Source organism: Euryarchaeota archaeon (genome assembly GCA_016207515.1).
Classification (GTDB): domain Archaea; phylum Thermoplasmatota; class SW-10-69-26; order JACQPN01; family JACQPN01; genus JACQPN01.
The window spans coordinates 1-57,671 of record JACQPN010000023.1 but is presented as its reverse complement, the minus strand read 5'-3'; the positions used below and the strand labels follow the sequence as shown (position 1 = coordinate 57,671).

44 protein-coding genes and 3 tRNA genes (1 of these 47 running past the window's edge) are annotated in these 57,671 nt (G+C 63.0%); 25 read left to right on the top strand and 22 right to left on the bottom strand.

Annotation, left to right across the window (positions count from 1 at the left end; genetic code table 11):
* The 7 genes from HY556_10510 to HY556_10480 all read left to right on the top strand — a co-directional run.
* Positions 1-6,019: the 3' portion of a carboxypeptidase regulatory-like domain-containing protein gene (locus tag HY556_10510; GenBank protein MBI4394204.1), read on the top strand. Its footprint begins 206 nt before the window's first position; the window shows 6,019 of its 6,225 coding nt (coding positions 207-6,225); the start codon falls outside the window, past its left edge; its stop codon occupies positions 6,017-6,019.
* Between the two features lie 314 nt (positions 6,020-6,333).
* Positions 6,334-7,017 carry a hypothetical protein gene (locus HY556_10505; protein ID MBI4394203.1) on the top strand — a complete coding sequence of 228 codons (684 nt, stop codon included), beginning with the start codon at positions 6,334-6,336 and terminating at the stop codon, positions 7,015-7,017.
* Positions 7,018-7,055: 38 nt separating this feature from the next.
* Positions 7,056-8,015: a MoxR family ATPase gene (locus HY556_10500; GenBank protein MBI4394202.1), complete on the top strand. Its 960-nt coding sequence runs from the start codon at positions 7,056-7,058 to the stop codon at positions 8,013-8,015.
* Positions 8,012-9,235 carry a DUF58 domain-containing protein gene (locus tag HY556_10495; protein ID MBI4394201.1) on the top strand — a complete coding sequence of 408 codons (1,224 nt, stop codon included), beginning with the start codon at positions 8,012-8,014 and terminating at the stop codon, positions 9,233-9,235. Before HY556_10500 ends, HY556_10495 begins: the two co-directional genes overlap by 4 nt.
* Before the next feature lie 4 nt (positions 9,236-9,239).
* Positions 9,240-9,710 (top strand): hypothetical protein, encoded by a 471-nt coding sequence (locus HY556_10490; GenBank protein MBI4394200.1) that lies wholly within the window; start codon positions 9,240-9,242, stop codon positions 9,708-9,710.
* The gene (locus HY556_10485) at positions 9,707-12,427 is read left to right on the top strand and encodes a hypothetical protein (protein ID MBI4394199.1); all 2,721 of its coding nucleotides are present in this window, start codon (positions 9,707-9,709) and stop codon (positions 12,425-12,427) included. Before HY556_10490 ends, HY556_10485 begins: the two co-directional genes overlap by 4 nt.
* Before the next feature lie 68 nt (positions 12,428-12,495).
* Complete coding sequence (locus HY556_10480) at positions 12,496-21,930, top strand: hypothetical protein (GenBank protein MBI4394198.1); 9,435 nt, start codon at positions 12,496-12,498, stop codon at positions 21,928-21,930.
* Between the two features lie 358 nt (positions 21,931-22,288).
* Here HY556_10480 and HY556_10475 read toward each other — a convergent pair.
* The 5 genes from HY556_10475 to HY556_10455 all read right to left on the bottom strand — a co-directional run bounded on the left by HY556_10475 (position 22,289) and on the right by HY556_10455 (position 24,235).
* Positions 22,289-22,362: transfer RNA gene (locus HY556_10475), tRNA-Pro, on the bottom strand.
* A gap of 435 nt (positions 22,363-22,797) precedes the next feature.
* Entirely contained in the window at positions 22,798-22,986 is a 189-nt protein-coding gene (locus HY556_10470) for a DNA-directed RNA polymerase subunit N (GenBank protein MBI4394197.1), read from the bottom strand.
* A 10-nt stretch (positions 22,987-22,996) separates the two neighbouring features.
* The gene (locus HY556_10465; protein MBI4394196.1) at positions 22,997-23,395 is read right to left on the bottom strand and encodes a 30S ribosomal protein S9; all 399 of its coding nucleotides are present in this window, start codon (positions 23,393-23,395) and stop codon (positions 22,997-22,999) included.
* A 4-nt stretch (positions 23,396-23,399) separates the two neighbouring features.
* The gene (locus tag HY556_10460; GenBank protein ID MBI4394195.1) at positions 23,400-23,819 is read right to left on the bottom strand and encodes a 50S ribosomal protein L13; all 420 of its coding nucleotides are present in this window, start codon (positions 23,817-23,819) and stop codon (positions 23,400-23,402) included.
* Positions 23,819-24,235 carry a 50S ribosomal protein L18e gene (locus HY556_10455; protein MBI4394194.1) on the bottom strand — a complete coding sequence of 139 codons (417 nt, stop codon included), beginning with the start codon at positions 24,233-24,235 and terminating at the stop codon, positions 23,819-23,821. Before HY556_10455 ends, HY556_10460 begins: the two co-directional genes overlap by 1 nt.
* 119 nt (positions 24,236-24,354) lie before the next feature.
* On the opposite strand from HY556_10455, the gene HY556_10450 reads away from it, so the two are divergent.
* Positions 24,355-24,912, top strand: a complete 558-nt coding sequence (locus HY556_10450) for a hypothetical protein (protein ID MBI4394193.1) — start codon at positions 24,355-24,357, stop codon at positions 24,910-24,912.
* Here HY556_10450 and HY556_10445 read toward each other — a convergent pair.
* The 5 genes from HY556_10445 to rpiA form a co-directional block, all read right to left on the bottom strand.
* A complete protein-coding gene (locus HY556_10445) occupies positions 24,898-26,289 on the bottom strand; it encodes an amino acid permease (GenBank protein MBI4394192.1) in 1,392 nt (463 codons plus the stop codon). The genes HY556_10450 and HY556_10445 overlap by 15 nt on opposite strands.
* Positions 26,290-26,408: 119 nt before the next feature.
* Complete coding sequence (locus HY556_10440; protein ID MBI4394191.1) at positions 26,409-27,146, bottom strand: SDR family oxidoreductase; 738 nt, start codon at positions 27,144-27,146, stop codon at positions 26,409-26,411.
* Between the two features lie 87 nt (positions 27,147-27,233).
* Positions 27,234-28,013: a di-trans,poly-cis-decaprenylcistransferase gene (gene uppS / locus HY556_10435; GenBank protein ID MBI4394190.1), complete on the bottom strand. Its 780-nt coding sequence runs from the start codon at positions 28,011-28,013 to the stop codon at positions 27,234-27,236.
* A gap of 8 nt (positions 28,014-28,021) precedes the next feature.
* Positions 28,022-28,092, bottom strand: a tRNA-Gly gene (locus HY556_10430).
* Positions 28,093-28,226: 134 nt separating this feature from the next.
* Complete coding sequence (rpiA, locus tag HY556_10425; protein MBI4394189.1) at positions 28,227-28,949, bottom strand: ribose-5-phosphate isomerase RpiA; 723 nt, start codon at positions 28,947-28,949, stop codon at positions 28,227-28,229.
* 104 nt (positions 28,950-29,053) lie between these two features.
* Here rpiA and HY556_10420 point away from each other — a divergent pair, with 104 nt between their 5' ends.
* The gene (locus HY556_10420; GenBank protein ID MBI4394188.1) at positions 29,054-29,689 is read left to right on the top strand and encodes an RNA 2'-phosphotransferase; all 636 of its coding nucleotides are present in this window, start codon (positions 29,054-29,056) and stop codon (positions 29,687-29,689) included.
* 14 nt (positions 29,690-29,703) lie between these two features.
* Positions 29,704-31,083, top strand: a complete 1,380-nt coding sequence (locus HY556_10415; GenBank protein MBI4394187.1) for a hypothetical protein — start codon at positions 29,704-29,706, stop codon at positions 31,081-31,083.
* Here the strand turns inward: HY556_10415 and mqnC are convergent.
* The 5 genes from mqnC to HY556_10390 form a co-directional block, all read right to left on the bottom strand.
* A complete protein-coding gene (mqnC, locus tag HY556_10410) occupies positions 31,049-32,197 on the bottom strand; it encodes a dehypoxanthine futalosine cyclase (GenBank protein MBI4394186.1) in 1,149 nt (382 codons plus the stop codon). The two genes, HY556_10415 and mqnC, sit on opposite strands and share 35 nt — an antisense overlap.
* Positions 32,188-33,096 carry a menaquinone biosynthesis protein gene (locus tag HY556_10405; protein ID MBI4394185.1) on the bottom strand — a complete coding sequence of 303 codons (909 nt, stop codon included), beginning with the start codon at positions 33,094-33,096 and terminating at the stop codon, positions 32,188-32,190. The genes mqnC and HY556_10405 overlap by 10 nt, the downstream gene beginning before the upstream one ends.
* A complete protein-coding gene (locus HY556_10400; GenBank protein ID MBI4394184.1) occupies positions 33,083-34,201 on the bottom strand; it encodes a CofH family radical SAM protein in 1,119 nt (372 codons plus the stop codon). The genes HY556_10405 and HY556_10400 overlap by 14 nt, the downstream gene beginning before the upstream one ends.
* Before the next feature lie 241 nt (positions 34,202-34,442).
* Positions 34,443-35,279, bottom strand: coding sequence for an ABC transporter substrate-binding protein (locus HY556_10395; protein ID MBI4394183.1), 837 nt, complete (start codon positions 35,277-35,279; stop codon positions 34,443-34,445).
* Positions 35,280-35,429: 150 nt separating this feature from the next.
* A complete protein-coding gene (locus HY556_10390) occupies positions 35,430-36,248 on the bottom strand; it encodes a carbon-nitrogen hydrolase family protein (protein MBI4394182.1) in 819 nt (272 codons plus the stop codon).
* Between the two features lie 47 nt (positions 36,249-36,295).
* Here HY556_10390 and nadE point away from each other — a divergent pair, with 47 nt between their 5' ends.
* Entirely contained in the window at positions 36,296-37,123 is an 828-nt protein-coding gene (gene nadE, locus HY556_10385; protein ID MBI4394181.1) for an NAD(+) synthase, read from the top strand.
* A gap of 118 nt (positions 37,124-37,241) precedes the next feature.
* Here the strand turns inward: nadE and HY556_10380 are convergent, their stop codons facing one another.
* Positions 37,242-38,195, bottom strand: a complete 954-nt coding sequence (locus tag HY556_10380) for a rhomboid family intramembrane serine protease (protein ID MBI4394180.1) — start codon at positions 38,193-38,195, stop codon at positions 37,242-37,244.
* Between the two features lie 299 nt (positions 38,196-38,494).
* On the opposite strand from HY556_10380, the gene HY556_10375 reads away from it, so the two are divergent.
* Positions 38,495-38,788, top strand: a complete 294-nt coding sequence (locus HY556_10375; protein MBI4394179.1) for a hypothetical protein — start codon at positions 38,495-38,497, stop codon at positions 38,786-38,788.
* A gap of 86 nt (positions 38,789-38,874) precedes the next feature.
* On the opposite strand, the gene HY556_10370 is transcribed toward HY556_10375, so the two are convergent.
* Positions 38,875-40,683, bottom strand: coding sequence for a M61 family metallopeptidase (locus HY556_10370; GenBank protein MBI4394178.1), 1,809 nt, complete (start codon positions 40,681-40,683; stop codon positions 38,875-38,877).
* A 176-nt stretch (positions 40,684-40,859) separates the two neighbouring features.
* Between HY556_10370 and HY556_10365 the strand changes: the two genes are divergently transcribed.
* Both HY556_10365 and HY556_10360 read left to right on the top strand, forming a co-directional pair.
* Complete coding sequence (locus HY556_10365; protein ID MBI4394177.1) at positions 40,860-41,882, top strand: hypothetical protein; 1,023 nt, start codon at positions 40,860-40,862, stop codon at positions 41,880-41,882.
* A gap of 77 nt (positions 41,883-41,959) precedes the next feature.
* Positions 41,960-42,379 (top strand): DUF3052 family protein, encoded by a 420-nt coding sequence (locus HY556_10360; GenBank protein MBI4394176.1) that lies wholly within the window; start codon positions 41,960-41,962, stop codon positions 42,377-42,379.
* Between the two features lie 60 nt (positions 42,380-42,439).
* Here HY556_10360 and HY556_10355 read toward each other — a convergent pair whose 3' ends face one another.
* Positions 42,440-43,333 carry a GHMP kinase gene (locus HY556_10355; protein ID MBI4394175.1) on the bottom strand — a complete coding sequence of 298 codons (894 nt, stop codon included), beginning with the start codon at positions 43,331-43,333 and terminating at the stop codon, positions 42,440-42,442.
* Positions 43,334-43,337: 4 nt separating this feature from the next.
* Complete coding sequence (gene coaBC / locus HY556_10350) at positions 43,338-44,525, bottom strand: bifunctional phosphopantothenoylcysteine decarboxylase/phosphopantothenate--cysteine ligase CoaBC (protein ID MBI4394174.1); 1,188 nt, start codon at positions 44,523-44,525, stop codon at positions 43,338-43,340.
* Between the two features lie 115 nt (positions 44,526-44,640).
* On the opposite strand from coaBC, the gene HY556_10345 reads away from it, so the two are divergent.
* Complete coding sequence (locus HY556_10345; protein ID MBI4394173.1) at positions 44,641-45,342, top strand: PrsW family intramembrane metalloprotease; 702 nt, start codon at positions 44,641-44,643, stop codon at positions 45,340-45,342.
* Positions 45,343-45,632: 290 nt separating this feature from the next.
* Here HY556_10345 and HY556_10340 read toward each other — a convergent pair.
* Positions 45,633-45,706, bottom strand: a tRNA-Lys gene (locus HY556_10340).
* Positions 45,707-46,055: 349 nt separating this feature from the next.
* On the opposite strand from HY556_10340, the gene ribA reads away from it, so the two are divergent.
* Positions 46,056-46,580 carry a GTP cyclohydrolase II gene (gene ribA / locus HY556_10335; protein ID MBI4394172.1) on the top strand — a complete coding sequence of 175 codons (525 nt, stop codon included), beginning with the start codon at positions 46,056-46,058 and terminating at the stop codon, positions 46,578-46,580.
* 87 nt (positions 46,581-46,667) lie between these two features.
* Positions 46,668-48,056: a serine hydroxymethyltransferase gene (locus tag HY556_10330; protein MBI4394171.1), complete on the top strand. Its 1,389-nt coding sequence runs from the start codon at positions 46,668-46,670 to the stop codon at positions 48,054-48,056.
* A gap of 131 nt (positions 48,057-48,187) precedes the next feature.
* Here HY556_10330 and HY556_10325 read toward each other — a convergent pair whose 3' ends face one another.
* On the bottom strand, positions 48,188-48,778 hold the full coding sequence (locus HY556_10325; GenBank protein ID MBI4394170.1) for a hypothetical protein: 591 nt from the start codon (positions 48,776-48,778) through the stop codon (positions 48,188-48,190).
* Positions 48,779-48,934: 156 nt separating this feature from the next.
* On the opposite strand from HY556_10325, the gene HY556_10320 reads away from it, so the two are divergent.
* From HY556_10320 to folB, 4 genes are read left to right on the top strand one after another with little or no spacing between them, the layout of a single operon-like run.
* A complete protein-coding gene (locus tag HY556_10320; protein MBI4394169.1) occupies positions 48,935-49,582 on the top strand; it encodes a phosphoribosylglycinamide formyltransferase in 648 nt (215 codons plus the stop codon).
* 1 nt (position 49,583) lies between these two features.
* Positions 49,584-50,852, top strand: coding sequence for a bifunctional folylpolyglutamate synthase/dihydrofolate synthase (locus HY556_10315; protein ID MBI4394168.1), 1,269 nt, complete (start codon positions 49,584-49,586; stop codon positions 50,850-50,852).
* 53 nt (positions 50,853-50,905) lie between these two features.
* The gene (folP, locus tag HY556_10310) at positions 50,906-51,751 is read left to right on the top strand and encodes a dihydropteroate synthase (GenBank protein ID MBI4394167.1); all 846 of its coding nucleotides are present in this window, start codon (positions 50,906-50,908) and stop codon (positions 51,749-51,751) included.
* The gene (gene folB / locus HY556_10305; protein ID MBI4394166.1) at positions 51,738-52,091 is read left to right on the top strand and encodes a dihydroneopterin aldolase; all 354 of its coding nucleotides are present in this window, start codon (positions 51,738-51,740) and stop codon (positions 52,089-52,091) included. The genes folP and folB overlap by 14 nt, the downstream gene beginning before the upstream one ends.
* 74 nt (positions 52,092-52,165) lie before the next feature.
* Here folB and HY556_10300 read toward each other — a convergent pair whose 3' ends face one another.
* Positions 52,166-53,182: a hypothetical protein gene (locus HY556_10300; GenBank protein ID MBI4394165.1), complete on the bottom strand. Its 1,017-nt coding sequence runs from the start codon at positions 53,180-53,182 to the stop codon at positions 52,166-52,168.
* Positions 53,183-53,238: 56 nt separating this feature from the next.
* Between HY556_10300 and HY556_10295 the strand changes: the two genes are divergently transcribed.
* From HY556_10295 to HY556_10280, 4 genes are all read left to right on the top strand, one after another.
* Positions 53,239-55,089: a long-chain fatty acid--CoA ligase gene (locus HY556_10295; GenBank protein ID MBI4394164.1), complete on the top strand. Its 1,851-nt coding sequence runs from the start codon at positions 53,239-53,241 to the stop codon at positions 55,087-55,089.
* Between the two features lie 204 nt (positions 55,090-55,293).
* Positions 55,294-55,731 carry a peptidylprolyl isomerase gene (locus HY556_10290; GenBank protein MBI4394163.1) on the top strand — a complete coding sequence of 146 codons (438 nt, stop codon included), beginning with the start codon at positions 55,294-55,296 and terminating at the stop codon, positions 55,729-55,731.
* A 78-nt stretch (positions 55,732-55,809) separates the two neighbouring features.
* Positions 55,810-57,081 (top strand): homoaconitate hydratase, encoded by a 1,272-nt coding sequence (gene aksA / locus HY556_10285; GenBank protein MBI4394162.1) that lies wholly within the window; start codon positions 55,810-55,812, stop codon positions 57,079-57,081.
* A gap of 132 nt (positions 57,082-57,213) precedes the next feature.
* The gene (locus HY556_10280) at positions 57,214-57,474 is read left to right on the top strand and encodes a hypothetical protein (GenBank protein MBI4394161.1); all 261 of its coding nucleotides are present in this window, start codon (positions 57,214-57,216) and stop codon (positions 57,472-57,474) included.
* The last annotated feature ends 197 nt before the right edge of the window (positions 57,475-57,671 follow it).

The following is a 57,671-nucleotide window of genomic DNA, read 5'->3' as shown; positions in this document are numbered from 1 at the left end:
TGGTGTCCCAGACGCGTACGAGAACGCGATACTCGGGACAGACCCCCTGGCGCGAGCGCCCCTTCACGAGCTTCCAGAGGAGTGGATCAAGGCGCACGGCCTGGAAGTTTCCGATCCCGATCTGGGAAATCGGACTGCGCCGTACCCTCGCCCTCCGGAAAGCCCGGAGATCTATGGACCGGCAGGACTTCCGGCCGAGTACCGGATGACGCTTTTCGAAGCCTACGAGTACGGGAAACCATCGACATGGAACGAGACGGATGACGGCGTGTGGCCCGGTCGGCTCGACCCGACTCGTGCGTACATGAATGACAGTAACGTTCCATATTCGTGGCTAATCCGCGAGGGAGTGGACCCCTTCGACGCTTCCCGGCACGACCGCGTTCCAGACGTTGCGGGCGTCACGTGGACTCCTCGCGAAGCGTACCAGCGGGGACTACACGCCCTCTCGCCCGATGGCGACCGCGATGGGCTGCCGGACGTCGACGAGTTGCGCCTCGGCACGAGCCCTCGCCTCTTTTCAACCGCGGGATCGGGAATAGCCGATGGTTGGTTGGTTGGACACGGTTTCGACGCGCTCGACGCCGCCATCCCCTTCCAGGACACTGACAACGATGGTCTCACGAACATCGACGAGTTCCTCGCTTCGGTGCGCCTCTACCCTAACGAGACGCTTCTTGGTGGTGGCCTCGATCCTAAGCATCAGAGCACGATCGGTGGCCCGATCCCGGATGGCTGGCTGGTGCGTTACGATTTGGACCCCCTAGACCCACGTGCGCACGAGAACACGACGGAAGAGCGGGACTTGACGATAGCGAACGGGACCGTCCACGCCGTTCTCACCGTCCACGACGAATACAAGGTCAATCGCCTGCCCCTCTGGAACGAGAGTCGCAACGGCCCATGGTGGGGTGGTACGGATCCCCGGTTGAACGACACGGACTCCGACGGGCTCGCAGACATCGAAGAGATCGTCGGTTGGAACGTGAGCCTTGACGGTAAGTCTAAGCGCGTCAGATCGGACCCTACGCGTCTCGATTCCGACGTTGATGGCCTCATCGATATGGAGGAACGTCGAGGCGTGCAAGGAAACGTGACGTTTCCGCCAACGGATCCATCCGCTCCGGATACCGATTTCGACGGCCTCACGGACGGGCAGGAACTCGGCGTCCAGCATTGGCGAGGCATACTTTTACCACGGCTCGATCCGACCAATCCGGATACGGATGATGATGGTGTCCCGGATGGGGACGAGGCTGCCTATTGGATGGACCGATTCGACGAGGCGGTCGCCGGCTCCGCGTACGCGTGGGGTCCGGACCCGCATCCGCTCGCCTCGGCCGTCTTCGCCCTCGAAGGCAAGGCGCCCTCGGACGCCTTGGGACGGCTCCTCCCTGGTGGCGACATGGATGGCGACAAACTCCCGAATGTTGCGGACCCCGACTCCGACAACGACGGACTCCTCGACGGGTGGGAGGTCAAGCCGGAGCTCTACCGCGAGAGTCCCTACGTCTCCGAACGCAGCCGCTCGGCCACCGACCCCGCGAACAATGACACGGACCGCGACGTGCTGCCGGACGCGTGGGAGGTCCGTTACGGTCTCTTCGACTACGTCTTCGGAGGATGGAATCTGGACCCGTCGCTCTGGAGCTCCTTTAGAGACGACGTGAGTGATGCCGACCGCGATCTCGACGGCGACAGTGCCCTTTGGTACAGTTTCCACGAGGCGGACGGGGCCGCGCGAGTCGAGGCCCACGAGTACAAGGCGTCGAACCTCGTCGAATTCAGAGGCGGCTCGGACCCGAACCGGAAGTCTTCGAGTCCCGATGGCATCCCAGACGGTTGGAAGCTTTTCTGGGGCACGGAGTACTTAGGACTTCTCCCGGACCAGATTGGGGATGTCTACCCGGGCGCGCCCGGTCTTCTAACGATTCCCCAGGAGAGAACGATTCCGCGCATTGGCCACGACGACTCCGACGTCATCCTCGCAAACTACGAATACTTGCGATGGGTCAAAAGCGACGAAAAGAATCTCCTCCCATGGGAGGCGTACGCGGGCACAGGCTCCACGGGGACCGGGGGAACGGACACCCTCCGAATACGCGGCCAATTCAATACGGACTACCGGGCCGTCTCCGAGAACCAGACAAACCCGTACTTGGACGACACGGATGGCGACGGAATGCCCGACAGTTGGGAGACGACATGGGCCCGGCTGGGGACAGGCCAAGAAAAGGTGAGCGCGGTAAAACCCGACGCCGAGAAAGACCCCGATTCCGATGGACTCGCCAATGCGGGCGAGTGGGCGGCGGGAACGAACCCGTACCTCGCGGATTCCGATTTCGGCCAAGCGACCGACGACATCGAGGTGCGCCTCGGTCTCGATCCGCTCGACCCCTCCGATGACATCTATGCCCTCAATTCCAAGATAGATTCCGACGGCGACGGGGTCTACGATAACCAAGAGAAGCTCGGTCGGGTAATGGCGTCCGGCCTCCGGGTCTCGACCAACCCCAATGACCCGGACACCGACCACGATGGTCTACTCGATGGACAATCGCTCTCGCAAGTACTGGACCGATCCGTAAGCACGAGGAACCCGGAAGACGCAACACTCTTAGCCAATCTGAAAGCCCGCGGCCTTTTGGTCCGCGTGTTCGAGGATGGGACGGCCGACGTGTATGGGGAGGCTGCGGTCGGGTCGGACCCGACGCAGGTCTCGACGCCAGTCGATGGCGTTCCCGACGGCTGGGCCGTAGCCAATGGACTGTCCCCCGCCCGGTCAAGTGGGAAGTTCACGAGCTATGCGTATGGCCGACCAACCTGGTGGAACGAGACGCGTAACGGCGTCTGGTGGTGGGGACTCGCGCCTGACGCCAAGGCCCCTGACGATTCCGATAACGACGGGTTGAAGGATCTCAATGGGGAGGACCCGATCCCCTTCGCCAACCAGCGAAACGTATTGCCGCGCGGTGATCCCCGGGATGTCGGTCTCGGCGCAATGGAGGCTCTCTTTCGCGGACAAGCGTATGGCGACGACCCGCTGGGGCGGGTCGTTACTTTGGCGGGCCGGGTGGCGACGAACGTCCTCCTTGATCCGATTGAGGAGCGGGTCGTGGCCAATGGGACGTCGGAGTTCTCGGGGCGACTCTTGTCCGCTATGGATGAGCCCGTTCCCAACGCCACCGTGTTGCTTTCTCTCGAGAAACGCCAGCTCGTCATCGGTTCCGCGATCACAAACCAGACCGGCCACTATCGTGGCAGCATCGTAGTCCAATCCCAGCTTCCGGCACCTCCGGCGAGCGCGGGCGTGACCGTCTTCGGGTCGCTCGACGGAGACGGCGTCCACTCGAACGATGGCACCATTCTTGGCGCCTTGAACACCTCTCGACCCCTTCGCGTGTTTGCATGGAACTACAACGCCTCCGTATTCGCCCAGCCTAGGCAGGATGCGCCGCTGCGGCTCCCAAATGGCAGCCTCAGCCGCGGATGGACTAGCTCCGAAAGCGACGCCCAGAACGTCACATTCACTCTTGCGTCGGTCTTGGTCACGGAATCGCCCGCGTCCGCGCGCATCCACGAGACGACCGATGTGAAGGTGACGTTGACCGATGCGCTGGGCCGCGCCGTGCCGAACGCCACGGTACTGGTAATGCCGACCGAAATGGCAATTGCAATGCCGAACACCATGCCGATGAAGGTCTCGTTCAAGACCGACCCGGCGGGAAAGGTCAACGTGCCGCTTACGTTGCCGGGGATTCCAGGCACCTATGAAGTGGAGTTCTCGTTCGCGGGTCGTGAGCCAGATCTCCTCGCGACCCGGAAAACCGTGTCGATCCTCGTCGTGGAGGAATCGGTGCTCCGGTTCGACCGTCAGGCCGTTCCAATAAGGATCGGAGACACGGCCACCGTTGCCGGTTCACTGGTGACGAGCCGATCGTTGCCCGTCGCCGGAGCGGACATCACCGTGACCGGCCCGGGTATCGCCACGAAGACCAACACCAGTTTGGAAGGACGGTTCACAGCGGAACTCGCGTTCCCAATTACCATGCCTCCCGGCGTAGTCACGTTGGAGGGCGTGTACCAAGGCACGGAAGGACTCAACTCCACTCGCACGGTCACGACCTTGACGGTGACCGGCCTCCCAAAGTGGATCATCGAAAACATCGATGCGAGCGTGGGAGCCGTCACGATGCTACGCGCCCGCCTCGTGGACCTGCACGGAGCCCCCCTTCCCGGTCGCAACGTCGTGACAGAAGACGCGAAAGGTTTCCAACTTGCGTCGAACGCGACGGATTCACGGGGCTTCGCCACGTTCCCGCTCGATTACCGGACGGCGCAGCCGGGTGAACGCCTGCTCGTTTTGCGGTTCTCGGACGCAGTCGATGGAACGGCGGAGAAGTCGGTCGCCGTGAGCGTCTTCACGCCGACCAAACTGTCAATCGCAACGGACGCGATCATCCGCGGGGAGGCAGCTAAAATCTGGGGGAATCTCACTGACGTGGTGGGTAGACCCCTTGCCGGCCAGAGGGTGAGCATCACCCTTGGGTCGTTGGAACGTTCCGCGGTCACCAACGCCACCGGCCAGTACTTGTTCGGTGAAACTTGGGCCGATGAGCTGCCATTAGGCCGGATCGCGATTGCCGCTCGCTACGACGGTTCCGCGGACAACATCATGAAACCAAGCTCCAACGAATCACTCGTCGCCGTAAGGGATCGATCCATTCTGACGCTTACGGGAAATACCATTCTCCGATCAGACCCGTTCATCGAGGGTTGGCTAAGGACCGGGACTGGAAACGCTCTTCCTCAAAGGGAGGTCCTCCTAATAGGGCCGGGCGGCGCCGTCTCCGTGGCCACCGACTCGAAGGGATACTTCCGGGGACCTCTCTCACTATCACCATCTCAACCGCTTGGCAAGATGGACCTCCGCATGATAGTGCGGGGTAACGAACTTCTCATGGGTTCGGACACAAGCCACGCCATGTTCCTCAAAGACAGGGGCCAACTGAAGTGCGACGGACTTCCAACGGCAGGCCTCGCCGGGAAAACGGCTAGCGGCACGTGCCAACTGTTGGACTCCACGGGGCGCAGCGTTCGCGACGTCTTGTTCGCCGTCGCGATGGAGGACATCCGACTACAAGCCACGGGAAGCGGCGACGAGTTCTCCTTCACCGTCCCCGCTTCTGTGCCGGGGGGCCCGCATTCGCTTCGCATAGAGGCCATTTCGGAGACGCTGTTGGCCGAACCGCTATTCAGAAGCTTTGAAGTCCAGGAGCCGACCACCTTGCGCTTGACTTCCAGGCCGACGGCAGATGCCGGCCAACCCGTGGAACTCCGGGTGGCGCTCGACCTCGGCGGCCGGCTTCTTGCCAACGAAACGTTGATGATCCTCGGCGTCGGACCACAACCGCTGAAGGTAACGACGAACGCGAAAGGCGAAGCGGTGATCGCTCTCCCGCCTCCGGCACCGGGTTCGGCCTCTTACCAGATCGCCTTCGCCGGAAACGGCACTCGCGGCCCCAGCTTCATGACCGTCATCGTTCCGGTCTTGCCGGCGCCGGCTGCGAGCGGAACTTCAATCGTATGGATGGCCGCCGGCGCAGTCATTATCTTGGCAGCGTCCATCACCGCCTGGTTCTTCTTGCGACGAAGAAAACACGACGCGGCTGAGATTCTCAAGGCGGCCGCCAGGCGTCTCTCCAGCCGAAATCCCGACGTGCGAGCGCTCTACGACGCCTACCTCCAATTGCTTCTGCTGTCAGGTCTCACGGAGGACAAAGCCGAGACACTCACGTTCGGAGACCTGGTGTCAAGGTTCGTCAAGGAGACGCCGGAGACGCGCGAGGACCTGGCCAAGGTGACGGAACTCTTCAACAGGGCCGTTTACGCGCCTCAATGGCTGGAGACGGGGTCGAACGATGCCACGGCGCTCTCCCTCCAACGACTCTCTAGAGCAATACAAAAGGATCGTAGCCAGCAAGGAAAGCCTGAAGCGTCGGAGGCGCGAGCCGCATGAACAAGTTACTACACATCGGACTGCCCTTGGCAGCGGTCGTCATCAGTGCGTATTTGATAACGGTCCAAGTTTCACCTGCGCTTCAACCGGAAACGCCGCTGGAAACGGTACTGGCAAAAAACGGGTACGAAATCACGAGAGCGTCCTCGACGGCCGCTTACTCAGTTTCACACACCTCCACGGCGCCCAGCCTCGTTGTATTGGTCTTGCCGGGTTGGCTATCATCCTCGGAACAGTCCGCTCTACGGCACTATGTCCAAGGAGGAGGCAATCTCTGGTTCATCTCTCCTCACCCGGAGTCTGACATTTGGCAAATGCCGAAGACGGGCCTCGGAACGTTTCCGGGAGCCATTTACGCCGCCGATGGGTCGGCCGCGCTCGTACACGGGCCCGAGGCGCTCACGCCCCTCCCGGTCTCGGGGCTTCGGGCCCTCAATCTCAATGGTAGCACGCAGTTCGTCCCACTATTGGCAACGACCAAGGATTCTTTCAGAGATACCAACGGGAACGCTCGACTCGACTCGGGGGAACCAAGCGGGCCGTTCGTGTTCGTCGCCGCCGCGAAGGAAGGCGACGGCAATGTCATCGTCGTCGCGACGGAGTCGCCCGAGGCACTCCCGGATGAGATCGTCTCAGACTTGGCAAGTGGAAGCAGGGCAGCCGGCGTCGTGGTCATCGTGGATGGAAGAATGCTCTCCGCTTGGTCACTCCCCGCAAGATCGCTCGTCACGGTCGCTTCACTTCCCCCCTTTGACATGCTAGTGGCAATCGCGGTCACGGTCGGCGTGGTCGGACTCGCGACCTCCCTCATCTGGACGCCACCGCCTCACTCGGCGAGAGCAGCCGCCACCGAAGCCGCGGCCACCATCCAAGCGGCCCGCGAGCGACTTAAGACCGACGCGTCCTCGGCGGCGGCGCGTATTCTCACCATCATTGAAGGGCAAAAAAACGGGAGACAAATAGAAATGTCCCAACAGCGCGAAGCGGGAGAAAAATAGAAATGTCGCAGCAAAGCGAAAGCATGGACATCCGGACGATGGCGCCCCTAGTGCAGAAACGCGTAGAATCGATCCTCACCCAAGTGAGACAAGTAATGGTCGGCAAGGAGACGGTTTTGCGATTCGTGGCGGCGGGCATGATAACGGAGGGTTGCCACATCCTGTTCGAGGACATGCCGGGGCTCGCGAAGTCAGTACTGGCAAGTACCGTGAGCCGTGCCTCGGGCTGCGAGTTCCGGCGCATCCAATTCACGCCGGACCTGCTTCCAGGAGACATCACGGGGACCTTTATCTACAATCAGACCGAGGGGACTTTCGTCCTCAGAAAGGGGCCGATATTCTGCAATTTCCTCCTCGCCGACGAGATAAACCGCGCCTCACCGAAGACCCAATCAGCCTTACTTGAGGCCATGGGCGAGAAACAAGTCAGCATCGAAGGCGCAACGCATAGTCTTGCCGTGCCGTTCATGGTGATGGCCACCCAGAATCCCGTCGAGCAGGAAGGCACCTACCCTCTCCCCGAAGCGCAGCTCGACCGGTTCATGCTCAAACTGAGCATGGGGTATCCGAACAAGGAGGAGGAGATGGAGATCCTCCTTCGCAGAGCGCAGCGTGGAAAGGACGCCTTCGACGTGAAACCCGTGGCCTCGCCGGAACTGCTGCAGTCCATGGCGAAGATCGTGGAGCACGTTAGAGTGGAAAAACCGATCTATGCGTACATCGCAGAGATAGTGGACAGGACACGAAAACACGCGGACCTTCAAGCCGGCTCCTCGCCGCGCGGTAGCCTCGCCCTGTTCAAGCTCGCCCGCTCATGGGCCGCGGTCCAGGGTCGGCCATATGTGACCGCCGACGACGTGCGCGAACTCGTCACCCCGGTCTTGGCCCATCGCCTCATACTGACACCCCAGGCCCGCCTAGCGCGTCGCAAGGGGGAAGACGTCTTGAAGGAGATTCTCGCGGCCACACCGGTCCCGAAGTTCACGGTGCCGGCATGAGGCTTACCGACCGTGGACGCGCCGCAGCAGGCCTAGCTTCGCTATTTTGGGCGGCCGCTCTCGTCACGGCAAACGAGGCGGCGGCCATGGGGGCGCTTGCCATCACGACGGTCTTCGCCTACGGTTTCGTACAGCTGCAAAAACCCCGTCTCAAAGCGAATCGACGGATAGAGAGCACCTACCTCATCGAAGGCGAATCGTTTGAAGAAGTGATCAGGTTAAGGGTCCGGTCCAGCGCCGCCAAGAGGGCAACCCTCATCGAGACCACCTCGGACGGTCTTGCCTCGCCAACGGGGGGCGCTCTCGACGTCTACCTAGGGGCAAAAGAGATCGTCCAATCGCTTACGTGGACGGCGACCACGTGGGGCAAGAAGCGAGTCGGCCCACTTCACATGATCCTTCGCGACCAATTCGACTTGATCCAGACGGAGATCGGAGTCCCCGGCCATGAGACGATATTCGTGCGACCCGCCGCACAATCGCTTGGAAAATACAAACCGAGGGCGAACAATCCCGAGATCTCGTTGGGGGCTCACAGCGTCTCCAAACCCGGGGACGGTTTCGAATTCTTCTCGTTACGCGGATACCAGCCCGGCGACAGCATCCGAAGAATCAATTGGAAGGCGAGCGCACGATCGAGTACCACGGTCGTGAATCAACCCTCGCGGGACAGCTTCTCGAAGGTCTTGATGATCCTTGACCTACGCGCAAAGGAGACGATAGGCATCGGCGACGACGCCCCGATCGTCCGAAACGGTCGGGCGGCCGCCTCTCTCGTTGCCCATCACGATCGCATGAAAGACCATTTGACGCTAGTGGCCGTCACCTCTGAAGCGCGTAACCTCTCCGGACGCACAAACCCGCGAATGGACGAACTGCTGGACGCGTTAGCGCGAGTCGAACCGGGCGGCGACATGCCCCTTGACGAGGCGATCCGCGCGCACGTAGCGTCCGTCAAACCCCGCTCCCCGGTGTACTTCATGACGAGTGGGACGCTCGACCCGTCGCTACTTCCCGCACTGGACCTGGTCCACGCGATAGGCGCCCGGCCACTCGTCATCAGTCCGGCCGCACCTGAAGGGAAGAATGTGGAAGATGAGATGAAGCGCATCCTTGGAGGCTCACGGACTCTAGTCCTTTCCGAAGTCAGGGCCCTCGGATGCCCGGTGGCGGAATGGTCGTCCAAAAGTGGATTGGAGGAATCCCTCGTTGCAACCTAATCGCGTGGCGGCCAGCATCGTCGCACTGGTGGCGGTCATCCTCTCAGCCGCGTCGCCCCCGGAGCCCTTCTCACTCCATGCCCTACTCGGCTCTCTCGTCCTTGGTGCAGGCCTCGCATACGGGATTCTCAATGACTCCGCGCGAGCAAAGCATGTGGCCCTCGCCGCCGTGGCCGTCGCCATCGTGTTCGCCCCGACTTCGTCTTCGCTACTCGGCACATTCACGTGGGTCTTGGCGACCCTCGTCGCGCTCGAATGGAGCACACGAAGCCTCCGGGAATCGCCGCTGGCGCGGATGGTCCCCATGCTCGGTCTCGTCGCGTTGGTCGTGATCGGGGCGGCAACCGCCTGGCCGCGCCTAGTCGACGCTCGATCGCCAGTGTTCGCGGTGACGGTTGCAACCCTCCTCCTCGGCTTAGTCATTGCGCTCTCCGGGCTCCTGGAGAAGCCGGCTGAAGTGGAGGAGACCGCGTGACATTCAAATCAAACGCGGCTGCCACGGTCCTTCTTGTGATGTTGCTTCATGTGACATTTCTGCCGGTCTCAGAGGCGGCTCCCACCGACGTGGACGTGAGCATCGTCGACCTCACGGTGGGAGGCCGCTTGATCGTCAACGTTTCGGCGCAGCTCACCGCAACAGTGCGAAACCCATCCGACCTCGATGCCTTGGTCACGTTGAATTTCACGTTCGGCGACGGGCGCCCGGTCGCGCCGGACGATGCTGTCGGATACCAGTTGTGGGTGCCGCCGGACTCGAACCGGACCTTCACTATCGGCTTCGTGCCCCCATACGAGCGGCGAGGACCCGTCCGGCTCGTCGCGCTAGCAACGGCAAACGGCGACCCGGACCCGACCAACAACACGTTCGTGCGCGACGACTTCATTTACAATCCCGGCCTAGCGTTGACTTTCGAGAAACCGACCTCACTCGACGTACTCCCGGGAAGCGTCAACTTCCTCCGCTATACGGTCACGAACAACGGCAACGCGCCCGATTCACCTTCAATGCGTTTCGAGAACAACACGGGATGGCGAATAAGCGGACGGAATACCGCGCTGCCGCCGATACCGCCCGCCAAAAGCCACGTTGGGGTGCTGTTCGTGCGTCCGGAGAACGTCTCGTCCGAATCTCCACTTCACCTGACTTTACAAGCGAACTCGAGCATCGAGTCGAAAGTTAACGCGTCTGTAACCGCACCGCTCCTACGCGTCAACGAAACGTCGATAAGCCGCCTCAGAGCCGTCAGTGTCACGGGTCCGGCCGAGCCGGTCCAGGCGTTTCCCGGAGACCGGCTCCAGGTCGGCCTTACGGTAGCGAACGTGGGGCACGTACCCGAAATTTTTCTCTTGAATGCCAGTAACCGGACCGCCGCCACCGGTTGGACCCTGACCCTCAACCGGACCGAAGCGCTGGAAAACAAGTCCTATCCGACCGAGACCCCACCCGCTGGCAGTATGGTCGTCGAACTGAACCCCGGGGAAAAGCGAGCATTGAATCTCGACATAGGTCGAAGCAAAACGTCCAGCGAATCAGGCCTCAAGGTGGAGGTCAAGGCCGCGTCCTGGAACGCCCCTCTCCTTGCAAGCTACGACGAGACCTACGTGTCAAACGCGACCGTAGAGTTCGTCGACGCCGGCCCCGACATCGCATTGTCAGAGATCCGCGTTCCTGACTTGATCTACCACGGCGATGAGGTGGCAATCGGTTTCGTCGCCTCGAACCACGGCCGCATGACGACGCCGACAACGCGTTTACTCGCGGAGATACGCGACAACCTGCGTTCCGTGGAATTCGTGGAGCTTGAGGTCCCTCCGTTGTCGGAAGGAAACCGCACCGAGGTCGTTTGGCGGATCCAAGCGTTGAACCTTTCGGGCCAATACGTGGTGAGCGGCCGCATCCCACCGCCCGTGGGAGACCGCGTGCTTGGCAACGAGGCCAATAGCACCGCAGTGCACGTGCGGTTACCTTCGATCAAACTCCACACGCCCGAAACGATCGAGGTCGTGCCCGGCGGCCACCTGGTGCTTCAGGGAACCGACGGAGGCATCGCCGTAGAGAACGGAGGCGACCGCGCCGAGGAGATGATCCTGCATCTACGCTCGACGGAATCGTGGCTTTCGGCCGATTGGTTTGCCACGGTGCCGGCAGGAGGGACGTACGCACTTCCAATCGACATCGATATCCCCAAGTTCCCGGGAAAACAGGCCGTCAACGCCTCGCTCGTGGCCGAGGTTGCAAACCGAGCCCGGTTCAATGCAAATGCGTCTTTTTTCGTGCGCATAAACGACACCGAAGCACCGACGATTCAGGTCCTCTCGCCCAAGACCGCCTCGCGAGTGGCCATTGACGTCCTTTTCGAGGTGAAAATCGAGGACGCGACTGGAGTGGCGAACGCGAGTCTCGTCATACAAGCTCCAGACGGGTCGCGGGTCGTTCGGATCTTGGGCGAACGACCGGACTCTCCAGGAACGTATACGGTGAGCTACAGGCCGACCACGGCCGGGGATTACTTCCTTACCTTCATCGCGGTGGATTCTAGCCGCCACGCCAACATCAGATCCACAAACGTTACGTGGGTGGTTTCGAGCAACGTCTACGACGGTTTCCGACCTGTGAACTTCGTCGACAACGGTGCCGTAGGGCCGGTCGTGCTGAGAATGGCAGAAGTGGTGGAGGGTACGACGCGACGCGCCGAGTTCGATGCCGGCGGGGGTTTCCAGGCTCTGCCATTCCCATACGAGATCTCTACAGTGGGATGGAGCGACGGGGCGCACCTGCTCCGCCTTCGCGCAACAAGCCTCGATGGGCAGACCTGGGAGTCGAGTTGGAGCCTTCGTTTCGACAGTCGGCCGCCGACGTTCGAGTCGGTCGACATCATACCAGAACCGGATGGGCGCCTCGGATTGAAAGCCCGCGTCTTGGGAGCGTCAAGTGTGACAGCCCGATTCGAAACGGACGATGGCCCGGTCGAGATCGCCCTAAAAAGTCAAGGGTCGGGGGTCTTTGCGGCCACGTTTGCTCCGCCGCCATCGTGGCGAGTCATAGTGCTACTAGCCCACGACGAGGTCGGGAACGTCGCCACCACGTCCCTCGACGCCCCCAAAAATAATTCAACCCCGTTCCCCCCGGCAGGGGTTTTCTTCATAACCGCCATACTTGCGGCCTTCATACCGCGACGACTCAAGAATTAACACTTTTCCTCCAGTAGGATTATGAGGCCGGATGGCAACGTGAAACGGTCCGGTAGAGGGGAAACCAGGTGAGGCCAAGCCAAAAACCAGGCTTCCGGGCACTTGTGCTCGCGTTGCTTCTCATCGTTCCGTCAACGGCCGCGGACACGCTCAGCATTCTTGGCCCGAACTCACCTTTGAACTCGCCTGAATTCCCCGGCACCTCTGGCGCCTTTGCGCCTGACGCGCGTTCCGATGCGGTTCACCGTCTCGTCGGGGGTTGGCTATCAGGAGAACCTTCCATCGGCCACATCCCCGCCAGCGCTTCAGAACTTCTCGCGTCGATGCGCTCCACGGAACCTTTCGCCTCTCCCATCCCGTCCGGCGGAGGGTGGGCCCGGTTCTTCGAAAGCTTCGGGCTCGTCCCAAGTCCAAGGGAACGAGCGGCATTGAGCCGCTTCCAGGCAGAACATCCCCATGTCGCGGCAGAAGTCGAACTTCTCGCCGCCGAAGTTGGAACCGCCGAGATGCTCCGACAGAGTGCATTTGGGGAGCTTTCGTCCGCGGAGAAGGCGCGTCTACCTGTCATTGCCGTAATCTTGGCTTCGAATCGAGCGAGCGAGATAGGCGCAAACGATCAGCGCGCGCTCGAAAAGATCAATTGGGACGCGATGATAGAAGGCGCTTCCCGCATAGTGTTGGCCGCGGAACGCGCCGAGAAAACGCTCCCGACGGCCGCGGCCTTAGACGACCTCCTCGCACGAAACGCGCTGCTCACCCATGGAGGAACGGAGGACATCGACGCAGCGTCCATTCTTCGCAAGCTGGCCACGACTCTGGATTCGCAGGCGAAACCAATGGCCCTTCCATCGTCGACCGCGGCGCGGGGCGTTATTGAACGAAGCACCACTGATTTCCTGGCGCGCCCCGGCTTGCCAGCGGATCTGGCCCGACCCCTGTCAATCCTTCTCGTCGATCTAGGACCGGTGATCGATGGCTCTCCCGAGGCCGACCGTGCCTTCATCAACGCCATCGCCCAGAACTTGCCCCAGTTGACCCGGGCCGGCTACAACCTGAGCGTGGCCCCCCATGGACTCCTCGTGCAGCTTGGCGGCGAGAAGCGCCCCAGCGAAAACCTCGCCGCTACTGGACTGAGTCAGCCAGCCATGCTTCTTGAAGACCTTGTTGGGCCAACCGGAAAGGCGCCAGAGGCCTCGTTTATCGAGGGGTTGTCGCGCCTTCACACCGCGCTCGAGATTCCCCTTTCCTCACAGGACGTGAAGAAAGCCGACCAGGTTTCAACACAACTCGGGCCCACGCTGTCTGCCTCCCTCGGGAGGCTCATGGCCGCGCAGGCAAGATATCAAGAAACGCTCGGACCCGGCGCGGCTTTGCCTTCCCTCGTGGTCGAACTCCGACGACAAACGGACCCGATCATCGAAGGTAGCGGGCCGCTAACGATGGAGGACCTCCGAGTTCTGCACGAGAGCGCGGAAGCCGAATCCGCCTGGCAGGAAGCGCTTGCAAAAAATACCGGTGCCGTCCTCGAAGCCGCCATGGCGGTCAGGGAGGCAGCAAGCGGCAGCGAGACCTACCCGGGCTCGACGACGACGTCCTCATCCGCGGGGGAAATCATCTTCAATCAGGCGGGCGTCCTCATCCTAGGCTCCGGCGACAACACGTTGACGGAGAATCAATTCCCTTCAACGCCCATCCTTCTCATAGATCTCGGCGGCAACGACACCTACGAGATTTCCCTGGCAGGCGTCTCCCAACCGGAGCCGGATGTCCGGACGCCCGTGGGAACTAATGCGACGCGGACATCGGTCGCCATTGACCTAGGCGGCAACGACACTTATCGTTCGCCGAGACCGTTCACTCTCGGCGCCGCCCAAGGCGGACCCGGTGCTCCTGCTCTCGCCATCTTCCTCGATGCGGAAGGGAAGGACGCATACTTTGCCAACGAAGCCGCCCTCGGATGGGGAAGCGACGGTGTGGGCATCGCGATTGACGCCTCCGGAGACGACGATTACGCGGTGACGATCGGCGGCCTCGGCGGCGCAGGGACGACCGAATCGCACGCCTTGGCGGCGGGCATTTTCCTGGACGCCAGCGGCGACGACAAGTACCGCGCTCCAAAAGGTTTCGCGCACCTCTTCGGAGGAAAAGCGGGAAGCCAACTAACGCTCGCAGCATTCACGGACTTGGCGGGACGGGACGCCTATCTGGGCCCGTGCAACAGCGACGTCTCAATCCCTTGCTTCGCCACCCCACGTGGGGAATCCCCCGAGACGGGTGTGCTCGTGTTCTGGGACGCGGATGGGAACAACTCCTACCCACAACGTAGAACCGGACCTGATCCGCCCCCGGAAGCGTACGACGGCAAGCGTTTCTACGTCGTCCAGGACGGGCCACCCGACGGTACACCCATGGACTCCGATGGTGACCGGATTCCAGACGATCTCGATGGCGGTCCGGACCGCCGCGATGGACTCGCAAAAGACAGTGACGGTGACGGAACGTTCGACGGGATTGAAGCGCTGGCCCGCACGGACCCCGGCGACTCCCAGGACTACGCCGTACCGGTCGGGTCTCTCTTCTCCACTCCGGGGCAGTTGCCGGAGGGCGGTTTCCTGCTGAACCTGCCGTCGCTCGTCGCAATCGGCCTGCCCGGCCCGACCACCTACCGTCACTCGTACGCCCTTAGCATCGACCTAGGCCTCGCCGACAAGGACACCTACAGAAACGCCACGGCCGTGGACGGCTACGCGGTGGACCTGGGCGGAAACGATACGTATGCACCGCTCGATCCGTCACGCGGGATAGCATCCTCGACGAAGTCGGCGTCCGTGCTCCTCGACCTGGGGGGCGACGACTTCTACATGGCCAATTCCTCAAGTCTCGCCCACGCCAATGGACCATTGGCTCTCGCCATTCTCCTTGACGTCGCGGGCGACGACCGCTACGACTCGCCGCGTGGGAATTCCACTGGTTACGCCAGTCAGGGCGGAATGGCCGCTTTCTTGGATCTCGACGGCGACGACCGTTACTACTCGCCTTCGCAAGGATTTGTTGGAGGCCCTTCAATACCCGCGACGGCGATCTTCCTCGACGCGAAAGGAAACGATGTCTACCATCGCAATGTAAGTACACAATACGGTGAGATTGACCGGTACCAGGGAAACGTAGAATGGAATCTGACAGTCCCCACCGGACACGTGGAAACGGCCATTGCGGCATTCCTGGACCTCGGCGGAAAGGACAAGTACTTGGTCCGCCGCCATGACACTAACCTCACACTTGACGTGTCGAACGAAAAGAACGACCAACTCCGCATCCGTCCCCTCGATTCATACACGGGGGGAGCGATCGCCGTTCGTTTGGACACCGAATTGGCCCAAAATGACGCCGATAAGGACGGGAGCCTCGACGCGACCGAGACTTTCGCCGCAACCGATGCCCACGACCCCGACGAGGCACCCGTCAATGGACGCGGTTTCCTGCTCAACGTGCCACGGTTGGGCATGGCCGTAGGAGACATGGAACCGACGTCGTGGAGCGAAGGCCCAGAGTATGCCCTTGCAGTTGACCTGGGCGGAGACGATCACTACGGCAATCGCGCGGGTTCGAGCACCCCTGTGTTTCCGACCGCCCTCGCCTTGGACCTCGTGGGCGACGACACCTACCACTACACACGAAATTCAACGCTCCATAAGGAGGCCGTCTCGCGCCTCACGGGAATCCAAGGGACCCTTGACCTGAAGGAATCAGCCCTTTTCGGCGGTGCCCAAGGGGCCGGCATCCTCGGGATCGGCGTGCTGAGTGACAGGGGCGGCGTGAACCGCTTCATTCTCAACGTGACCTTTGAAGGATGCGTCAACTGCACGGGCGAGGTCGCGGCCTTCGGCGCGGGCCAAGGCGCGGGGCTTCTAGGCATCGGCGTACTATCGGTTTTCGGTGGCGGCGCGGGAAGCACGTTCGAGGCCATGGCAAACGTCTCATTGGCCCCTAATGAAAACGCCTCCGGATTCGCCAGAACCCACGCACAAGGTGCAGGCATAATGGGCGTAGGAATACTAGCCTCAGAGCGACCGCTGTTGGACGACTCGTACGAATTGAGAAGCTCGGCCACAGGTGGTCTTGGCCAAGACATGGCGACAAGCGGTCAAGGCTATGGATTGGCTGGCGTAGGCATGCTTCTCGACAATGGCGGAGACAACGCTTTCACTGCCGACCGACTCGCCCAGGCAACGGTGGACGCTGATGCCGGAGCCGGCCCGTTCGAAAGGGCCCCACCCTCGGTTTTCCTGACCGCCTTGGGCGCGGGAGCAGGAAGCGCAGGCGTGCTTCTACTGCCTGGAATCGGCGACGACCGTCTCCAAGCCACTAGGCAATCACAAGCATATGCCGGTGGGAGGGGCCTAGCGCTTCTTCTCGACCTGGAGGGAGACGATTACCGAACGCTCCTGCCGCCCACGGGAGTAGCCGGACACGGTCAGGCAGCGGCCGCAGACGGCGGCCTCGCGTTGCTCTTCGACCATCGCGGCAATGATCGATATGTCGCCAACGGTAGTAGAGTGCAGGCATTCTCGTCGGGCGGGACCGCGCTGTTGGTCGATCTGTCGGGTGTCGACAGCTACAAAGCTCTAGACCTCGGACAGAGTGCGGTCGCCAATCTGACGAGCACCGAACCCGGTTTCGCCTTCTTCCTTGACAAAAGCGGAAACGATGAATACTCCGTAGGCGGCCGCGGATGGGGCCATGCCTCGGGAGCATCGTCCTCCGTCGGATCGGCCGTTTTTGGAGATCTCGGGGGCATCGATTCCTACGTGGGAAATCCACCGGGGCGGCTAGGCCTGCCCGGGTATCCCTCGAATGCGCCACGGTCGGGAAACGATTGGGGCTGGCAACTCGGCGCCGGCTCCACCCTTAGGGGAACGGGCATTGACGAAAACCGGCCCTCGGGTGCCGCAAAGCTACTCCTAGAAGCGGCGTCTCCCGCGGCCGGAACCAGGCTAGAAGCGCGCCTACCCTCCGGGACGCCGCCTACGGGGGCGCTCGAGAGGACGATTCTCTTGCACTCGCGTCTTGAGGCCGGCTCGGCGGGCCTATCACCAAGCCTCATAGATCGAGCCGAGTACTACTTCGATGACGTGTTCCTCGGCACCGGTTCGCCTTCGGGCAGCGAATTCATCCTCGCGTGGCCGACCGAAACTCGGGACGAAAATGGCTACCCCTCGTATCCAGACGGTCGACACACGGTTGATGCAATGCTCTACCCGCGCGTCGGAACGCCCACCGCGTTGGACGCCACAGGGGAGAGAGCTGCCGCCGACGGTGAGCCTTTCCCCGCCTCCGCCTCTTTTGATCTGGACAATCCCCCGGTCGCCCGTGCGCCCGACCTTCCGATTGAGTTCTCGACACGCGGTCCTGTCAGAGTGAACCTCACCGTTGACCGTGACCTTGAGTCGGGAACGTGCCCGGCATGCGACGATTTCCTTTACCTGTCTGCGGGCCAGGACGAATGGATCGCGGACCTTTCCGGCATTGGACCGTGGAACGTCACGACGAACTTCACGCCCGCCGCCGGCGAAATACCCACCGTCGCGCGAGCGAGCGGCGCCGACCGCGTCTACCTCTATTGGAACCCGCCGACGTCCTCGGCGGATGCGGTGAGCGGATACTTGATCAATCGAGCATCGGGAGCTGGAACCGTTGCGCCCATCGGTTTCCTCGACGCGCGGGCGCATCGAGACGCTCTCGGAAAACTTCGGTACGTGGACGAGCCACCCGCGAGCCCGGCGACCTACCGTGTAGATACCGTTAGGCGAGCCAACGACACGTACGTCATCGCAATCGGAACGCAATTCCCCGTGACGCTCGACCACGAGCGGCCCGGCCCCGCGACGGGACTACAGGCTCTAGGAGCGGAAAGCGCCGTTCGCCTGGTCTGGCGGGAGGCTCCGGGCGCCAGCCAATACGTGGTGAACCGCACCCGTAACTCCGACGGGGCCAATGCGTCGTTCCAAGCGGTCAACGTGACCACATTCGTCGACTCGTCCGCTGCGCCGGACGAGAACTACACCTATTCTGTCCTCGCCTATTCCGCTACCGGCGCGAGCACAACGATACCTGCGCCCACCGCGGTCGCGCGGGCCTCGCCGGGACACAACGTGACCCTACTCCTGAGAAGCGCCGAGGAAGAGGGCGACAGAGAGGACCTGGTTCTCTTCGACAATGCCAGCTTCGGGGGAGCGCAGCGCCACACCTTTGACTTAAGCCTCGACCAAGAAACACTGACTGATGGGGCGTACTACATCGTAACGACCACGGTTGACGGGAAGGCACGCGTCTCTTTCCCGGCCATAACCAACGTTACCCTCGACGGAACGCCACCAAACACGCAGAGAGGCTTCCCCCGATTTGTGGGCAGCCGTTTCCTTAACGGCACGGGTGCCCTCACTTTGCCGTTTTCGGTCGTCGACGACGGCGTCGGGTTGGCCGAAACGACCGCCTTCTTGAAACGAAACGGCACCGAGTGGACCCGGTACGCGACCACTTCGTGGACAGATCCACCAAATCAAGGGGCCGTTACCCGCGGCAACGCCTCGATTCCGCTGGTCGGGATCTCGGACGGCGCGGAGTTCGAGTTGTCGATCGTGAGCCGCGACCGAGTGGGAAACGTCGAAGGAATGCGAGACGAAAAACCGTGGCCGATCTCGTCGAACTCCATGGAGGATGGGTTCCTGGACATGATGGAGGTTGGGAATTGGACGCAGCACATCCTTGACCTCACGGCTCCAACCGGAGTATCGCAGGACCTTGAGACCGTTGTCACGCCCGGAACCTCCGTCGATCTCTGGACGCTCGTTTCGGAGAGCGGCGCAGGGCTTGCGAGGGTCGAAGGCGTGATCGGGGCTGAACGCGTCCCGCTTTACCCGTGGGAGAACGATCAGTTCGTCGGACTTTGGGTTGCGAAAGGAACCGGCGAGTTTTCGGTCAACATCGAGATGACCGACCACGCAGACAACGTCGGCGTCGTCAGGGCAGGCATAGTGACGGTCGACCCCGACCCCCCGGTCTTCGAGAGCCTTGTTGTCAGTTTCCCCGACGCTCGAACGGCGGGTCGCGCGGGCGAGAAACTAACGATTCGCGCCGTCATTACCGACGGCTTGAGCGCACTTGGTTCATTGGACGCGCAGGCCGACGTATCCGGATTCTCTACTCTCGAAACCGTCGGATTGGCGTGGGACGGCGGCTCCTACGTTGCCAGAGACATCGTCGTGGATCGACTTTCCGGCACCGTCGGATCAGAAGTCGCAGTCAGCGCGGTCGACAAGGCCGGAAACGTCGCGACCAAGGTCGCCACCGTCATCGTAAGTGACCGCCCTGTGCCGATGTCGGCCCCTGTTATCGCGGGAGTCGGCCCTGATTGGATTCTCATCAACTGGACGACGCAAGAAGTCGGATACGGACGGATCGACTACGGGATCGGACCGCAACTCAAATCTAAGTCGGGCTTGGAAGGACCTGGCCTCAAGCACAGCATCCGATTGTCGGCGCTCGAGCCTGAGACGGAGTATTTCCTGCGCGCTGTGACGGTTACCAGCTCAGGAATCGAAACGGTTTCGGGCATCGTTACCGCGAGCACCACGGACGCCCTGACGGTCACCGTACATCCAATCAGCGGTGTTCCGTTCACGAACGGTACGACCGTCGTCGACGTCACCATCCGGCGCTACGATGGCCGGGAAACGCCAGCAACGGCCGACTTGTACGTGCAGGGGCCTCGGGGCCCGGCCCGCATCATTGCCTCGACCAACGGTTCAGGCGATGACCTCGTGCGCCTCGATTTCGCCTCCTTGCGGGACGGAAACTATACCTTGATGGCAAAGGGCCAAGCCTCCGACGGTCATGGCGAGAGCGCACCCATCGGGCTCGTCCTGGATCGGACGGCACCGCTTTTGCGGTTGACCGGCGACACCGTGCTCCTAAGTGGTAAACCGACGTTCGTCGTGGTAGAAGAGCGAGGCAGCGGCTTTGACCTTGAAAACTCGACTTGGACAATCGAAGGACAGCCTTGCGCCCCCTTCGTGGAGCCAGACAGGATGGGCTGCCTCGTCCCGTCACTAGACCGCGACGGGGCCGTCAAGATGGAAGTGAAGGTCGCGGACAGGGCGGGCAACGTGAATACGCTGCGCGCAAAAGTGTTGTTGGACGGCGCTGCTCCGACCTTCGGGCGCGTCTCCATCGTCGGCGCCGAAGGCCGGACGAAGCTGCTCCCCGGCGCCGACGCAAGGCTGGAATTGGAGGTTAATGACTTCACCACGGAACGGGTTTGGACAAACCTGTCGTCGCTCGGTGGGGACGAAAACACCTCCCTGCGTCACCTTGGCGGCCAAAGATACGAAGTCACATTCAAGGTCCCAACACACCAGGAAGACGGAATGATCGAGATAACCGTCTCCGCCGTGGACGCATCGAACCGGATCAGCGAAGCGAGGGCCATCGGCCACGTGGATGGGACGCCGCCACACATGTCCAACGTCGAGACGATAGCGGCCGGCTACACTTGGGTTTCATTGGGGCTGGTCACGAACGAACCCACGACGGCGATCCTGCGAGCGGCGGGGCCCGTTGGGCCCCAAACGGTGGAGTCGAAGGCCCGGGGAATACAGCACACGCTTCGTGTCGAGGGCCTTTCGCCCGGGTTTGCCGTAAAGGGCATCGTAACAGTTTCCGACGAGGCGGGTAACGACATCACTGCCCCCGTGACGCTCCACACTGTTCCAGACGTAGTGCCACCTTCACCAATCGAGGGCTTGTTCGTGGAAGACGTCGGCGACGGGGTTCTCAGGGTTCGATGGGATGCCGCGCGCGACGACGTGGGGATCCGGGGTTACCGGATAACTCGCATCGTTTCTTCGACAACGTCGTCAAATCTTCCGTTGGCCACGGAGACATGGGCCATCGACCGCATACCATCGGGAACCGCGGCAACTTACGAAGTAGCCGCTGAAGATCTGGGCGGAAACTTCGGGCCCACCGCCCGCGTGGAGGCCTACGCCCATGGCCTTCCCCGTCTAGCCAATCCCACGGTGGACCCGCCGCTCGGGGCTCCCGGCACCTACGAATTCAGCGTCACGGTCCAAGACTCGAGTGGCCAGGTACCGACACTTTTCGTCTACGTCGACGAAGTAGCCGTTCGCATGAAACCCGATGGCGAAAACTGCACGGCGGGATGCAAGTATCGTGCCCAGGTCCAAGTCGGACCTCAAACCCTCAAGAGCGGGCCCCACCGATACTCATTCGAGGCCGCATCGGGACCGTTCCGAGTCCCGTTCCCGCAAGGCACGACGCTTATCGGTCCCATCGTGGTCGCCGACGGGTCCGCCGGGCCTGGTAGCGCCTCCGCGCTATCCGCTTTGAACGTAACGCCACTCGGCCTTGGCGACATGTTGACGTTTCCGCTGGCCGCGTTGGCGCTTGCCCTTTTCCAGCGTAGAAGAAGATACCACCGGTAATCCCCCCTGAAGGCCAACCACGCGGCGGCCCCATCGAAACCGGGATCCAGCGGGAGAACGGGCGGTACGAGTATGACTGGGTCTCGGTAGCCAATTGGGTCGGGCACACGAACCTGGGCGCGATGCGGCGGTATTACGACCAATTCGTTGACGTTCAACGAACGGTCCACGGGACCGATTGGTTGACCCGCGCGTTCGTGACCCCGCAGAAGGCAAGCCAGGGCCACCAGAAGCCAAAAGCGGTGACTGTTCGAGACTTTGCCGAAGCACGGCGAATCGATCGCCAGAAGGGACGAAATGTGGCACTCCCCCCACGTTTTTCGGGGGGAGTGGAGCATATCGCTCCTATTATCGACGATGGGTCTGTCCGAATTTGAATCGGAGTCAAGTGGTCCCGAACCACCTAGGATAACCAGGCTACCCCACAGACCCGAGGCTCCACGGCGGTGGAGCCGAGGGCCAGGTGGCGAACCCGAAGGCGAGTCACCTAGGCCCCGAGGATTCGGCGTAGCCGAATCCGAGTATTTGACCCTTGGCCGCGACGGCCTGCGCGAGTCGTCGGCGCCGCGCACCCGAAGTGCGCGAGCGCCTGAGGATTGGCCTGAAGCCAATCCGAACCCATTACCTTGACGCGAGGCGCAAGCGGACACGGGGTGTCCGCTGCGCGGCGGAAACCGCTGTTTCCGCCCGCGCGGTGGACGAGCCGGCGGCGAGTCCACAAGGCGCCCAAGCGTTCGCGGAAAGCGAACGCGAGTAATAAGCCTTAGCGGTCGCGACGGGGCACGACGTACGGGTACAGGCGGGCGGAGCCCGGGCTCATCGTTCGGAAAGGATAGAACCGGGCGATCTCCCGCCCGTCCGATGGTCCTAGCTGTACGGTATCACGTCGTCGATGATGTCCGGCTGCGTCACTATCATGCGTCGGCAGCAGTACCGGTCGACGCCGAGTTCGTCCAAGACCTTCTTTGGGTCTTCCCCGGCGCCCGTTCGCTCCCTGTACTTCTCGAAGTCGGACGCTACGACGCGTCCGCACGAGAAGCAACGGATCGGTATCATCATCGCTTTTTCACCTGTACGACTTCTGCCAGTGCTTTCTTGCGCCGCGGCCCAACGGGTGCTTCGCTTCCTTGCGTCGTGGATCGTTCACGAGGAGCGACCGGTCGTGGCCGAGGTAGAGTTCCTTCAACTTGTCGTCGTTGAAGAACTCCACGATGCCGCGCGCGATGGCTGTCCTCACGGCCTCGGCTTGGCCGAAGATGCCGCCACCGTTGACCGCGACGTCGATGTCCACCTTCTCGGCCCTGTTCGGGGCGAGCGCCAGCGGCTCCATGATCTTCTCGCGGGCAAGGCTCGGTTGGTAGATCTCTACGGGTTGGTTGTTGACCCGGACACGGCCTGCGCCCGCCTTCACGGTGGCCCTTGCGACCGCCTTCTTCCTTTTTCCGCTGGTGTTGACGACCTTCATGGGATCAGAATCTCCCGCCGAGTTCTTGCGAGATCGCTCCAAGCGTCAGGAACTTCTCGGGCGTCCGCTTCGCGTTCGTCACGATCTCCGGCGTCGCCTTGGCGAATTCGTCCGGCACGCCGATGTAGACTTTCAACCGCTTCAACGCGGCTCGGCCTTGCGGCTTCTGGTAGTTGACCATGCCGCGCACCACCCGCTTCAGGATCTGGTCGGGCATCCTCGGGTAGAAGGGCCCTTTGCGCTGCGTCCCTTGGTCGCGGCGGTGCTCGAATTCGCCGATGAGGTAATCCGTGCTTCCGGACATGATCGCCTTCTCGGCGTTCAAGACCACTATCTCCTCGCCTTTCCTCAATCGCTTCGCGAGGTTGGTGGCGAGCCGTCCCGCTACACAACCCGCGGCGTCGATGACCGTCACATCGGCCATCAGACCACGATCCTTACGTTCTTCCCGTCAGGGTTGTGCCTGAGGATGTCGCTTATGGAATAGCATTTCCCGCCCGCCGCGGAGACTTTGCGCCGCGCCTCTTCGCTGAAGGCCCAAGCGGCGACGTCTATCCGTTTCTTGAGTTCACCGGACGCCAGAAGCTTTCCGGGGACCAGGGCGGTCTCGCCTTGGTTTGCGTTCCTTTCGATCTTGCTGACGTTCACGTAGGCCCAGCGCGATGCGGGGGCCTCCAGCCTGTCAGCAACGTCTCGCCAGATGGGGGCGTCCTTCTCCCGGGAGGTCTTTTTGAGTTCCTCGAGGGTCTGAAGGAGCACTTCGTTGGTTTTCTTGTTCTTCATGCTCTGACTCCTTCGACGTGCTCTTCTCGCAGTGGCCTCGGGGCGCCTAAGCCCCATGGGTCACTTGAAAAGGGGATTGCGAGAATGCCCTTCCCCTATTTGAGCGTTTGCGGTCCCTCCAAGGAGTCGCGTCGAATATGGAAAAGGCTTCAAGGGTTGTGTTTGTTGCGGGTGCGATGACGGATCGGACCAGAGGCTTGAGGTTTCGCCGGATCGCCTTTTCGCGACAGATAATGGTCATGCCGGTGGTGGCGTTGGTCGCCGTCTCCTCGGCCGGCTGCCTCGAGGCCTTCGCGAGCCTCGACGTTTTTGCGGCCGTCAGTGAGGCGGACGCGTTCGCCGATTTCGAGGAACTGAAGATAACCCTCCGCACTGTCCGGGGCAAACCGCAGGGCGAGAACCCCCGTACCCTCGACCCCGTGCTAGACACCGTGGATCTTCTCGGGAAGGTCGGACAGGAACCGTTCCTCATCGCGAAGGGTGTCAAGCTCCCCGTTGGCGATTATTCGCGCCTCGACATCCTCATGGAACCGCCGCAAGGGAAGTTGGCCAACGGGACCACCTACCCGGTCGTCGCTATTAACAATGCGCTCATCTACGAGTTCACGTACCCGCTCCAGAAGGACAAGACGACATCCATCCTCGTCACTATGACCTTGGACAAGGGGCAGACGCCGGACGGGACGTTGACGTACGTCCTCGTCGAGGACCTCGACCGTTCAGGCGTTCGGTGAGCCGGGATCGGTCTCTTTCAGGACGACTTCGACGACCCGTTCGCCCTTGTCAGCCTTGCGCCTCCAGTAGAGGTATGCAGGAACACCCGTAAGGACGATCACGGCGCCGATGGCCGACTCGCGGGGCTGGGCGATGACGGACGCGATGACGAAGAATACCGAGAGCAGGACGAAGGCGAGCGGCACCCAAGGGTAACCCGGAACGCGGAAAGGCCTGACCATGTCGGGCCGTTTCCGGCGCATCACTATGACGGCGTACCCGGTCATCGCGTAGAACACCCACGAGGTGAAGATCACGTACGTGATGAGCTGGGTGAAAGTCCCGGAGAGGGCAAGGATCGACGCGAGCACCATCTGCAGGATGATGGCGGCTCCCGGGGTGCCGAACTTTTCATGCGTCGCCCCGACGTTCTTGAAGAAGAGGCCGTCCCTGCTCATCGCGTAATATATGCGGGGGCCTGAGAGGATGACGGCGTTCGTCGTCCCAAGGACGGACACGAGTACTGCGAGGATGATGAGTTGGGCACCTTGGGGACCGAACGCCGCAAGCCCCGCCGCGGCGGCGATGCTCCTACCCGCGGATTGGGTCGCATCGGTCGCCGAGAAACCCGCTATCCCTACGGTGCCGATGTACGCGAGGTTCGTGAGGACGTAGAGACCGACGACGAGCGCCGTGCCGGCGACAAGAGCGAAAGGCACGTTCTTCTGGGGATCGCGCACTTCTTCAGCGACCTGCGTCACGTTCACCCACCCGTCATACGCCCAGAGCGCCGGTATGAGGCTTGCCCCGAACGCGATGACCAGGGGGAGTCCGGTGACGGTCGGAAACACCGGGTCGAACGAACGACCGCCCGCGGCGACGGCGAGCCCGAACACGATGAGCGCGATTATCGCGATCACCTTGAGCGATGTCGTGAGGGTCTGGAACATCCCGCCGTACTTCACGCCGACGTAGTTGAGGACGGACAGGACGACGATGAGCCCCACGGGAAGCGTCAGGAACAGGACATCGCTCAGACCGACGAGTTCGCGAAGGAACGTGGCGAACGCGACCGCGAGCGCCGCGATGGACCCAGTCTTCGTCACCGTGAGCTGCGACCACCCGACTAGAAAACCCCAGAACGGGCCGTACGCTTCGCGAAGGAACACGTAGCCACCCCCGGATTCCGGTTGCGCCGCACCGAGTTCGGCATGCGTCAACGCCCCGAAGAAGATGAGGACGCCCGCCACAAGCCAGACGAGGATGATCGTCGCCGAGCCCGGGACCGCCTGGGCGATTATCTCGGGGCCTAGGAAGATACCCGACCCGATCATCGTCCCGACGATGACGGCGACGGCGTCGATTCTGGAAAGGTCGCGCCTCAGACCGCCGCTCACACAAGGGCTACAGCAACTTTGGGATTAAGGCTTGTCGAAAGGACGCCTCGCTGAGCGGCGCCAGGCCCACCTCGGCAAAAGGGCCCCGTCGCACGTCGCACCTGCGCCACCACGGGCCCTCATCCCACGAAATGGCCGCCGTTCACGTGTATTATCTGGCCCGTTATGTACGACGATTTCGGTGATGCCAAGAACGACACGACCGAAGCCACCTCCTCGGGCCGCCCGACGCGTTGTAGCGGGATCACGCGCTTACGCCATTCACGCACCTTCGGCGTGTCCGCTTTCAGGATATCGGTCTCGATGGCGCCGGGCGCTATCGCGTTGACAAGGATGTTCGACGGCGCGAGTTCCTTGGCGAGCGCCTTCGTCAGTCCCTGGACGCCCGCCTTCGATGCAGCATAATGGGCGCCCTGTGTCGTCCCCATGGACCCAAGGATCGATGAGAGATTCACGATCCGTCCGCCGCCCGCCTTGGCCATCAAAGGCGCCGCGCGGCTCGCGCAGTAATACATGGATGAGAGGTTGGAGTCTATTGTCGAGCGCCAAAGCGCGTCGCGCGCCTCGGAAAGCCTCGAGCGCGGGTATACGCCGGCGTTGTTCACCAAGACGTCAAGCCGGCCAAGCGTGGAAACGCAAGAGTCGATGATGGAACGGGCGGTCTCCGGGTGGGAAACGTCCCCCTGCACCGTGTGCGCGCGACGACCGGCGGAACGAACAAGTTCCGCCGTCCGCAACGCCCCAACCCCATCCTGCAAGAACCCGGCGCAGACGTCGAAGCCGTCGACTGCGAGCCGCGCGGCCGTCGCCTGGCCGATTCCTCGCGACGCACCCGTCACAAGAGCTACCTTGGACATCCACGGGCACAATCCCGCTCGGCCATTAAGCGGTTTTGGGATCCGGGCCCCGCCGCCGGGGATTCCATGAGGATGTCCCGCGCGGCCTCACGAGCCGAAACGGCGCTTGCGGCGCTGATACGAGCGGATCGCGCGAAGGAAATCCAACTTCCGGAAACCCGGCCAGAGGATATCCGCGAAATAGAGTTCGGCGTACGCTATCTGCCACAAGAGGAAATTGCTGATGCGCTCCTCGCCGCTCGTCCTCAGGATCAAATCGGGATCCGGAAGCTCCGACGTGTAAAGGCGCTTCGCGACCGCCGACTCGTCTATGTCTCCGACCGCAAGACGCCCCGATTTCACCTCGCCGGCGATCGATTGGATGGCCCGGATGATCTCCTGCCGACCGCCGTAGGCGACCGCCACATTGTAGAAGTACGAATCGTATTGACCGGTCCGCGACTCGGCGCACTTGATCGCGTCCTGGACCGAAGGGGGGAGGAGCTCCGTCTGCCCGATTGCACGTATCCTCACCCTGTTCTTGTGCACGCGCGCGTCATCCGCCATGCGCCGGAAATTGTCCTCGAAAAGACGCATGAGGTGCTGGACCTCCACCGAATCGCGGCTGAAATTCTCCGTACTGAAAGCGTACACGGTCAGGTACTTCACGTCCACATCGAGGCACCATTCGAGGACGTTCTCCAGCGTATCGACGCCGTACTTGTGCCCGTCGTTAGGCGTGAGCCCCATCTGCTTTGCCCACCGACGGTTCCCGTCCATGATGATGGCGACGTGGCGCGGCACACCGAACCGCTTGATCTCGCGCATCATCGATTCTTCAAGCGCCCGCCTTGCAGCGCCGAGGATGGGGTCAAGTACTTTGAGCATCGGCCTAGTGCGCACGCCGGGATTCGAACCCGGGCTAAAGGCTTGGGAAGCCTCAGTCCTACCGCTAGACTACGTGCGCGCACCCTTTTTCGCGCCGGGGGCGCGAAAAAGCGCGCCCGGAAAACTTGTACCCCGTTATAGAACTTGGCCCACCCAAGCGTGTCTCGATGTCCGGCCCCTCGTTTTCGGGTCGCCGCCCGCGGCCTCGCCGCATCAGACCTTCCTTTCCAGGAGGCGTGCGCCGGTTTCATTGCCCACGACCACCTTGGTCGCAAGGCCGATGAACAAACCGTTCTCGACGACTCCCGGGATTGCGTTGATCTCTTTTTCGAGGAGGGCCGGGTCGGATATCCGTTCGAAGCGGCAATCGAGGATGTGGTTGCCATTGTCCGAAACGAAGGTCTCGCCGCCCTTCGACCGGAGTCTCGGTTCGGCGCCCATTTTTCTCAAGCCGGCCTCCGCGGTCTTCCGACCGAAACGCAGTACCTCGACGGGCACGGGTGCTTTCTCACAGAGGCGTGAGACCAATTTGTCCTCGTCGACGATTATCACCTCTTCCCGACTCACCGCCGCCACGATCTTCTCGCGTAGCAACGCGCCTCCAAGCCCCTTGATGAGGTCGAAGCGTGGGTCCACTTCGTCGGCACCGTCGATCGTCACGTCGATCCTTTCCACATCGTCGAGGGCGACGAGCGGGATCTCGAGGTGACGCGCAAGTGTCATCGTGGCCTCCGAGGTCGGGACGCATCGCAACCGCATCCCCTTGGCGACGAGTTCGCCGATGCGTTTCACCGCGTGCTCGGCGGTCGACCCCGTACCGAGACCGACGGTCATCCCGTCGCGAAGAAGCTCGCACGCCCGCTGTGCGGCGTTGCGTTTGGCGGCTTCACGCGTCCTCTGGGCTTCCACACTCGCGCATACGCATCCTTCGCTCATGACCGTTGCGCCAAGAGAGGCCCACGCCCCTTTCACGCCTGCGGGACCGCAACGAGCGTTGGAAAATGGTTATTAAGGAACACCCATTATCCGCCTTGGTTCTGATGCTACGAGAGTGCGCCACGGACGGCTACTACAGGGGAGAGAAGTGCCCCGCCTGCGGCGCCGAGGGCAAGTTCCTGATGAACGAGCACGAACTGAACCGCATCGGCCGCATCATGGCCGGCGTGCTCCGGCATTTCCCCGACAGGTTCGGCGTCTCCATGGACGAGCACGGTTGGGTAGACGTGCATGACTTCGTGGCACAGATCCGTCGCCAGAAGGACAGGCTCCATTGGTTGAAACCCCACCATGTGGAGGCGATCGTGGAGACGGACACGAAAGGGCGATACCAGTACGAGGACGACCGCATCCGGGCGACTTACGGGCACAGCGTCGATGTCGACCTCGACCTTCCGACCGACGACATCCCCGAGAAGCTCTTCTACCCCGTGACGGAGGAGGAGCTTGACATGGTGCTCGAGCGCGGCCTCCAACCGACGGACAGGAAGATGGTGCACCTTTCGGGGACGTTCGAGCTCGCGATGGAGGCGGGCCAACGCCGGGTCGAGGCCCCCATCATCCTTGAGATAAACGCGCAGGAGGCGGTGAAGAGCGGCGTGGTCATCAAGCAGGCCGGCAAGACCGTGTACATCACCGAGGATGTCCCCGCGCAGTACCTGGCCAAGGCGCGCGAGTAGCGGGGCAGACCCGCATGGCTTCCGCTTCCCCGGTCCCCGTTCTCAAGAAGATCCCCCAAGCCCGGCGTAACCTCCTCTTCCTCCCGCTCATCGCCGCCGCATACCTCGTGTTGCTCCCGATCGTCGGCGTCCTCACGCAGGACCTCATCATCGCGTTCGTCGTCTCGTTGCCGCCGGCGGTGGGAATCGGTTACGTCCTCGTGGGGTTGCCAAGGTTCGCCACGGATCCCCGCGATCTCCTGCGAAAGAACCTCCCGAAGATCACGCCGGATCGTCGACGCGCCCTTTTCATCCCCGGCTTCTTGGTCCTCACGGCCATCGCCTACGTCATCGCCGGGATCCTCCTTACCGGCGGCCCCGTGCACCCCGACTACGTTGCGATCGGCGCGATTGCAGTCGCACTCGTTGTGGCGGGCGTCATAGCCACGTTGCTTTTCGGCCTCCCCGACACGCGGGCTGTCAAGGCACTCCTCCCTAACATCCCGCCCGAAAGAAAACCGGCGCTTTTTCTTCCGGCCGGGCTTCTCATCGCGCTCGTACTTTTCTTCGTCCTGGGGATCGCCATCACCCAGGTCGTGACCGCCGGCGATTACGGCGCGCTCGCGGCGTTCTTCCTATCGATTCTGATAGGTTTCGGCGTCGCTTACAAGGTTTTCGGCCTCCCGAAGACTGGGCGGATCCCGGTCGAACGGATCCCCCGTGTCGCGCCGCAACTGCGCTCTTACGCCTCCATCGCGACGATTCTGATCCTCGGGCCGATCCTCGCGGTGGTCGCCGGAGGTCTCATCGCCGGCCTCCCCCAAGTCGCTCCCGATCTGCAGCTTTACGCTGGGGTGCTCGCGGGTTTCCTCATCGCGGTCGTCGTCGCTTGGCGATTGTTCGGGCCCCCGGCGCTCTCGGCCGGCGTGCTCGAGTACGTGCCGCGCATCCCGCGCGGGGCCCGCCCGTACCTCTTCTTCCCCTTTTGGTTCGGGATCTCGGCCGGGATGACCATCGCGGTCGAGACGCTCTTGAAGATCGAGCTGTACCCCGTTATCCTCGGCAGCCTCGGCGTCGGCTTCATACTGGCCGTCGTCATCACGGGGCGCGTCAAGAGGTTCGCCCGCTCACCCGGTGACACGGTGAAAGGCTTGAGCGAGACGCGCCGGGCGTTCCTCTTCCTTCCCGCGTGGCTTGTCCTCGGGACGATATTCTATTTCCTCGCCGGCTACGCGGTGCGCGAGGCCTCCCTCACGATCCTTGCCGCGTACCCGCTTGCCTTCCTCTTGACGCTACTCGTCTTCGAGGGGAACGTCATCGGCGGGGCGATGCGGACGGGCCGCGAAAGGAAGGCCCACGAAAAAACCATGCGCGACCAGGTCAGGGCGAGGCTCCGAGAGGAGCGCCAGGGATGAGCAGGTCTGGCGCCGGCGTCCGCTTCGGGGCGCGATGGAGCCGCTCGAAGGCCTTCAAGGTCCGGTAGTAGGTGTTCCGCTGGGCGGCTTCGAACCCGGCGTCGTTGATGAGGTAGCGTGACCATTCGGGCGTCATCGTGAAGCGCGTGCCGGCCGCGCTTATCACGTTCTCCTCCATGAGTATCCCTCCCCAGTCGTCGGCCCCCATGTGAAGCGCTATCTGGGCGGTCTTCTCGCCTTCGGTGACCCAACCGCTTTGGACGTGGTCGAAGTTGTCGAGGTACAGGCGGGAAAGGGCGATGAGGCGAAGGTATTGATCGGACGTCGCTTGATCGGCCTTGAGTGGTGCGGCGCCGTCGTTTTGGAAGGACCATGGTATGAAAGCCGTGAAGCCGTGGCGCTCGTCCTGGATCTCGCGTAGGAGCCGAAGGTGTTCGATGCGTTCGCGACGCGTCTCGACCATCCCGTACATCATGGTGGCGGTCGTCGGCATCCCAAGGCTTTGCGCCTCCCGCATGATGCGCGCCCACGCGTCGGCCGTCGTCTTCAGGGGACTGACGCGGTCGCGCACACGCTTCACTAATATCTCCGCACCCCCGCCGGGGAGGCTCTTGAGTCCCGCGTCCTTCAGGGCCCGTAGGACCTCCAGCGTGGAGAGGCCGGACATCTTCGCGTAGTGCTCGATCTCCGTGGCCGTGAAACTGTGAAGGTCCACTTGGGGAAACGCTTGGTGGACGGTCCGCATCAGGTGGACGGCATGATCGAGGCCGAGCTCGGGGTTGAGCCCGCCTTGAAGGAGCACCTGCGTGCCGCCTATTGCGACGAGTTCCCCGACTTTCGTGAGTATCTCCTCGTCCGGGAGCACATACACGTCCTTCTCGCCGGGCCGCCGGTAGAAGGCGCAGAACGTGCAGTAGGCGTTGCACGCGTTCGTGTAGTTGATGTTGCGGTCGATCACGAAGGTGACGCGGGGCCCGGGGACTTTCCGCATCCTCGCTCTGTTGGCTGCCTTTCCAAGTTCCGAGAGCGTCGCTTTCTCGTAGACGAGGAGCGCCTCGTCGTCTTCGATACGCGAGCCGTCGGCGGCGCGCTTCAGGATGGTGTTCACTTCCAACGGGGCGCCTCCGGTTTGGGAAGTCGGGGCATCTCGGGGATCTCGCCGCGAAGCAGGGCCGCCTCGTAGAATGCTCGGAGCCCTTGGATCTTGTCGCCGTCGAGATCGTAGTTCAGGTCCCTGAAATAAGCTTCGAGCTCGACTGCGGAGAACCCGCTTGCCCGTTGAGCCTCGAAAACGACCGCGTCCTTGTTCTTTAGGCCCCAGGCGCGCGACTCAAGGAGTGCGGCCCGCACGGCCTCGACGTCGCTTCCCCGGGTCTCGGCGATCTCGCGGTGCGCCACCCAGATTGCGAACACCATCGGGTGGCCGGTGTGGTCCCGCCACTGGGCGCCAAGGTCGAAGCGGAGGAGCCTCGGGTGCGTCCTCAACGCGTGCATGCTCTCGTCACCGATGAGAAGGCACGCCTCGTAATCGCGTCCGATCGCATCGAGGCGGGCGATGCCTTTGGTCAACTCCGCCTTGACCCCGAAGCGCTCCTCGAGCAGTATCCGAAGGAGCAGGTCGGACGAGGCGGAGGCGGACGTGATCCTTATGCGCTTGCCGTCCAACGCGGCAAGGGGCAGCGCCGAGACGAGGTTCACGCTGTTTGCGAAGCCGTGGGAGTTGATGGAGAGGCCCGGCAAGGCCACGAGTTCGGAGGCGTGGCGTGCGTACTCGATCGACGAGACGGGGGCGATGTCGAGCGTCCCCGCGAGGACGCCACGGTTCATCTCCGATGGGATCCCTTTCACGATCTCGGTCCCGCGCGGGAGCGTCACGGCTCCCGAATAGATCCCCTGGTACACGGGGAGCGAATTGTAGAACTCGATGGCGCCGAGGCGTAGCGGCGGCGCCCCTTCACGCCCCCGCTCGTTTCCAGCGGCCCCTGCCGCCCGCGGTGGTTCAGCGTGCCGCAACCGGTTCCCCTCTGGAGTAATCGCTGTTCGTGAGGGCCGGCTCGAAGCCGGCGTCGCAAATCAACGACGGGAGGTCGCTGGTCGTCACATACTGCCACGTCTTCCCGCCGGCCGCTTCAAGGATGCGCTCCTCGAAAGCACTTCCCCCGATGTCGTCCACGCCGAAAGTGAGGCTAATCTGCGCGACCCTTTTCCCGACCGTAACCCACGGGAGTTTCACGTGGGCGACGTTGTCAAAGAACAGGCGCGACGCCGCGACGACCTTCATGTCGAGCACCCCCGTCGCCCCATGGAGGTGGTGCTCGGCTGCGAGGGCGGTGTTGTCAGGATTGAAAGCCAGTGGGACGAACGCGAGGAACCCGCCGGTCTTGTCCTGGAGAGCGCGAACGCGCCCCATGTGGTGGGCCCTCTCGCGCGGATCTTCGACGTGCCCGTAGAGCATCGTCGCGTTGGTGGGTATGCCGAGTCGGTGGGCCTCCTCGTGGACGGCAAGCCATCGATCGGCGCCGATCTTCGTCGCCTGCATCCGCACGCGCGCCTCCGCGTCGAACACCTCGGCGCCGCCACCGGGCAGCATGTCGAGCCCGGCGGCCTTGAGTCTTTCGAGCGTCTCCCGCACCGAGCTCTTCTCCTTCTTCGCGATGTAATCGATCTCGACGGCGGTGAGGGCCTCGATGAAGCCACGGGGGTTCACCGCCTTGAGGCCGCGGAACATCTCTTCGAAGTACTCGATGCCGAGGTCGGGGTGAAGCCCACCCACGATGTGCCACTCGTGCACCCCCATTGCCGTCGCCGCCCTCGCCTTCTCGAGGATCTCGGGCACCGAGAACGTGTACCCGCCCGCCTCGCCCGGCGATCGGTAGAACGCGCAGAAGCCGCATGAGGCGACGCAGACGTTCGTGTGGTTGATGTTCAGGTCGTTCCTGTAGTGGACGACGTTCCCATGCCGCTTCCTTCGCACCGTGTCGGCCCCGGCGGCAAGCTCCATGAGGTCGTTACCCTCCATGAGCGTCGCGCACTCGTCCAAGGACAGCCGCTCACCTCGGACCGCCTTTGCCACGACGTCGGAAATGTTCGTTTGGACGCCGAGCGTTGCCTTTTGCATGGATGCTTTGATGGTACGGGGGGGGCCCTTAAAACGTCTTCGCAGGGACAGACCGTACGCCGCAAGATGGCCGCGGCACCGCTTAGGTGGACAATAGGAAACGCGACGGGAAGAGACCTATGGGAAACGCGATTGGACGAGACGTTTCGACGCGCACCTCACGGATCGCACGGACCAAGGCGAAGCCCGGGCCGGACCGGCCTACCCTCGTTGACTGCGCGGAGGCCGCCGCTTGTGGACGCTAAGGGGAAAGATTCACATACGTAGCGTGGGGGATGCGTGGCAGGAGTCCTGCTTTGTGCGCACGTTCCAAGAGCATGCGGACGGCGCTACGTTCCCTGTGGGTCGCATAGAGGCTTCGAGGCGACACGTACATGGAGACGAACCGGTCGAGCGTTTCGGGCCCGGTGCCGCGGCCGAAGCGGGCGGCGTAGCCGAGCGCCTCCTTCCGGTTCGCGAGGCCGTAATCGATGCTGTCCTTGAGGACAAGAGCGACTTTCTCCATCGTCTCCCGTCCAAGGTCGCGCCGGACGCAATTCAGTCCAAGCGGCAGTGGCAGGCCCGTCTCGCGCTTCCACCACTCGCCAAGGTCAACGACCTTCTTGAACCCCAATTCGTCGTAGGTGAGCTGGCCCTCGTGGATGATGAGACCGGCGTCGTAAGCCCCGGCGCGTAGCCCCGCGAATATCCGGTCGAACTCCACGACCTCGTACGCGTACTTGCCGATCGCAAGTTGCAGTGCAAGGTGCGCCGTGGTGAGTTCACCGGGGATCGCGATCTTGCGGTGCGGAAGTTCATCGAGGCCCATGGACGACAGCGAAACGACCAGGGGGCCGTAGCCGTCGCCGATGCTCGCTCCATGTGGGAGGATCGCGTACTTGTCGAAGAAGTGGCCGTAAGCATGCAGCGACATGGCGGTGATCTCCAATTCGCCAGAGGCCGCCCGCTTGTTGAGGGTCTCGATGTCGGCCAACACGTGCTCGAACTCGAGGCCACGCGTGTCCACCTTCCCGTGCACCATGCCGTAGAACAGGAAGGCGTCGTCGGCGTCCGGGCTATGGCCGAGGCGAAGTCGCATAGGGTGGCATCGGCCAACTTCTTCAATGCCTTTTGGGTGGCCGATCCGCTCTAGGCGCCGCGACCATCCGACCGACGATCGACGGCGAACTCATGACCCGCCGCTCCTTTGGCACGACCCGCAAAGTGGTGGCGCCGCCTCGCGAAATACTCAACGGCTCTTATCGGGGTCCGCCAGAGGATAGAAGAAAGCCTGCCGCGTGTCCCGTAACAGCGGTCGTCTTCCCCTTGCGATGTCGAGATCCGCCGCGTCGAGGTCCACGACGGCGGTGCGCTCCTTGAAATTCACGGGCTTGAGAAGCTCGTTTCCACGGGGCCCATACGCGGTCGCTCCGCCCCAGAAGGGGATCGTGTCCTGCGGTCCCACGAGGTTGGTGTAGAGAAGGAAGGTCGTGGTCTCGAGCGAACGCGCCGGGAACACGGCTTCGAAGAAGCGTCGCGACGTGTTGGGGCTAGCCGATATGCATGCGATGATCTCGGCGCCATTGAGTGCCAGCGTCTTCGTCACTTCGGGGAAGAAAAGGTCGTAGCAGATGCAAAGACCGATACGGCCGAGGGGCGTTTCGAAGACCGGGAGGGACTTTCCCGGCGCGAAATGGATGGACTCCTCGAACATGTTGAAAGTCGGCAAGTAGAGCTTGTCGTAATGGCCGACGAGCCCGTCGGGACCAGCGATGACGGCCGCGTTGTGGATGTCGCCCGTTCGCGAGAGGCGCGGCATGCCAAAGACGATGTGGGAACGGGTGCGCTTGGCGAGTCTTAGGACCCGGGTGACCGATGGCCCGTCGAGCGGCTCGGCGAGTGTCTTGAACAGGTCCCGGTTGTAATAACCGGTGAGGAAGAGCTCTGGGAAGACGTGGAGGTCGGCGTTCGTCGCCGACACTTTCTTCTCCATCAACGCGAGGTTGTGTTCCTTCTCGGCAAGTAGGGGCGTCACCTGGTTCAATGCCGCGCGCACTTCGCTATTCATCCTAAACAAACTACATATTGGGCACTCGATATAAGCGCTTCCCGGACATGGTCACACTTGCCCCGAAGATAGACGCCGGCGAGACGGCGATGGTCATCGAAGCCTTCCTGGGCGACTACTTCTCGAAAAGCGCGGCACGGCGCGTCGTCGTCGGCCTTTCGGGGGGGATCGATTCGGCGCTGGTGGCGAAGATCGCGGCGGAGTGCCTCGGGCCCTCGAAGGTCTTGGGCGTGTTCCTGCCGAACGGGCCCGGTTCTACGGACGCCAAGGACGCGGTACTGTCGGCGAAAGCGGCCGGGATCAAACTAGAGACGCTCGACATCTCGGCACCGGTCTCAGCGGCCGCGCACCTCCTTGGAAAATCTCTTAGTGAAGGGGCCGGCCTCAACATCGCGCCGCGCGTCCGGATGGCCGTCCTCTACGCGAGGGCGGCGAGCGCCAAAGGGCTCGTCGCGGGGACGAGCAACAAATCGGAACTGCTCACGGGGTATTTCACGAAGTTCGGTGACGGCGCCGCCGACATCCACCCGATCGGCGACCTCTACAAGACCCAGGTGGTGGACCTTGCAACCTTCTACCGCCTGCCGGCCCGGCTAGTCTCGAAGCGCCCGTCGGCCGGGCTCTTCCCCGGCCAGACCGATGAGAAGGACCTTGGCATGAGCTACACGAGGCTCGACAAGGTGCTCTATGGACTGGAACTCCAGATGTCCTTCGAGGATATCTCGAAGAAGACGGGCGAGGACGTCGAGACGGTCTCCCGTGTCGCGGCGTTGTTGAACCGGAGCCAGCACAAGCGGGCCGGCTTCATCATCCCGAAGATCGGCCACCGCACCGTGGGCCTCGATTGGAGGGCGCCACCGTCGCGGGCGTTGTGAGGTTTAGAAAATCGGCATGACGGCGAAGAGACCGGTCGGACGCCATGATGCCGGAGGACGTTAGGTGAGACCGACGTCACACGCGACGTGTCAAACGGGCGCGTAACCGTGTACTCGATCAAACCGAGTCCGGGGCGGCCTTTCCCTTGTCCGGAAGCGAGTACCCACAGTCGGACGTGATCCCGCCCGCCCCGAGTTCCAACGTCTTCCCACATTTCGGGCACTTCGCGCGTTCGATGAAACGCTCCAGCCAAGCGGCACGGAACACGGCGTCATCGCGCGTCTCGTTCTTCGAGACATCCCGCAGGTGCCCGAGTATGCTTTTCAGGGTCGGCGTCGTCGCGAGCGGTTCGAGGTCTGATGGGTTGATCTCTACCGCCGGGGCGCTTCCCGCTTTCCGATAACGGTTGAGAAGCGGCACGGCCGCTATCCCGACCGCAGCGCCGGCGAAGTGGCCCCACCACCCGATGCTCGTCGACCCGAGGGCATAGATGAGGTTGAAGGCGATGTACATGCTGAAGACGATCTGCGCGGGAAGCCACACCACGAAGAAAAGGAGGATGACGGGCACACGCTCGTTCGGATAGAGGGTCGCAAACGTCGCTAGTACCCCGAAGACGGCGCCTGACGCCCCGACCGCGGGGGCCGAGAAGATGGACTCCGCCGTCACGACAGCGAGGACGGCCGTCACCGCGGGCACGATGACGCCCGCCGCGAAGAATATCGCGGCGAACCTTCGGGCGCCGATGCGCGATTCAAGAAGCGGGCCGATGGAGAGCAGGATGAAGATGTTTCCGAAGAGGTGGAGGAAATCCAAGTGGAGGAACATGTACGAAAGCGGCGTCCACCAGACCTTGAAGGCGAGTAGGTCATCGACGTCGACGGCGAGTTGGGCGCTCACCGGGTCGCCTCCGAAGAACAACGCGGAGAACGATTGGCCGAAGAAGACGATGAGCGCTATCGTGCCGTAGCTGTAGGCGCGCGGGTAGTTGCGAGCCTCCGTGAGCACAAGGGCGGCGAAGATGAACAGGAGCGTGGTCATCGCGGGAACGCCGACGGGAAGCAGGTCCACGGCGGGCCAACGACTTGGGGCGTATAAACGTGGCCGACGTAGTAGCGGCCAATCTGCGAGGCGAGGCCCTCGCGCGGGGCCAAGAGGCGCCGTTGAACATGTCCACGGCCGGCGGGCCCTTTGGGAATTCTTCGCCTTGCCTCCCCGTTGCCCCTGTGCGAGTCTTGCGGGGTCGGGATGACGCGACCCCCGTGGCGCGCCGCGCTCTCGGGGCCCCAAGGGCCCCTTAGGCCTAACGCTTATTGACTCCTTGGAGTGGGCTGATAACCCTCGAAGGCCCACCACTGTCCGGTGAATCGTTGAAGCACGCGAGGAAGAAGACGCAAAACGCCGGGCCCGTGGAGCCGCGCTCCGTGTACCTTGGGGACAAGATCAAGGTCGAGCGCCGCTACGTGGTGGATGGGGTCCTCACGTGCATCAGCGACAAGGGCGTCTTCAACGGCATCCAGGTATTGGGATCGAGCGAGCACATCGTCATCGAAGGCAAGGAAGGGGTGCGAATGATCCCCCTCGCGACGGTGAGCGAAATACAGCTCGAGGGGCCGGTCAAGCGCGAGACGCCCAAACCGGCGTTCGACCCGAGTTTCAGTTAGGCCAACACGCACGCGTCGCCCTTGGAAAGTGTCGACGCCACGTATTGCCCTCTGCCGTGGGCGCACGGTGGCGGCGGGGCCCGCGGTCACGCCTCGTCTTCATCCTTCGTTTTCGGTTTGTCGAACGGTTCGTGCAGCCACTGCGCGTAGATCGCCTTGGCTGTCGCGTCCGCGTCTTTCCGTTTCACGATCTTGTACTTGTCCGGAGGTCGTTCGCCGAGGACCACTTTTGCGCCGAGAAGCTCGTCGCGACGGAAGAACCTGACCTCCACCGCATGTCCGGCGGCGTACTCGGTGATCCTGTCAGCGAGCGTCTTGTCCGTGACGCGCAAGTCGTTCACGGCCAGGATCTCGTCGCCGGGACTCAGTCCGGCTCCTTCGGCGGCGCTTCCAGTGAGGACGGACTCGATGAGCGCCTTCCCATCTTCGCCCTTGAGTTTCACGCCTAGGTAGCCGCGGGGCGTCTTTTCGTCCTTCGCCCCTATCGGTCGCGGGCGCGCGTCGTCGTCTTTTGGTTTCTCGGTGGTCGCCTTCAATTCCAGGCCGGCCGCGGACAAGGCTGCGTTGTAATCAAGCTCGTCGGTGCCCCGGACGTACATGTCGAAGAACGTCCTCGTGGAGTGCCCGAGCGCCTCCGTTGAGGCGGCTTCGATATCCTGCTCTCCGATGCCTCTTCCCTTGACCGCGAAGCGGTCCCACAGGATGCGAAACACGTCGTCGAGGGATCTTACGCCGGAGCTCGCACGCCGGATCTCGAGGTCGAGAAGAAGGCCCACGAGTTCCCCCTTGTGGTAATAACTCACCGCGGTGTTCACGCTGTTCTCGTCCGGGCGATAGTGCTTCACCCACGCGTTGAAGCTCGAATCCTCAAGGTTCATCATCTTGCGCCCGGGGGTGTCCTGGAGTTTCTTCACCTCATCGGCGAGATATTCGAGGTACTTCTCGGGCTTTGACAATCCTGCGCGAACGAGCACGTGCCTATCGTAATAACTCGTCAGCCCTTCCATCGCCCAAAGGAGGCGCGTGTAATTCTCCTTCAGGTAGTCGAAAGGGCCCAGGGTCACAGGACGGATGCGTTTCACGTTCCACGTGTGGAAGAACTCGTGGGCAACGAGCGAGAGGAAGGTCTCGTAGTCCTTCTGCGGTTGGAAACACGTGCGGTTCACGTTGAGCGTCGTGGAGTTACGGTGTTCCAACCCGCCGCCGCGCCTGTCGGTGAGGTGTATGATGAAGGTGTAATCGTCGTAAGGTGGCGAGCCGAATATCGCGAGCTCCGCGTCGACGATCGCCTTGATGTCCCGTGCAAGGCGCTCCTCGGAATGGTTGCCCCTTCCGTAGAGCGCGATCCTGTGCGGGACCCCCATGGATTCGAATCCGAGCACCCGATGGGTCCCGATCTCGACGGGACAGTCGATGAGATGATCGTAGTCGTCGGCCCGGTAATGCCCTTCCTTGGCTCCCGGCGGAAGCCCGGTGGAGACTCGCCACCCGTCGGGGTGCCTGATCTCGACTTCGGCCGGCCGCCCGGTCTCGCCGATGACGAACAGGAAGACGGCGGCGCCGTTGAAGTAACCGTGGGTGCGGTCGAGGTGCGCGCCCTGGACGCCGAGGTTGAGCGCCGAAACGTCGTATTCGAGCGCCACCTTTTGCACGGCACTTCCCGCTACTTCCCACGTGGCCTTGTCCAATTGGACGACCGGGAGCGGCTTCCCGGCGGCCGTTGCGACGAGCGATTGGACGTTACGCGCGTACTCGCGCAGAGTGTACGAGCCCGGGGTCCACACCGGCATCGCGACCCTCAACGGCAAGCTCGCCTCGTCGACTTCCATCCTCACGTGGAAGAGGTGGTTGTCCGGGTTCGGCATCGAGACGGTGTACCTGACTGGGGCGGCCACGAGACGGTGCATACGTGGGCGCCTACAAAATGGTGGCGAACGGCCCAGTGAGGAAAAAGAGACCGCGCGGGGCCGACCATCGGGCGACCTGGAATGCACCATCCCACGCACCCCGGGGCGGCCCGAATGCCTGGGGACCCATAAGGATTATGTATCCACCGACGAGTCGGAAAAAGATGAGGAACCGGCGAGGCACGTTGGGTCTCGTGCTAGCGATGCTTCTTGCCGGCTGTGCGACTCCTACGGGGCCGTCGGACGTTGCGACCACCTCGTTTGACGTGGACACGCAAGGGACGGACGAATCGCGGCCCGAGGCACCGGACGTGCCCGACGAGGTCCCGTCCACGGCGTCGCCGCCGGTCTTTCGGGTCGGGGACTGGTGGCGGATCCGCGTCACCGACGTCTTCGGTGGCCGCTACGAGACGACGCGCGTCGTCGCGGCCGTGATGGACTCGCATTACATGGTCGGGTCGCCCGAGAAGGAGTTCTCGGACGAGCTCCTCGTCTTGCACCTTCCAGGTCTAGGCGAGGTGTCGCAATCCGATCTTTCGTTCGACATGCACGACGCGCCGTTCCACCCGTTGAAGTTCCCGCTCACCCTAGGCGACACGTGGAAGACCGCGTTCGAAGCGCGCCCCGTGGATGCCGAAGTCATCTCGGTCTCGGCGACCACGGCGGAAGTGGAGTTCACCGGGGCGAGTGACCATTTCGTCCTTACGTACGACGCGGCGGCAGGCGAGGTGACGAGGTTCCAACACGAGACCTACGCCGAGTTCCAGGTGATCGCGCGCGGCCACGGTTTCCAGGGTAAAGTCGCGGTCCCTTACGCCCAAGACCTCATTTTCCAGCATGGGCGGCTCGGCGGTGCTTTGAACCGTGAGAACGGCCCAGCCGCGCCTGTCGACACGATCAGTGTGAGAGCCGGGTACGACCGGGCCTCCTTCGTGCTGATTTTTGCGATCGCGGGTCCGTCGCCCATTGCAATCGGCTACATGGGCGAAAAAGTCACGGCACCGGACGGGACCGTTTTCGAAGCATCAATGGCCACCCCGGAACCTGGCCCGTTCAAGGTGGTGACGAAGGCACATGACAAAGTGGCTGGGGACTGGCAGCTTCAACATGTGGTCGTGGGGCCCGGCTTCGCGGGCGCTGAGGGGATCGCGTACAAGGTGCTGAAAGTCGAGCTCGTCGGCCCGTAGGGACCTCCACGCCGCGAGCGCAGAAGTTACATCATAGCGGGCTTTTCACGATCCAAGGCGTTCGAGACATGCTCCCGATGTTCCTGGCAGGTTACTCGAAGAGATCGTTGCCTGAGAAACTGGGGGTGAAGCCCGGGCACCGGATAATGTTCGTCGACGAACCGGCGGGTTTCAGGCGGGCCTTGGGGAAACTCCCGCCCGATGTCCAAGTGTTGACGCGCCCCGCAGAGAATCTCGACCTCGTCCATGTTTTCGTTTCGAGGCGAGCCCGCCTCGCGGCGGCCCTCCCGCGCCTCATGCGCGTCATCCGGCCGGAGGCGCCCATTTGGGTCTCGTGGCCCAAGAAAGCCTCGGGTGTCGAGACCGACGTGACCGAGGACGTGGTCCGCGACGTCGCCCTCCCCTTGGGGCTCGTCGACGTCAAGGTGTGCGCCGTCGACGAGGCCTGGTCGGGCTTGAAACTCGTGATCCGGAAGGAGAACCGACCCAAACGGTAGAGGCGAGCGGCCGATCCCGGCAAGACCCGGCGCACGAACGGCGTCGCCGAGACCGGCGGCTCATAGCTGCGGTCTCACGATCTCCGTGACGACCCGCGCTCCCCGCGTGTCGACGTCAGTCACGTAGGTCGTGCCGAAACTTTCGAGCGCGGCCCTCACGCGTTCGGTGGGCCCGACCGCGAATATGCTGTTGCCGAGCATGCTCATCGTCGCCCACCCGTGCGCCTCTTCGACCGACGTTATCGCCTCCCTTAGTATCGGCGTGAGTAACCCCGAATCCCTGGCAAATGCCTTCGAGAGGCGAAAAAAGTTCTCGATAGAGGGCGAATCGAAGAGCGTCCCGAGGTGCTTTTCCGCGGCCGCGTTCACGGCGAGACGCATCTTGGGGTTCGAAAGGACGCCGCGCGTCTGGAGTTCGCCGCCGACCACCGCCAGCACGAACTCGCCGTCGAACGGGATGATGTCCACGGCTCCGTATGGCGGAAGGCCCGGCTTCTTTCGCATCTCGAGCCCTCCTTGCGTTGCGGCGACCACGTCGCCAAGCCCAGTGCGAAGCGTCACCTCCGCCTCGTGCGCCGCGTGCACCGCGTCCGTCCTCGTGAGCCCGACGGCCTTGGCCAAGGCGAGCGTCGTCGAGAGCGCGCCGGCGGCTGACATTCCGAAACCCTGCGATACGGGAAGATCAAGGACGGTCGTCACCTCCACCGTCAAAGGCGACTTGCCGATGAGGTTGCGGACCGCCGTCTTGGTCACGGGCGCCTCCGACGGTTCGCCATCGAGGGTCACGCGGATCTCCTGCGTCGTCGCGTTCTCGACGGAGACGTGTGTCCGTGCCCCGAGCGAAAAGCAGGCCCCGCACCCTCGCGAACCCCGTCGCGCGGGATCGGGAGCGGAGTCGAATATCTGGAAAATGCCCGACGCGTGGCCGGGAGCGAACGCAGCGCCTTCAATCATCGCGTCACCGCAGCCGGTCCAGTATCTTGCAGGCGAGTTCACTTTTCGTCCCCGTGAACTCGACGGCCCCGCCCTTCTCCACGAGGAGCGCCTTCGTCGCATCCCGCTCCACGTCGCCCACGTCGTTTGCGACGGCGAGGACGGCATTCGTGCGTTCGAGCGTCTCGCGGGCGCGTTTTTCGAGCGAGCGTCGGTCGAGTCCTGCCTCGGCCTTGAAAACGACCAGGGGGCCGGAGAAGTGTCGACGGAGTTCGTCGACGAATTTCGGCGTCTTGGTGAGGATCAGTGTCAGCTCCCTTTCGCCCGCTTGGATCTTGCCGTCGCGAGGCGTCGGAGCGTAATCGGAAACGGCCGCGGGGACGATGACTTGGTGGAAGCCCTTCGCCCGGGGCGCAAGAGAGACGAGTTCCGCCGTCGTCTTGAAACGGCTGACGGAAACGTCGCTTGGCAACACCGGGTCGAGGCCGCGCCCCATCCAGAGGGTCACCTCGGCGCCGCGTCGATAGGCCTCGAGCGCGATCTGCCGCCCCGTCGAGCCCGTAGAATTGTTCGTGACCGAGCGGACCGCGTCTATCGGTTCCTCGGTACCACCCGCGACGACGAGCACTCGTTTTGCCTTGAGGCTCCAATCACCGAGTCGTCGTAGCACGGCCTCTACGATGAGTTCGACGTCGAGGAGCTTCGCCTTCCCCTCGTCCATGTGGGACTCCAGCACCTCGACGCCGGCCGAGCGAAGCCTCTCGACGTTCTCCTTGACGAACGGGTTCTCGAGCATGGCCTCGTGCATCGCGGGCGCGAGTATCACCGGTTTTGATTTGAGCGCGACCGACGCGAATGTCGTGACAGGCGTGTCGTCGACGCCGTGCACGATCTTGCCGATGGTGTTGGCGGTCACGGGGGCGATGAGGAGCAGATCGGCCCCGGCGCCGGCCCTCATCAAGGTCACGTGCTCTGTTGCGCCGGTAAGTTCCGTCACTGGCGTGCGGCCGCTTGCGAACTCGAGGGCGTTCGGGTGGACGATACGGCACGCTTCGGGGCTCATCACGGGGATCACGACCGCCCCGTGCCGGATGAGCTCCCGCGCCAATTTCACGCTCTCGACGGCCGCGATGCTTCCGGTGACCCCGAGGACGACCGTCTTGCCGACGAGTCGGTCCGATTTCGAGGCGAGTATCGCCTGCGACGGGTGCATGGGGCTCACTATCTATTGCCGATTACTAATAGAAATCGGTGGACGCTGCGGTCGCCCCGCCGGCAGGGTGTGCCGCGTCAATCGGTTTAATGGGGACCGCCGCGATTGAGAGCGCGTGGCCGCGGAGGACTTCACGCTATGGCTCATAGTCCTCCTCGCGTTCGCCCCCGCGTTCTACTTCCTCGGCCAGATACACAGGGAACGCCGGGGCGGCGTCTTCGACTGGATGGTCCTCGGGTCCGTCCTCCTTGCGGCGGCGCTCGGGTCCGCGTTCCTGGCCATCGCGTTCAACGTCGCATTCATCCCGCTCGCCGTCGCGCTCTTCCAAGTCGACGCCGATTTCGCGGGCGCGATACTGGTGGCGCCGGTCGTGGAGGAAGCCGCAAAAGTCATGGCCGCCGCCCTGGCGATCGGTTGGATGCGGTCGGGGCGGCATGCGCTTGCCGCCGGTGCCGCCGCGGGACTTGGATTCGCTGCGACCGAGAACCTTCTCTACCAGGTGCAGGCGCTCGCCACGGACGGCATAATCGCTTACCTTGCGACGGTGCTCGTGCGGGCGTACACGAGCATGCTCATCCACGCGACCGCCTCGGCGATCGCCGCGGTCGGGCTTTGGAAATGGCATAAGACGGGCCTTGGCTTCACGGCGGGGTTCCTTCCCTTCTACGCAGTCGCGGTCATCCTCCACGGCGCTTTCAATTACGTCGCTGTCTACATGGGGGGCGTCGAGGTCGGCGGCGTGTTCGTGGCGCTGAACCTGGCGGCGGCGATTGTCATCGCGTTGACGGCTTTTACGATGCTGAAGAGAGCGGTGTGACAAATATAGGTACTTGTATGTACGCGCGGACACGACGGGAAAGGACGCTCGCCTTCGCGCGGCGAAGGCTCGGGTCATCGTGGATTCGGGCTGCGCCCTCGTCCACTTGACCCGCTGCCGTCGCGCTTCAGCGCCCAAGTGGCGGCTTCGATGACTTCGGCCTTCGGGCCTCGTCATCTCGCCGTCGACGGTGTAGACCGTTGGGGCCCCGTCGACGGGCTGCGGTGACATCGGCGCACACGCGCCACGTCACCATGCCGTCGACCGAGGGACCGTTGGGGACCGGTCGACGGGCTCGATGGGATTTGAACCCATGACACCTCGGTTAAGAGCCGAGTACTCTACCTAGCTAAGCTACGAGCCCTGCAAACCGGAAACCGCTTGGCGAAAAGTCGCCGCCTTGGCCCGGAAGCGACCCACCAATCCACTTCCCGTATTTAAAGCGTATGAGGAGCGGAGACGGCAGCAGAACCTGACGGAAGGCGGCCTTGCAGCGAGCCGCGTGACGCCGCGAATCTGGCACGAAACTCCGGAAACCGGGCCCTACTCAATATGGCGTAACTCCCCAAAAATGGCAAAGCCTAAAAATAGAGGCCGCTGAATCTGAAACCGTGAACCGCAAGGCCATCGGGTTGATAGCCGACGAGCGTTGCGACGACCCCGACGTGACCGGAAGCGCCGAGCTCCCGACGGAAGAGGGCGCGTTTCGCATCATGGCCTTCGGCTGCCCCGTCATCGGCGAAGAACACGTCGCGCTGTACCTTGGCCAGCTCAATAACGCCAAGGACCTTCTCGTCCGCATCCACTCCGAGTGCCTCACGGGCGACGCATTGGGCTCCAAAAGATGCGATTGCGGCCCCCAGCTACGCCTCGCGATGCGCCGCATCAGGCGCGAAGGACGGGGCCTCATCCTCTACATGAGCCAGGAAGGACGGGGCATCGGCATCGTGAACAAGATCCGGGCCTACGAGCTCCAGGACATGGGAGCCGACACCGTCGAAGCGAACCGGCTCCTCGGATTCGCGGCGGATCTACGCGATTACAGTTGCGCCGCGTGCTTTCTGCGCTCGAAAGGCGTGAAGTCCGTGCGCCTGATGAGCAACAACCCGGCGAAAGTCGGCGAACTGGAGAAGCACGGCGTGAAAGTCTCGAAGCGCATCGGGATCCGCGCTCGCTCGAACAAGGAGAACCGCGGATACCTCCGGACGAAAAAGGGCCGGATGGGCCACTCGCTGTAAGAAGCGGGCGCCCCAAGAAACGCGATGAGGCTGCAGGGACGGGGCCCGGATCCAGGGGAAGACCCGAGGCGAGCGACGAGGACTCCGATGCCTCCCGGTTATTTCCACACCGGAAAGCATGCCGTTCCCTATTTATCGCCGGGCGCGGCTCACGCGTCGGGTGTCTCTTTGAGGCGCGAAGTCGTCGAAGTCTACTCCTCCATCCGGAAGCATCACGCGTGGTTTTCGGAGAGCCTGCCGATGATCGCCAGCGAGAACGTCATGTCGCCTCTCGCGCGGCAACTCCTGGTCTCCGATTTCGTCGACCGCTACGCCGAAGGGCATCCGGGCCGACGCTACTACCAAGGCGTGAAGTTCGTCGACGAGGTCGAGACGAAGACGACCGGACTCGCGCGCGAGCTGTTCCGCTGCCGCTACGCCGACGTGCGTCCGATCAGCGGCACCGTGAGCAACATCGCCTCGTTCTTCGCGACGTGCGAACCGGGCGACACGATAACGGCCCTCGACACCGCGTCCGGAGGCCACATCAGCCACGCCCGGTTCGGCGCCGCGGGGCTTCGGGGCCTCAAGATTGCGACCTACCCGTTCGACCCCGAGGACATGACGGTGGACGTGGACGCGGCAAAAAAGGTGATCAAGGAGACTCGGCCGAAGGTCGCGGTCTTCGGGGCGAGCGCGTTCCTCTTCCCTTACGATCTCAAAGGAGGACTCGCCGACACGGCGCACGAGGTGGGTGCCAAGGTGATGTACGACGGCGCGCACGTGCTTGGGCTCATCGCCGGCGGGAAGTTCCAGGACCCGCTTCGCGAGGGCGCGGACTGGATCTCGGCCTCGACGCACAAGACCCTCCCGGGCCCCCCGGGCGGCATCCTGCTTTCGGACCTCGACGATTCCGTCGAAGCGAACAAGCAGCTTCTGAAAAAACTGGACGCCGCATCGTTCCCAGGGACGCTCTCAAGCCATCACCTTCACCAGATGGCCGCCAAGGCCGTCGCGTTGGCCGAGCACATCGAGTTCGGAAGTCAGTATGCAAACCAGATAATCAAGAACAGCCAAGCGTTCGCCCAAGCGCTTCACGAGCGCGGCATCAAGGTGCTCTGCGAGAAGCGGGGCTTCACGGCCTCGCACCAGGTCCTCGTCGACGTGAAGATCCATGGCGGTGGGAAGGCCTGCGCGAAAGACCTTGAGGATGCGGGCGTGATCTCGAACATGAACATGATCCCCGGCGACGAGAAGCCGATGAACCCGAGCGGGATCCGCTTCGGCACCCAGGAACTCACTCGTCTTGGCATGCGCGAGAACGACATGTCACAAGTGGCCGACTTCGTCGTCGAGGTCGTCGCGAAGAAGACGCCGCCGCAGAAGGTGAAGGCGGACGTCGCCGAGTTCAGGAAGGGCTTCAAGAACATCCACTACTGCTACGAGGAGGGGCTTCCCGCGCACAAGTTCTGGGAGTTCCTACCCAAACTGCCATGATCGCGTAAGCCGCGCGATGAGATCGGGCGACTTGTCCCACCCACCGGCCGAGAGACGACCCGACGGGGGGGCCGTCGAAAACGGTCATCTGCACGACGCGCGATAGTCGAGGACTTCCCGCCGTGGGCCCGTCAGGCCTTGTCGAGCGGGACTTCGTCGCCGGGGATCGAAAGGAAGGGCACCCGGTACCGTTCGCCGGCGGTCTGACCATCTTCGAGGACGATCCTGAACGTGAACGCCTCGCCCCGCTCCACGTGGACCCCGAGGGCTTTCAGGTCTATCTCGACGCTCACCACGTCCTTCCCGTTGAGAGTCCCCGTGTCGAAAGAGCGGTCGGGGTCGGAGAGGGGGGTCGTCTTGCCCCCTCCTTCCGTCGTTGATCCCAAGAGTTCGAACCTCGTAGTCTTTCCCTCATGCTGTAGCGAAGCGCTCGATCGGCGAAGGTCCACCTCCGCCTGGTCCCCGGCGGGCCCCACCGTGAACGCCAGGGCTTCGACGAGGTTCGAGGCCGGCGAGGAGAGGTCGGCAAGCCTCGCCTCGCCGGAGAGGATGATAAGCGAGCCATCGGTGGCGCCGTTCTCACTTTCAGCGCTCGGCGTTTCCGCCACGACGAACTCGTCGCGGCTCTCCTCGGAGATGAAAAAGCCCATGGAGACGGTGGCGACGACCACCGCCGCTATCAGGGCCGCCGCATTCGCGAAACGAGGACCGTGGCTTCCCAATCTTCTTTCCCAGCCATATTCTCACCGCCGACCCTTATAAACGACCCACGTAGGTCACGTGGGACCCTCGAACCGGTGCTGGCACGCGCTCCATGTGTGGGAAGCGGCAGGCGCCGCGGTAGGCTTTAAACCGGGCGCATCATAACCGGGGCGTCGATGCTGAAAGTGGCATTCCTCGCAAGCGGTGCCGGGACGAATCTCCAGGCCGTGATCGACAGTTGCGACCGTGGCGAAACGAAGGCGAGAATCGGGTTGGTCCTCTCGGACCACCGGGATTCGGGGGCACTGGTGCGGGCGAAAAAGCATGGGATAGAGGCGCATTTCGTAGACCCCAAGGGGCTGGCCCGGCCCGACCACGAGGCCAAGATGCTCGCCCTCATCCGCGAGTCGCACTGCGACCTCGTGGCACTCGCCGGGTACATGAGGATCCTGACGCCCGCGTTCGTTCGCCCGCTCAAAGGAAGACTCATCAACATCCACCCGAGCCTGCTTCCCGCGTTTCGAGGCCTCGACGCGCAGGCAAAGGCGCACGAATACGGCGTGAAGATCACGGGATGCACGACCCACTTCGTCGAAGAGGACGTCGACACCGGCCCGATAATCCTCCAGGCCGCGGTGCCGGTCCTCGACGGCGACACGGTGGAGACGCTTCGAAAGCGGATACTCGAACAAGAGCACGTCATCTACCCGCTCACCATCCACTTGATCGCCGAGGGCCGCGTCACAGTGTCGGGCCGCAAAGTGACCATCAAGGGGTTTCCCGCCGATCCTAGCGGCCGCCTCGTTTCCTCGGGGGGAGGATGACGTGGAGCCACCGCGCGATTGGCTCGACAGGTTGGAGCGTCAGGGAAGCAAGTGGCGCCTCGAACCGATGATAAGGGCCTTGGAGCTTTTCGGAAGCCCCGAAAAGAGGCTTCGGGCGGTCGTCGTGTCCGGGACGAACGGCAAGGGCTCGGTGGCCGCCATGCTCTCCGCCGGACTCCAGGCGGCCGACGTGCGGGTGGGACTCTACACGTCGCCTCATCTTGTCCGCCTCACGGAAAGGATCTGCGTCCAAGGGAAGGAGATCTCCGACGACCAGCTTGACGGGTACATCGCGGAGATCCGGCCCGTCGCCGAGAACGTGGGGAAGGAACTCGGCGGCCTCACCTACTTCGAAGTCTTGACGCTCGCTGCGATCCTTCATTTCGTGCGTTCCCGCGTCGACGTCGCGATCATGGAGGTCGGGCTCGGGGGCCGCCACGACGCGACGAACGTCTTCGAGGAACCGCTCGTGAGCGTCATCACGAACGTGGGGATCGACCACGTGGAGGTCCTCGGCGACACCATCGACAAGATAGCGACCGAGAAGGCGGGCATCATAAAGACCGGCCGGCCCGTAGTCACGGCGGCGACCCTTTCGGCGCTAAGGGTGATAAAGGGCAGGTCGAGCGAGCTCCACTGCTTCCTAAGACACGCGGGCGGCGTGCAGGTGATCCGCCGGAGCCGTTCGCTCGCGGGGCAATCCCTCCACGTGAAGACCGAGTCGATAGAGACCGAACTCACCCTGCCGCTTTCAGGGGCACACCAAGTGGAGAACCTTCGCGTGGCCGTGGCGGTCGCCGAGGTCATCGCGCGCGAACTGCGGGTGAAACCACAGACGATCGTCCGTGGATTCGAGAAGACGGTGTGGAGGGCCCGCTTCGAGGTCCTGGGGCGCGAGCCCCTAGTCATCGTGGACGGGGCGCACAACGTGGACGCGATCCGCGTCCTCGCCGAGACGCTCGACGAGTTGAAGATCGCGGAGCCCCGCATCGTCTTCGGCGTCTTGAAGGACAAGAACGCGAAGGAGATGATGCGGGAGATATTCCCGCTCGCCTCCCGCATAATCGTCACGAAGGTGCCTTCGCCCCGCGCCCATTCGGCGATGGAACTCAAGGAGATGGCCGCCCAGATGGGTTACGACGTGGCCGCCATCGAGACGCCTCGCGACGCGATACGGGCCGCCGTATCCGCGGGACGCGACGTGCCGGTCGTGATATGCGGCTCGTTGTACCTGGCGGGGGCGGCGATACGCGAATGGCCGGTGGTGTGATGGAGGGCCCGATGTCGTCGCATGAACAAAGGCAGGTCCGTCGAACCGTCGAGATGAAGGCGGGAAGACACACGCTTCGGTTCGGCGAACGGACCCTCATCATGGGCATCCTCAACGTGACCCCCGATTCCTTCTCCGACGGCGGCCGCTTCGTCGACACCGACCGTGCTATCGAACGCGGCGTCGAGATGGAACGCGAGGGCGCCGACGTGATCGACGTCGGCGGCGAATCCACGCGGCCCGGCGCCTCTCCCGTCCCCGAGGAGGCCGAACTCCGACGCGTCGGCGCCGTGATCGAGGGGCTTGCGCGACGCGTCGAAGTGCCGATCTCCGTCGACACGTACCACGCGAAGGTCGCCCGCGAGGCGCTCGACCTTGGGGCCGACATCATCAACGACGTGACGGCCCTACGCGGAGATCCCGAAATGGCGAACGTCGTCGCCGATTCCGGTCGCCCCGTGGTCCTCATGCATATGCTAGGCGAACCACGCTTCATGCAACGGGATCCCGTGTACGGCGATGTCGTCGCGGAAGTGCGGCGATTCATGGAGGAACGCGTTGCCGCCGCGGCCAAGGCGGGCGTCGGGCCGCATCAAGTGATCATCGACCCCGGGCTCGGTTTCGGAAAGACGTTCGAACACAACCTGGAACTCATCAAACGCCTTCCCGAGCTTTCCCGCCTTGGGTATCCATTGTTGGTGGGACACTCAAGGAAATCGTTCATCGGACGCCTTACCGGCGTCAACGACGCTGATCGCCGGATCGCGGGCACCATCGCCGTGGGGACGATGCTCGTCTCGAACCGGGCGGACATGCTGCGAGTGCACGACGTGCGGGAAGCGGTCGAGTCGGCGAAGGTCGCCGATGCGTTGACGAGGAGCGTACATGGACAAGATTGAATTGAAGGCGATGAAGTTCTTCGCGCACGTCGGCCACTTCGATGAGGAACGCCGATTGGGCCAACAAGTCGAGATCGACCTTGAACTGCGCCTCGACCTTTCGCGCTCTGGCCGCTCCGACGACATCCACGACACGCTCGATTACCGGGCGGCCTATGAGAAGGTGGCCGCCGTCGTCACGGGGCGCGAGTTCAGGCTCCTCGAAGCGCTCGCAGAAAGCGCCGCGGCCGCGGTGAAGGGCATGGGCCAAGTAGAGACGCTGGTGCGGGTGCGAAAACTCTCGACTCCCATCGGGGGCCCGGTCGAGTACTCGATGGTGGAGATAACAAGGCCGGGCTGATGGATCCGACCCCCGGGCCGATGGGGCCGACCCCGGACCGATGGGTCCGACCGGCATCGACTTCCCGCTCTTCGTTACGAAGGGCGCCCCGGTCTCAATATCCCTTCCCGCCCGCAGGATCCGCACTTGACTCGTAGAGGCCCTTCCGACGGCGCGTAACTCATCGGCGCGTGGCACGAAGGGCACGCGGTGACGACCTGGGGCCGCAACTGCTCGTAGAGGCGCGTGGGGGTCCGCATCCGGATGTACAGGGTCGCCGCCATCACGGTCAAGAGTGGCGTTGCGACCCAGAGGAAGACGCCGGAGAGCGCTTCCCGCGCCGTAAGACGCGTGTCCGGGGGGAAGCCTTGCGAGATGGCATCCGTTGTCAACGCGTTGGCGATGGCCAGGACAAGGCCGACGATTATGAGAAGGACCGTGAAGCCGCCGGTCCGGTTCTTCGCCGCGAAGAGCTTGCTTTCAACCAGCGTCCGGTGCGGTTTGACGCGCTCCAACGCCGCCACGAACGGCGTGAACATGAACCAATGGAGTATCACGAAGACCGACATGAAAGCGAAAAGTGCGCCGAGGATCGCGAAGACCGCCGCCATGGCCTCGATGCCTATGACGCTGAAAACGATCGCCGGGAGCAGGAAGACGGTGACGGCGAGAAGGAACAGGACGCCGAGTATGACCGCCGACCAGAAGAGGTCGGGCAGCCGCCTCGTCATCGCGTCGAGCCCCGACCTCACGCTCACGCGGCGCTGGTCGAGGCCGTCCTTGACCATGGCAGCGGTCCCGCCCGCGAACATCATGGTGACGAGGAAACTCGGGACGCCACCGATGAAAAGGTACAAGACGGAGCGTAGATCCGCGACGTAATCCCGCGCGTCCCTGGGCCGTAACGCCGCCTCGGCCGCCATCACGGAGATCGCGGTCCCGATGACCGTGGGCACGACCCAGAAAGCCAGGAACGGCACGAGGTTGGTGGCGAACACGCGGGCCCCGTCGCCTATGGCGGCGGTCGCGTCGAGCCGCGCCGCTTCTCCCGGGTGGTCGGGACAGAACGCCCCTTCGGAGAAGGAGCGGCCGCATACGTTGCAGACTTCCATCGCTAAAGGCATAGGCGACCGCCTAATAGATTTAGGCACACCCCTCACAAGCCTTTTTGACGGCAAGGCGTTACGCCTGCGGTGCGAACCTGCAACCTACGGGCGAGACGCTTCTAGAATTGTTCTCGGCGACGTGCGATCGCCACGGGACGAAACCCGCGCTCGCCCAGAAGGAGGGGGGCCGCTGGCGTAGCGTCACTTACAGGGAGCTCGCATCCATGGTGGAGGACCTCGCCAGTGCCCTTATCGGCCTAGGCGTTCGCCGCGGCGACCGGGTCCTAATCCTTGCGCGTAACTCCATCGAGTGGACTAGCGCCGACCTCGCGATCCTTTCGGTCGGCGCCGTCACGGTGCCTCTCTACGAGACATTGTCCGAGGCGAAGGCCGAATTCATCCTCAAAGACAGCGGGGCACGGGTCGCTTTCGCCGGGACGCCCTCGCAGATGGCGATGCTCAACCGCCTGAAGACGCGTTCTCCTCAACTCAAGAACATCATCTGCTTCTCGCTTCCATTCGACGCCGAGCGCAAAGATTGGGCCATGAGCTTCGACGAGGCCTTGGAATACGGGCGCGATGCCCGGCGGACGACCTCCGCGCGCCTGATCGCCCGCCGGCGCGGCGTCGAGCCCGACGACGTCGCTTCGATCGTCTACACGTCGGGAACGACCGGGGAACCGAAAGGCGCAAGCCTCTCCCACCGCAACTTCGTCTCGAACGTGAAGGCCGCCCTCGAAGCGGTGCCGGAGATGGGCCACGACGACGTCATGCTGTCGTTCCTCCCGCTTTCACATGTCCTTGAACGGACCGCAGGCCACTTCCTCGTGCTCGCCGCGGGCGCGACGGCGTACTACGCCCAATCGACGGAGCAGGTCCCCGAGGACCTCCTTGAGGTAAGGCCGACCGTCATGATCGCCGTCCCGCGTCTTTACGAGAAGATGAAGGCGCGTATCGAAGCGACCGTGCACGGAGAGTCGCCAAGGAGGCAACGGATATTCTGGTGGGCCGTACGCGTCGGCACCGAGGCTGCGCGAGCGCGGACGACGGGTCGCCGGCTCCCGTGGACGAAACGGTTGGCGGCGTGGGTCGCCGACAGGTTGGTCTTCGCGAAGGTGCGCTCGCGCACGGGCGGCCGGTTGCGATTCTTTGTCTCGGGCGGGGCCCACATCGAGCGCGAGATCGAGGAGCTCTTCTGGGCGGCGGGACTTCCGATCCTCGGGGGTTACGGGCTCACCGAGACGAGTCCGGTCATCTCCGTGAACACCTTCGCCGCGACGAGGTTCGGTTCCGTGGGAAAACCGCTTCCGGGCGTTGAAGTGCGGGTGGCGGACGACGGGGAGATCCTGGTGCGCGGCCCGAACGTGATGGCGGGTTACCACAATCTCCCAAAGGAGACGGAAGGTGCGTTCACCGAGGACGGGTTCTTCAAGACGGGCGACCTCGGAAAGCTCGACGCGGACGGGTTCCTCCATGTGACGGATCGAAAGAAGGAATTGATCGTGATGAGCACCGGCAAGAAGGTCGCTCCGCAGGAGATCGAGAACCGGTTGAAGGCGAGCCCCCTCATCTCGGAGGCGGTCGCCCTCGGTGATGGCCGATCCTACGTCACGGCGCTCATCGTCCCGGATTTCGAAGCACTTAGGGCGTGGGCCGAGGAGCGCGGGATGGTCGCGACGAACGAGGCGCTCGTTGCGAACCCCCAGGTGGTCGCCGAATACGCGACGCGTATCGACGCCGTGAATGCGAACCTGTCGAAGTTCGAGGCCGTGAAGCGCTTCGCGCTCGTGCCGCGCGAGTTCACCCAGGAGGATGGCGAGCTCACGCCCACCCTGAAAGTGAAAAGACGGGTCGTGGCAGAACGGTTCGCAAAGGAGATACAAGCGCTCTACGCGACATGGACGCCGGCTTGATGCGTCAAGAGTAGTCGGGGGGCGGGTCGAGAAATGATTGTCTAGACCGGCCGCCACGGTCGGTCATGTTCAACTCCCACTCGGACCAGGCGCCAAACCGCCTCGCCGTGACGAGCACCGGCGCGTGGGCCGCGTCGTGTTTCCGCCCGCAGCGCAACGACAATGGCTAGTTATAGGGGAAGGCGATTTTCGCCGGAGGTCGAGATGAAAGCCATCGAGAAAGGCGACACCGTTTCCGTCATGTACACCGGCTCGTTCGACGACGGCGAGGTCTTCGACACGAACGTCGGAGGAGAACCGCTGTCGTTCGTCGTGGGCGAGTCGGAGGTCATCGACGGTTTCGAAAAGGCCGTCGTCGGAAAACGCCAGGGCGATCTCGTGAAGGCGCGCCTCGAACCGAAGGACGCCTACGGTGAGGCTGACCCCCGGATGGTGCAGACCGTGCCCCGGGATTCCTTCGGGGACCGCGTGCCGTCGGCGGGCCAGCAAGTGAGCATCCGCGATGAAGAGGGTCGGGTCTTCACGGCGCGAGTCGTCGAGGTGGCCGATGGTTCCGTGAAGCTCGATTTCAACCACCCGATGGCAAACAGACCCCTCAATTTCGAGATCGAGATCGTCGACGTGGACCCTGCTTCCGCCTGATATCACGGTCGGGCGCGCTTCGCCCGGGGAAACGTTATTAGATTCGTCGCCCGTTAATGGAGCCAAGAAGGAAGGCCCATGCCGGACGACATCCTGGTCCACAACTACAACGTCGAGGGCAGACTCAAGCGGTCGATGCCGCAACGGGTCGTGTTCTGGGACGAAACGCTCCGGGACGGCGAGCAGACGCCGGGGGTGTATTTCAGTGTCGAGGAGAAAGTACGGCTCGCGAAGATCTTCGACGAGATCGGCGTGGATGTCATCAACTGCGGGATCCCCGCGGTGTCCGAAAAAGAACTGGAATCCGTGAAACGCATCGCCAAGGAGGGGCTTTCCCACGCGTCGGTGCTCGCCGCGTGCCGGACGCTACGCTCCGACATCGACGCCTGCATCAAAGCCGACGCGGAGGAGGTCTCCCCGTTCATCGCGGCCTCGCCGGTCCACCTCAAGTACAAACTCAAGATGACGGAGGAGGAGGCGATCAAGCACGCGGTCGATTCCGTCGAGTACTCGAAGGAGCACGGCCTCAAAGTGACCTTCGTGACGGAAGACACGGTGCGGGCGGACCTCGATTTCGTGGGCCGCATCTACAACGCGGCAATCGAGGCCGGGGCGGACCGGATCCTCTACTGCGACACGGTCGGCGTCATGACGCCGCCCGCGATGAGATGGTGGATCGGCGAAGTGAGAAAGCGGATCAAGCTCGGCTGTACGGAGGAGGGAGTGCACATCCACAACGACTTCGGGATGGCGACCGCCAATACGCTTGCCTCGATCGAGGAGGGCGTCCCATGCATCAACACGACGTTCGGAGGCCTGGGCGAGCGCGCGGGGAACACGAGTTTCGAGGAAGTAGTGATGGCGCTTGAACTCCTCTACGATTTCAGGACCGGCGTGAAGCTCGACCGCATCCAGGCGACTGCGGAACTCGTGGAGGAACTCAGCGGCGTGCCATTGGGGATAACGAAGCCTGTCGTCGGATACAATGCCTTCACGCACGAATCGGGGATCCACACGGACGGCGTCATCAAGAACACGCTGACGTACGAACCCATCCAGGCGGAGACTTTGAAGCGGAAACGCCGCTTCGTCTTCGGAAAACACACGGGGGCGCGGGCCGTCGAAGCGCGCCTTGCGGAGCACGGCCTCACGGCGAGCAAGGAGCAAATCGGGGCAATCGTGAACGAGATCAAGACGCATACGGAACGAAAGACCAAGGGCGAGGTCAAGGACTTCATAGAGGGTTACCGCGCGTGGGACCGTGACCACAAGGGGGTCACGCCGAAGGAGTTCTGGGAGATCTGCGCGAAGGCGGGCGTCCAGATCCCGCGTGGGTTCCGGCCCGAGTGATCCGGAAGCGCGTCCAGGAGGAAAGCGCGCCGGGACCGGGCTCGGTACGTACTTATACATACGTGTTATCGGGCCGCGTGCGTCAAAACCGTTGCCCTAATCAGGCGCCGCGCGGCTCGCAGTCACGATAGCATGGGCATCGAAGACGCCTTTCTCGCGGACGCTGGCCTCTTGAACGTCATCTCGCTTGCGGTCGCGGCGTACGCCTATTGGAAGCTGCGCGGCCGCTCAAGGACGAGCGACCTTGTCCTCATGGTCCTACTAGTGGTCGGCGCGATCCATCTTGCGACCGACCTCGTCGCCGACCTCGGCGAGCACAACGAGCATCTCCTGATGCACGTAAGCAGCCTCGCGGTCGCCGCCGTTTTCGTTGCGACGCCGAAGGACGCTTGACCATGGGTCATCAGGCGTCGAGGCCGCTGACGGAAGGGGGCCCCGAAGCAACTTTTGCGAAAAGTCGCATCATCTCTATGATGAGGCGGCGTCCGTGGCAAGTAACCCCCTCACGCGCTTGTGAATGTATGGGCATTCATCTCTTCGCACTCGAATCGTGCATGAGGCGCTATTGCGCCCGGTCAATCCGCCCGTCT

Coding starts and splice junctions, on each gene's coding strand:
- HY556_10505 (MBI4394203.1), top strand. CDS start 6,334: ATGCCGAAGACGGGCCTCGGAACGTTTCCGGGAGCCATTTACGCCGCC.
- HY556_10500 (MBI4394202.1), top strand. CDS start 7,056: ATGGCGCCCCTAGTGCAGAAACGCGTAGAATCGATCCTCACCCAAGTG.
- HY556_10495 (MBI4394201.1), top strand. CDS start 8,012: ATGAGGCTTACCGACCGTGGACGCGCCGCAGCAGGCCTAGCTTCGCTA.
- HY556_10470 (MBI4394197.1), bottom strand. CDS start 22,986: ATGATACCGATCCGTTGCTTCTCGTGCGGACGCGTCGTAGCGTCCGAC.
- HY556_10465 (MBI4394196.1), bottom strand. CDS start 23,395: ATGAAGGTCGTCAACACCAGCGGAAAAAGGAAGAAGGCGGTCGCAAGG.
- HY556_10460 (MBI4394195.1), bottom strand. CDS start 23,819: ATGGCCGATGTGACGGTCATCGACGCCGCGGGTTGTGTAGCGGGACGG.
- HY556_10455 (MBI4394194.1), bottom strand. CDS start 24,235: ATGGGGCTTAGGCGCCCCGAGGCCACTGCGAGAAGAGCACGTCGAAGG.
- HY556_10450 (MBI4394193.1), top strand. CDS start 24,355: ATGACGGATCGGACCAGAGGCTTGAGGTTTCGCCGGATCGCCTTTTCG.
- HY556_10440 (MBI4394191.1), bottom strand. CDS start 27,146: ATGTCCAAGGTAGCTCTTGTGACGGGTGCGTCGCGAGGAATCGGCCAG.
- uppS (MBI4394190.1), bottom strand. CDS start 28,013: ATGCTCAAAGTACTTGACCCCATCCTCGGCGCTGCAAGGCGGGCGCTT.
- rpiA (MBI4394189.1), bottom strand. CDS start 28,949: ATGAGCGAAGGATGCGTATGCGCGAGTGTGGAAGCCCAGAGGACGCGT.
- HY556_10420 (MBI4394188.1), top strand. CDS start 29,054: ATGCTACGAGAGTGCGCCACGGACGGCTACTACAGGGGAGAGAAGTGC.
- HY556_10415 (MBI4394187.1), top strand. CDS start 29,704: ATGGCTTCCGCTTCCCCGGTCCCCGTTCTCAAGAAGATCCCCCAAGCC.
- HY556_10400 (MBI4394184.1), bottom strand. CDS start 34,201: ATGCAAAAGGCAACGCTCGGCGTCCAAACGAACATTTCCGACGTCGTG.
- HY556_10395 (MBI4394183.1), bottom strand. CDS start 35,279: ATGCGACTTCGCCTCGGCCATAGCCCGGACGCCGACGACGCCTTCCTG.
- HY556_10390 (MBI4394182.1), bottom strand. CDS start 36,248: ATGAATAGCGAAGTGCGCGCGGCATTGAACCAGGTGACGCCCCTACTT.
- nadE (MBI4394181.1), top strand. CDS start 36,296: ATGGTCACACTTGCCCCGAAGATAGACGCCGGCGAGACGGCGATGGTC.
- HY556_10365 (MBI4394177.1), top strand. CDS start 40,860: ATGAGGAACCGGCGAGGCACGTTGGGTCTCGTGCTAGCGATGCTTCTT.
- HY556_10360 (MBI4394176.1), top strand. CDS start 41,960: ATGTTCCTGGCAGGTTACTCGAAGAGATCGTTGCCTGAGAAACTGGGG.
- HY556_10355 (MBI4394175.1), bottom strand. CDS start 43,333: ATGATTGAAGGCGCTGCGTTCGCTCCCGGCCACGCGTCGGGCATTTTC.
- coaBC (MBI4394174.1), bottom strand. CDS start 44,525: ATGCACCCGTCGCAGGCGATACTCGCCTCGAAATCGGACCGACTCGTC.
- ribA (MBI4394172.1), top strand. CDS start 46,056: ATGGCCTTCGGCTGCCCCGTCATCGGCGAAGAACACGTCGCGCTGTAC.
- HY556_10330 (MBI4394171.1), top strand. CDS start 46,668: ATGCCTCCCGGTTATTTCCACACCGGAAAGCATGCCGTTCCCTATTTA.
- HY556_10320 (MBI4394169.1), top strand. CDS start 48,935: ATGCTGAAAGTGGCATTCCTCGCAAGCGGTGCCGGGACGAATCTCCAG.
- folP (MBI4394167.1), top strand. CDS start 50,906: ATGAAGGCGGGAAGACACACGCTTCGGTTCGGCGAACGGACCCTCATC.
- folB (MBI4394166.1), top strand. CDS start 51,738: ATGGACAAGATTGAATTGAAGGCGATGAAGTTCTTCGCGCACGTCGGC.
- HY556_10300 (MBI4394165.1), bottom strand. CDS start 53,182: ATGGAAGTCTGCAACGTATGCGGCCGCTCCTTCTCCGAAGGGGCGTTC.
- HY556_10290 (MBI4394163.1), top strand. CDS start 55,294: ATGAAAGCCATCGAGAAAGGCGACACCGTTTCCGTCATGTACACCGGC.
- aksA (MBI4394162.1), top strand. CDS start 55,810: ATGCCGGACGACATCCTGGTCCACAACTACAACGTCGAGGGCAGACTC.
- HY556_10280 (MBI4394161.1), top strand. CDS start 57,214: ATGGGCATCGAAGACGCCTTTCTCGCGGACGCTGGCCTCTTGAACGTC.